Source organism: Mycolicibacter icosiumassiliensis (assembly GCF_900078685.2).
Lineage (GTDB): Bacteria > Actinomycetota > Actinomycetes > Mycobacteriales > Mycobacteriaceae > Mycobacterium > Mycobacterium icosiumassiliensis.
This window is the reverse complement of the sequence record NZ_LT546170.1, coordinates 767706-825376: the sequence shown is the minus strand read 5'-3', so window position 1 is coordinate 825376 and position 57671 is coordinate 767706. Positions and strand designations below refer to the sequence as shown.

The window sequence follows — 57671 nt, the reverse complement described above, 5'->3', positions numbered from 1 at the left end:
CGCACTCGGTTCTCCGCGCACGTCAAGGATGCGCCGTTGACCGTGGACAAGGAAGACGTCGCCGAACTGGCGGTGGCCGCAGCCGCCAGGGGCAAGGAGATCGTCTGGGCGCCGGGGGCGTTCCGCTACGTCATGATGGTGCTTCGGCACGTTCCGCGGGCGATCTTCCGCCGGTTGCCGATCTAACCCGATGAGCCGCGCCGGTCTCGTGCGTCACACACGTCACGCGGCGGAAGGCCGCGGTGAGTTGCCCGTCTTTGAGCGACAACCGTTGTCGCTCAAAGACGGGCAATCGACATATACCTCTTTTCGTGGTGACAGTTGGGGCTGGTGGTGGCCGTGCGTAATGCGCTGAACACGGTGGCCCAGATGATCCTGGCCGGCGTCATCGCCGTCGTCGTCGCGGTGGTCGCGCTGATGGCGATCGCCCGGGTGCAGTGGCCCGCGTATCCCTCGTCGAACCAACTGCACGCACTGACCACCGTCGGGCAAGTCGGCTGCCTGGCCGGGTTGGCCGCGGCTGCATGGTTCTGGCGCCGGGGGCGCCGTGCCCTGGGCTGGCTCGCAGCGGTGGTGTTCACCAGCGCGTTCTCGGTCGTGACGCTGGCGATGCCGCTGGGGGCCACCAAGCTCTACCTATTCGGGATCTCGGTGGACCAGCAGTTCCGCACCGAATACCTGACCCGGCTGACCGACAGTCCCGCCTTGGCCGACATGACCTACCTCGGGCTGCCGCCGTTCTACCCGCCGGGCTGGTTCTGGCTCGGCGGGCGGGCCGCGGCCTGGACCGGGCTGCCGGCCTGGGAGATGTACAAGCCGTGGGCCATCACCTCGATCGCCGTGGCGGTTGCGGTCGCGCTGGTGCTGTGGAACAAGCTGATCCGCTTCGAGTACGCGGTGCTGGTGACCCTCGCCGGGGCGGCGGTGACGCTGGCCTACAGCTCCCCGGAGCCCTACGCGGCGATGATCACGGTGCTGCTGCCCCCGGTGCTGATCCTGACCTGGTCGGGCCTGCGCGCCGGCTACCGTTCTCCCGCCGACGCCCCCGCCGAGTGGGAATCTGACGACCGACACGCCGGCGAGCGCGACGTGAGATTCCCTCTCGCGGGGGCTCGCACGGCGGCACGACGCGGCGGGGGCGCAGTCGTCGGGGCCGGCGTCTTCCTGGGCTTTGCCGCCACCTTCTACACCCTGCTGGTGGCCTACACCGCGTTCACGGTGACGCTGATGGCGGTGCTGCTGGCGGCGTCGCGGGCGGTCAAACGCGCCGGCGTCAAATCCGCGCTGAACCCGCTGGCGCGGCTGGCGGTGATCGGGGTGATCGCCGCGGCCATCGCGTCGATCACCTGGACGCCCTACCTGCGGCAGGCGCTGTATCACCCGGCCGGCGAGTCCCGCAGCGCCTTCCACTATCTGCCCGGTGACGGCGCCGAGCTGAGCTTCCCGATGCTGCAGTTCACGCTGCTCGGAGCGCTGTGCCTGCTGGGGACGCTGTGGCTGGTGGTGCGGGCCACCAAGTCGACCCGGGCAGGGGCGCTGGCGATCGGCGTCGTCGCCGTCTACGCCTGGTCGATCCTGTCTATGTTGTCGACGCTGGCCCTCACCACACTGCTGAGCTTCCGGCTCCAGCCGACGCTGACGGTGCTGCTGGCCACCGCCGGAGTATTCGGCTTCATCGAGGGCGCCCAGGCGCTCGGCCGGGCCGCGCAGGGCTGGCACACCATCGTCTATCCCGTCGCGGCCGCGGTCGGACTGGCCGGGGCGGTCGCGTTCAGCCAGGACATTCCCGAGGTGCTGCGGCCCGACATCACCGTCGCCTACACCGACACCGACGGCCACGGCGACCGCGGCGACCGGCGCGCACCGGGCGCCGCCAAGTACTACGAAGCCGTCGACGCCGCGATCACCCAGGCCACCGGCAAGCCGCGCGACCAGACCGTGGTGCTCACCGCCGACTACAGCTTCCTGTCCTACTACCCCTATTGGGGTTTCCAAGGGCTGACGCCGCACTACGCCAACCCGCTGGCGCAGTTCTCCGCGCGCGCCGCCGCGATCGAGGCCTGGTCCAAGCTCGAGACCTCCGAGCAGTTCACCCACGCGCTCGACGACCTGGCGTGGCCGGCGCCGACGGTCTTTCTGATGCGGCCCGGCGCCGGTGACACCTACACACTGCGGCTGGCCAAGGACGTCTACCCCAACCATCCCAACGTGCGGCGCTACACCGTGGAGCTCGATGCGGCCCTGTTCGCCGGGCCGCAGTTCCACGTGCAGAAGATCGGCCCGTTCGTGCTTGCCATCCGCACCTGACGGACGCCGTCGAGGACACCGATACCATCTGGTCCGTGACCGATACGCGCGCCGACTACCGGATCGCTCGGGCCGTCGCCGTCGTCGCCGGCATCCTGGGCACCCTCCTGGCGATCCTCACCCCGTTGTTGCCGGTCAAGCAGACCACCGCCGAACTCAACTGGCCGCAGAACGGTGCCCTGGCCAGTGTGCAGGCACCGCTGATCGGCTATGTCGCTACCGACCTCGACATCAGCGTGCCGTGCCAGGCCGCAGCGGGCCTCACCCCGGCCAAGTCGGTGCTGCTGTCCACGGTGCCCAAACAGGCCCCCAAGGCCGTCGACCGAGGACTGCTCATCGAACTCGTCAACGACGACCTGGTTCTGGTCGTCCGGAACGTGCCGGTGGTGGTGGCGCCGCTGTCTCAGGTGCTCGGCCCGAACTGTCAGAAGCTGACCTTCACCGCGCACGCCGACCGGGTCACCGCCGAGTTCGTCGGCCTCAAGTACGGACCCAACGCCGAAAAGCCCGGCTCACCGCTGACCGGGACCCGCAGCGGCTATGACTTCCGCCCGCAGATCGTCGGCGTCTACACCGACCTGTCCGGCCCGGCACCCGACGGACTGAACTTCACCGCCACCGTCGACACCCGCTTCTCCAGCGCACCCACTGCGCTCAAGCTGGCCGCGATGATCCTCGGGGTGGCGCTGACGATCGTGGCGCTGATCGCCCTGCACGTCCTGGACACCGCCTCGGAAAACGGGGCCACCCGGCACCGTCGTTTCCTGCGCTTCCTGCCGGCCCGGTGGTGGTCGGCCTCACCGCTGGACGCCCTGGTCACCCTGGTGCTGGTGTGGTGGCACTTCGTCGGTGCCAACACCAGCGACGACGGCTACATCCTGACCATGGCGCGGATCTCCGAGCATGCCGGCTACATGGCCAACTTCTACCGCTGGTTCGGCACCCCGGAGGCGCCGTTCGGCTGGTACTACGACCTGCTGGCGGTGTGGTCGCAGGTGTCCACCACCAGCATCTGGATGCGACTGCCCACCCTGGCCATGGCGCTGGCCTGCTGGTGGCTGATCAGCCGCGAGGTGATCCCTCGCCTGGGCCACGCCGTCAAACACAGCCGGGCGGCGGCCTGGACCGCGGCCGGCATGTTCCTGGCGTTCTGGCTGCCGCTGAACAACGGCCTGCGCCCCGAGCCGATCATCGCGCTGGGCATCCTGGCGACCTGGTGCTCGGTGGAGCGGGCGGTGGCCACCAGCCGGCTGCTGCCGCTGGCGATCGCCTGCATCATCGGCGCGATGACGTTGTTCTCCGGGCCGACCGGCATCGCGTCGATCGGTGCGCTGCTAGTGGCGATCGGGCCGCTGCGCACCATTTTGCACCGGCGCTCCACGCAGTTCGGCCTGGCGCCGCTGCTGGCGCCCATTGCCGCGGCGGTCAGCATCACCGCGATCGTGATCTTCCGCGACCAGACCTTGGCCGGCGAGATCGAGGCCAGCACGCTGAAGTCCGCGGTCGGGCCCAGCCTGGCCTGGTTCGAGGAGCACGTCCGCTACGAACGGCTTTTCCTGGCCACCCCCGACGGCTCGGTGGCTCGCCGGTTCCCGGTGCTGGCATTGGGCGTCGCGCTGGCGGTGTCGGTGGCGATGGCGTTGCGCAAGGGCCGGATTCCCGGCACCGCTGCCGGACCGAGCCGGCGCATCATCGGGATCACCATCATCTCGTTCATCGCGATGATGTTCACGCCCACCAAATGGACTCACCACTTCGGGGTGTTCGCCGGGCTCGCCGGGTCCCTGGGTGCGCTGGCCGCCGTCGCGGTGAGCGCCGCGGCCATGCACTCGAGGCGCAACCGGACGCTGTTCACCGCGGTGGTGCTGTTCATCACCGCACTGTCGTTCGCCAGCGTCAACGGCTGGTGGTATGTCTCCAACTTCGGGGTGCCGTGGTCGAACGCCTTCCCCAAGTGGCATCTGGCGTTCGCCACCATGGGCGTGGGGCTGACGGTGTTAGCGGCACTGGTGGCGGCCTGGTTCCACTTCACCAATGGCGCCGGGCGGCGACCGCGCTGGGCGGCGCTGTCGGGCTACCCCCTCGCCATCGCCTCCTGGGTGCTGATCGCCTTCGAGGTGGTGTCGCTGACCGCGGCGATGCTCGGCCAGTACCCGGCCTGGACGGTCGGCCGCTCCAACCTGGACGCCCTGACCGGCAAGACGTGCGGGCTGGCCGACGACGTGCTGGTCGAACCGGACCCCAACGCCGGGATGCTCGTGCCGATCGACGCCCCGGCCGCCGACGCCCTCGGCGCGACGTTCTCGGTCGCCGACGTCACCGCCGACCAGATGATCGGCCCGCCCGGGCTGGGCCGGCTGGCCGACGACGACGCCCAAGTCTCCGGCGGCGAGGCCGGCACCGAGGGCGGCATCACCTCCGGCGAGGGGATCAACGGTTCGCGAGCCCGACTGCCCTACAAGCTGGACCCGGCCCGGGTGCCGGTGCTGGGCAGCTGGCGCGCTGGCATTCAGGTGCCCGCACTGCTGCGCTCGGCCTGGTACCGGTTGCCCGCCGATCGGGCCAACGCCGGACCGCTGCTGGTGGTGGCGGCCGCGGGCCGCTTCGACCGCGGCGAGGTCACCGCGCAGTGGGCCACCGACGCCGGGGCCGAGGCCGACAAGCCCGGCGGTTCAGCGAGCCTCGACGAAGGAGAGGCGAAGCTGGGACCGTCGCATAAATCCAGCGGGACGGTCGACTTCGGTGACATCGGCGCGGTCCCGGCGTGGCGCAACCTGCGTGCGCCGATGTCGGCGATCCCGGCCGAAGCCACCCGCATCCGGTTGGTGGTCCGCGACGACGACCTGGCCCCGCAGCATTGGATCGCGGTGACACCGCCGCGCGTCCCGCAACTGCGAACCCTGCAGGAAGTGGTGGGCTCGCAGGACCCGGTACTGCTGGATTGGCTGGTCGGCCTGGCGTTCCCCTGCCAGCGGCCGTTCGGCCACCAGAACGGCGTCACCGAGGTGCCCAAGTGGCGGATCCTGCCGGACCGGTTCGGCGCCGAGGCGAACTCCCCGGTGATGGACAACAACGGCGGCGGCCCCTTGGGCATCACCGAGCTGCTAGTGCGCGCGACGACGGTGCCCAGTTACCTGAACCACGACTGGTTCCGCGACTGGGGTGCCCTGCAACAGTTGACGCCGTACTACCCCGCGGCCACCCCGGCACATCTGGATCTAGGCACCGCCGTGCGCTCCGGGCTGTGGAGCCCGGCGCCGCTGCGGCACTGATCACGCCTGCCCCACCCGTCACTAGACCCGGGGCATGTGGCAGTTGCCCGCTCTGAGCGACAACTGCCCGCCGTGTCGGACCCCGGTGTCAGGGTTCGCCACATGACGAACCGGAGACCATTGCGCGGGATCGAACTGCGCTACGTACTGACCCACTACCTGCAGCATCACGGGACGTGCAGCATCGGCGAACTGGCCGCGGAGCTGGACTCCCGGGGCTTCGGTGTCCGGGGCCGGCCCTCGAAGGCGATCTCGGATGCCCTGCGCTGGGAACGTGAACGCGGCCGGGTGTTCCGGCGCGGCCGGGGCCGCTACGGGCCGGCGCACCTGCTGCCGCGCAGCACCGAGCACCGAATTCACCAACGAGTGATGGCACTGCGAGCCGAGGCCCCGGCCGCGGGACGGGCGGGACGGGGTCCGCCGCGGCGTCCGCTCCGTCGCATAACATCAGGGCTCGTGTCCTCCACCTACGACCAGCCCAAGCAGCGCTATCGGATCGCCCGGCTGATCGCGGTGGTGGCCGGCCTCACCGGTGTGCTGCTGTGCGGCATCACCCCGGTGCTCCCGGTCAAACAGACCACCGCCACCATCGCCTGGCCGCAGGGCCTGGACGCCGACGGCCACGTCAGCGACGTCACCGCCCCACTGGTGTCCGGAGCGCCCCGCAGCCTGGACATCACCATCCCCTGCTCGGCGATGGCAACCCTGGGCGAAAAGGGCGGCCTGGTGCTGTCGACAGTGCCGGCCGGCGGCGTGGACGCCACCGCGCACGGCCTGTTCGTGCGGGCCAACAAGACCACCGTGTTCGCTGCTTATCGTGACCACGTGGCCGCGGCCGCACCGCGCAGCAAGCTCTCCGACTGCACCGAACTGCACCTGTGGGCCGACGCCGGCGTCGTCGGCGCGGACTTCGTCGGCATCCCCGGTGCGGCCGGCACGCTGCCGCCGGAGAACAAACCGCAGATCGGCGGCGTCTTCACCGAACTTGAGATCGGCCCGCAGCCGGGCCTGAACGCGCGCATCGACATCGACACCCGATTCATCACCAATCCCACCACCCTCAAGGCCGCCGTGATGGCGCTGGGAGTGCTGGCGGTGCTGGCGTCGATCATCGCGCTGGCCATCCTGGATCGCCGCCAATGCCACCGCACCCCGCGCAGCTGGCGACACGGGTTCACGGCCAACCCGATCACTTGGCTGGCCGACATCGGTGTGCTGGGCACCCTGGCGTTGTGGCACGTCATCGGTGCCATCTCCAGCGACGACGGCTACAACCTGACGATGGCGCGCAACGTCGCGCACGCCGGCTACGTGGCCAACTACTACCGGTTCTTCGGCGCTACCGAGGCCCCGTTCGACTGGTACCCGGCACTACTGGGCCAGTTGAGCACGATCAGCACCGCCGGGGTGTGGATGCGACTGCCCGCAACGCTGGCCGGCATGGCCTGCTGGCTGATCATCAGCCGCCGCATCCTGCCCCGGCTGGGCCGGCTCTCCGGCAACCGGGTGGCGGTGTTCACCGCCGCGGCCATGTTCGCGGCGGCCTGGCTGCCGTTCAACAACGGCCTGCGCCCCGAGCCGCTGATCGCGCTGGGAACCCTGGGAGTCTGGGTGCTGGTGGAACGCACGATCGCCACCCGCCGGCTGGCCCCCACCGCGCTGGCAGTCCTGGTAGCGGTCTTCACCGTCACGCTGGCTCCGCACGGATTGATCGCGCTGGCTCCGCTGCTGACCGGCTCCCGCGCCATCGAAGGGGTGATCCGCAAGCGCCGGGTCACCGACGGGCTGGTCGCGCCGCTGGCAGTGCTGGCCGCGGCCGCCTCGGTGATCGCCGTAGTGGTCTGCCGGTCTCAGACCCTGGCCGCGGTCGCCGAATCGGCCCGGATCAAGTACGTGGTCGGCCCGACCATCGCCTGGTACCAGGAGTTCCTGCGGTACTACTTCCTGACCGTCGAAGAGAACGTCGACGCCTCGCTGACCCGCCGGTTCGCCGTGCTGGTGCTGCTGTTCTGCATGTTCGCCATGCTGGTGGTGCTGCTGCGGCGCGGCCGGATCAACGGGGTGGCCAGCGGCCCGGCCTGGCGGCTGATCGGATCCACCGCGGTGGGCCTGCTGCTGCTGACGTTCACCCCGACCAAGTGGGCGGTGCAGTTCGGCGGGTTCGCCGGGCTGGCCGGGGCGCTGGCGGCGCTCACCGCGTTCACCTTCGCCCGGGTCGGGCTGCACAGCCGACGCAACATGACCCTGTACGTGACCGCGCTGCTGTTCCTGATGGCCTGGGCGACCTCGGGAGTCAACGGCTGGTTCTACGTCGGCGGCTACGGGGTTCCGTGGTTCGACATCCCGCCGGTGATCGCCAGCAAGCCGGTGACGTCGATGTTCCTGGCGGCGTCGATCGCCACCGGCCTGCTGGCCGGCTGGCAGCACTTCCGGCTGGACTACACCGGACACACCGAGGTGACGCCCAACCGGCGCAACCGGATCCTGGCTTCCACCCCGCTGCTGATCGTCGCCAGCCTGATGGTGCTGCTGATGGTCGGCTCGATGGCCAAGGCCGCCGCGGGACGCTACCCGGCCTACACCACCGCCCGAGCCAACATCGACGCTGTGCTTTCCGAAGTTCGCGGCTCTCCCAGCTGCGCCATGGCCGACGACGTGCTGGCCGAGCCAAACACCAATGTCGGTCTGCTGCAACCGGTTCCGGGCCAGAGCTACGGGGAGCTGGGTCCGCTCGGCGGCGCCGACCCCTACGGCTTCACCCCCAATGCCGTCGATGAGGACCTGACCTCGCTGGCCGTGATCGCCAAGCCCGGCGTACCCAACGCCGACGCCTCCCCCAACAAGCCCAGCGCCAATCAGAGCGACGCGGCGGGCACCGCCGGCGGCAAGATCCCCGACGACGCCCCCGACGGAGTCAACGGCTCCCGGGTGGCGCTGCCGTTCGGGCTGGACCCGGCCGTCACCCCGGTGCTGGGCTCCTACAAGGAGCAGGTGGCCGCGCACGCCACCTCGGTCTGGTACCGGCTGCCGGAACCGTCGAAGGACCGGGCTCCCATTGTCGTGGTCACCGCGGCCGGGGCCATCTGGTCGCACGGCGAGGACGGCAAGCTCGACTACGGCCAACCGCTGAACCTGGAGTGGGGCACCAGCAATCCCGACGGGACGTTCAAGGCTCTCGGGCAGACCGAGCCGATCGACATCGGGCCGCAGAACTCCTGGCGCAACCTGCGTTTCCCGCTGGCCTGGGCCCCGCCGGGCACCGACGTGGTGCGCATCGTCGCCAACGACCCGAACCTGTCCACCGAGCAGTGGATCGCGTTCACCCCGCCGCGGGTGCCGGTGGTCAAGACCATCAGTGAGTTGATGGGATCGCAGACCCCGGTGCTGATGGACATCGCCGTCGCGGCGAACTTCCCCTGCCAGCGGCCGTTCACCGAGCACCTGGGCATCGCCGAGCTGCCGGAGTACCGGATCATGCCGGATCACAAGCAGACCGCGGCATCGTCGAACCTGTGGCAGTCGGCCGAGGACGGCGGGCCGTTCATGATCACCCAAGCCATGCTGTGGACCACCACCGTCCCGACCTACCTGCGCAATGACTGGTATCGCGACTGGGGTGCGGTAGAGGCCTATCACCGACTGATCCCCGCAAAGGACGCACCCGATGCCGTCATCGAGCAGGGCACCGTCACTGTTACCGGCTGGAGCCGGCCCGGACCGATTCGAGCACTGCCATGAACGAGCGTGACGTGAAATTGACCCGCTGGGTGGCCGTCGTCGCCGGCCTGGTGGGCTTCCTGCTGTCGGTGGCCACCCCGCTGCTGCCGGTGGTGCAGACCACCGCCACGCTGAACTGGCCGCAGCACGGCGAGCTGAGCAGTGTGACGGCACCGCTGATCTCGCAGACCCCGATCGCCATGTCGGTGAAGGCGCCGTGCGCGTTGGTGCGCGCACTGCCCGCCGAGGGCGGCACGCTGCTGGCGACCGCACCGGCCAAGGGCAAGGACGCCGCGCTCAACGGGCTGTTCATCACCGTCACCGAGAAGCGGGTGGACGTCACCGACCGCAACGTGGTGCTGGCCACCGCGCCACGGGCCAAGGTGGAAGGCCCCGGCTGTACCGACATCGAGGTCACGTCGTCGCACGCCGGAACCTTCGCCACCATCGGCGGGATCACGCAGCGCTACGGCTGGCCCGACCCGAACCTGCGCCCGCAGATCGTCGGGGTGTTCACCGACCTGGCCGGTCCCGCACCGGCCGGCCTGTCGCTGACCGCCGACATCGACACCCGGTTCTCCACCAAGCCAACCGCCCTCAAGCGGGCCGCGATCTACGTGGCCATCCTGGCGACCGTGATCGCCGTCCTGGCGTTGTGGCGTCTGGACCGGCTCGACGGCCACCGGATGCACCGGCTGATCCCGAGCCGTTGGCGATTCTTCTCGCTGGCCGACGTCGCGGTGGTGTTCGGCTTCCTGCTCTGGTACGTGATCGGTGCGAACTCCTCCGACGACGGCTACATCCTGGGGATGGCCCGAGTAGCCGACCACGCCGGCTACATGAGCAACTACTTCCGCTGGTTCGGCAGCCCGGAAGACCCGTTCGGCTGGTACTACAACCTGCTGGCGCTGATGACGCACGTCTCCGACGCCAGCATCTGGATCCGGCTGCCGGATCTGGTTGCGGGACTGGTGTGCTGGCTGCTGCTGAGCCGCGAAGTACTGCCCCGGTTCGGCCCGGCGGTGGCGGCCAGCAAGCCCGCACTGTGGGCGGCCGGGATGGTGCTGCTGGCGGCGTGGATGCCGTTCAACAACGGTCTGCGGCCCGAGGGGATCATCGCGGTCGGGGCGCTGATCACCTACGTGCTGGTGGAGCGGGCGATCATCTCCAGCCGGCTGACCCCGGCGGCGCTGGCGATCATCTGCGCGGCCTTCACCCTCGGCATCCAGCCGACCGGCCTGATCGCGGTGGCCGCACTGCTGGCCGGTGGCCGGCCGCTGCTGCGGATCCTGGTGCGTCGCCACCGCATTCACGGCACCTGGCCGTTGGTGGCGCCGCTGCTGGCCGCCGGCGCCGTGATCCTCACCGTGGTTTTCGCCGACCAGACCATCCGCACCGTGCTGGAAGCCACCCGGGTTCGCACCGCGATCGGCCCCAGCCAGGCTTGGTACACCGAGAACCTGCGCTACTACTACCTGATCCTGCCCACTGTCGACGGCTCGCTGTCGCGGCGATTCGGGTTCCTGATCTGTGCACTGTGCCTGTTCACCGCGATGTTCATCATGTTGCGGCGCAAGCGGATCGCCGGTGTCGCCAGCGGCCCGGTGTGGCGGCTGATGGGCGTGATCCTGGCGACCATGTTCTCGTTGATGTTCGCGCCCACCAAGTGGGTGCACCACTTCGGACTGTTCGCCGCGGTGGCCGGAGCGATGGCCGCACTCACCACGGTGTTGGTCTCGCGACAAGTGGTGCGCTGGTCCAGAAACCGAATGGCGTTCGCGGCTGCGGTGCTGTTCATCCTCGCTTTGTGTTTCGCCACCACCAACGGCTGGTGGTACGTCTCCAGCTACGGGGTGCCGTTCAACGCCGACATGCCACGCATCGGCGGGATCACCGTCAGCACAATCCTGTTCGCCATGTTCGCCGTGGCGGCCGGATGGGCGGTCTGGCTGCACTTCGCGCCGCGTGACCGCGGCGAGGGCCGGCTGGCCCGGGCGCTGACCGCCGCGCCGATTCCGGTGGCTGCCGGCTTCATGGTGTGCGTGTTCGTGGCCTCGATGGTGGCTGGGATCATCCGCGAGTACCCGACCTACTCCAACGGCTTGGCCAACGTGCGCGCGTTCGTGGGCGGCTGCGGGCTAGCCGACGACGTGCTGGTCGAGCCGGACCCCAACGACGGCGCACTGACGCCGCTGCCCGGCGAGTACGGAGACCTCGGACCGCTGGGCGGTGTGGACCCGGTCGGCTTCACCGCCAGCGGGGTGCCGGAGAAGGTGGTCGCCGAGGCGTTGCGGATGCCGATCACCCAGCCCGGCACCGACTACGACTGGGATGCCCCGAAGAAGCTGAAGACGGCGGGGATCAATGGCTCGACCGTCCCACTGCCCTACGGGCTCGACCCGGCCCGGATTCCGTTGGCCGGCAGCTACAGCACCGACGGCCAGCAGGAGTCCAGGCTGACGTCGGCCTGGTACACCCTGCCGGCTGCCGACGCCGCCCACCCACTGGTGGCGGTGACCGCCGCGGGCACCATCGCCGGCAACAGCGTGCTCAAGGGCTACACCACCGGCCAGGACGTGCAGCTGGAGTACGGGGTGCCCGGTCCCGACGGCGCGCCGGTGGCCGCCGGACGGCTGGTTCCCTACGACCTGTTCGGTGAGTGGCCGCGGATGTGGCGCAACCTGCGCTACCCGCGGGCCCAGATTCCCGCCCAGGCCGTGGCGGTACGCATTGTGGCCGTGGACAAGTCGCTGAACCCGCGGGACTGGATCGCATTCACCCCGCCGCGGCTGCCCGAGGTGAAGACCATCCAGGAGTACATCGGCTCCGACAAGCCGGTGCTGCTGGACTGGGCGGTGGGCCTGGCCTTCCCGTGCCAGCACCCGATGCTGCACGCCAACGGCGTCACCGAGGTGCCGCAGTACCGGATCACCCCGGACTACAACGCCAAGAAGCAGGACACCGACACCTGGCAGGACGGAGTGAACGGCGGTCTGTTGGGCATCTCCGACATGCTGCTGCGCGCGCACGTGATGGCCACGTACCTGAACTACGACTGGGGCCGGGACTGGGGCTCACTGCGTCAGTTCGACGTGATCACGCCGGCCACGCCCGCGGAGTTGGACCTGGGCAGCGCCACCCGCAGCGGCTGGTGGTCACCGGGCCAGATCCGGATCAAGGCCTAAGGTCCCTTTGCCGCGGGAGTATGTGTTTGCACGCCGACACGCCATCTCAGGCGTCATGCTGTGCACGCTCACGGAGCCCGTCGGCTTGCTCGGCGATCACGGCCGCCAGCTCACGCTCGAGTTCACCCTGCACTCCGGGGATGCCGGTCCCGCGCAGTGAGCAACCGAGGGTCTCCGGCAGGAATCGCAGGGCCACCAACCCGAGCACTGCGGCGGCCACCAGATAGGCCGCCGGAAAGAGCTGCCATCCGGTGTGCTCGATGACCGAGTCGGCCAGCACCGGCGCCGTGCCGCCGAAGACCGCGACCGCCGCGTTGTCAGCAATCGCGAATCCCGCGTAGCGCACTTGGGTGGGGAACATCGCCGGGAACGTCGCCGCCACGGTGGCCAGCGGCGCAGCGAACAGCACACTGAGCACCGTGAATCCCACCAGCGCAAGGGCGAATCCCTGGCCCATCAGCCAGTACATCGGCAGTGCCAACACGATGAACCCGATCAGCGACCCGCGCCACAGCGGCTTTCGGCCGATCCGGTCCGACCAGGCACCCGCGAAGGGAATACAAGCCATCATGGCCAACTCCCCGACGAGGACCACTGCCGTCCTGCTGCGTTCGTCAAGGCCAGCGGAGGTGTGCAGGTAGGTCGGTTGGTAGGTCACCAGGGTGTAGTCGATGATGTTTAGCGCCACCAGCAGCGCAAAGGTGACCAAGATCGGTCGGGTGTAGTTGGTCAGCAGGTCGACCAGTCGGTCCCACGCCGATCCCTTGATCTCGTCGCAGGCGACGCACTCGGCGAACACCGGCGTCTCGGGCATCCGAGAGCGCAGTACCAGCCCCAGCACCCCCAACGGTAGGGCCAGCAGGAACGGAACGCGCCAACCCCAGGCCGCCATCTGCTCGTGGCTGAGCATGGCCTCCAGCGCCAACACGACAGCACTGCCGAGGACGAAGCCGCCGACGGCGCCGAACTCCAGGAAGCTGCCATAGGTCCCGCGTTTGTCATCGGGCGCGCTCTCGGCCATAAATGTGGCGGCGCCACCGTATTCGCCGCCGGTCGAGAAGCCCTGCACCACCCGCAGGGCGATCAACAGCCCGGGCGCCCACCACCCCACGGTGGCGTAGGTGGGCAATACGCCGATCAACGTCGTCGCCACCGCGATCAGCAGAATTGTCGCGACCAGGACCGACTTGCGCCCGAACCGGTCTCCGATGGGGCCCCAGATCATGCCGCCCAGCGGCCGGAGCACGAACGAGACCGCAAAGCCGAACATGGTGCCCAGATTGCCCAGCGATTCCGGAAAAAACGCCTCGGTCAGATAGGTCGCCACGACGGCATAGACACCGTAGTCATACCATTCGGTCGCGTTACCGATAGCTGATGCTGCAATCGCTTTGCGCAGCAGTCGTTTCTGCTCATCTGCAGCACTACGCGGTTTCCGCGCTACCGGAGCCGACGGCCGCGCCGGCAGCAGTAGACTCATCGCGCCTCGCCGCTACGACACTCGCTGCCAGTACACACACGTCGCCCCCGTCGTCAGGCCTCCGACGATTCGCACGGCGATCCGGGCAGCCGGAATCACGTTCCGGCCCCGCATAATTGGAACCTCGGCGGCCAGCCCATCATGGGATCGCCTGGGGTAAACGATAATTGGTTTGCGACAGAAGTGACTGGTGTTGCTGAAGCGTTACGCAACACTTACCCGTCCGAGACTAGGACACGGCTTCCTTGCAAGCAGGATTCAGGTATTGACCAGATTTCCTCGCCAGATTCTCAAGGCCGCCACATCGGTAGGTCGCCGTTGAACCCGACGAACATAGGCCACCTTGTACCCGCATCCTGAGTCAGGACTCAGCGGCGAAGCGGTAGAGCCGGCTAGATCGGCAGCAGGCCGTGCTTGCGCTGCACCTTGGGGAAGTTCTGCTTGTCCCGCAGCAGACGCAGCGACTTACGCAGCAACAACCGGGTCTCGTGCGGCTGGATCACGGCGTCGATGTAGCCGCGCTCGGCGGCAGTCCACGGGATCGCCATGTTCTCGTTGTAGCCGGCGATGAAGTCGGCCTTGATCTTCTGCACCTCGGGGGCGGTCGGATCCGGGAAGCGCTTCACCAGCAGCTGGGCCGCCCCGTCGGCGCCGATCACCGCGATCCGGGCCGTCGGCCAGGCAAAGTTCAGATCCGCGGACAACTGCTTGGAGCCCATCACCGCGTAGCCACCGCCGTAGGCCTTGCGAATGATCACCGTCACCTTCGGCACGTCGGCCTCGACGATGGCGTTGAAGAACCTGCCGCCGCGCTTGATGATCCCGTTCTTCTCTTCCGATACCCCGGGCATGGCGCCAGGGGTATCGACCACGAAAACCAGTGGCAGGTTGTAGGAGTCGCAGAATCGGATGAAGCTGGCCGCCTTGTCGGAGGCCTCGGTGTCCACCGCCCCGGACATGAACATCGGCTGGTTGGCGATCACCCCGACCGGATGCCCGTCGACCCGGGCGAAGGCGGTGATCATCGCCTGCCCGCGCTGTTCAGCGATCTCGAAGACGTCACCGTCGTCGAAGATCCGCAGCAGGATCTCGTGCATGTCGTAGGCAACGTTGTCGGCGTCCGGAACGATCGAGTCCAGCTCCAGGTCGTGCGGGGTGATCTCCGGCTCGAGACCTGGGTTGACGATCGGCGCGTCGTCGAAGTGGTTGGACGGCAAGAACGACAGGTAGTCGCGCACATACTGGAACGCCGCCGCCTCGTCGTCGACCACCTTGTGGATGTTGCCGCGCTGAGCCTGCACATCGGCGCCGCCGAGTTCGTCGAAGCTCACATCCTCGCCGGTGACGTCCTTGATCACGTCGGGTCCGGTGATGAACATGTAGCCCTGATCACGAACCGCCACCAACAGGTCGGTCTGGATCGGCGAATACACCGCTCCCCCAGCACATTTACCCAAAATGATCGAGATCTCCGGCACCAGGCCGCGCAGCATCTCGTGGCGCCGGCCCAGCTCGGCGTACCACGCCAGCGACGTCACGGCGTCCTGGATCCGCGCGCCGGCGGAGTCGTTGATGCCGATGATCGGGCAGCCGACCATGGCCACCCACTCCATGAGCTTGGCCACCTTGCGGCCGAACATCTCCCCGACCGAGCCCTGGAACACGGTTTGGTCGTGGCTGAACACCCCGACGGGCCGGCCGTTGATCCGGCCGTGGCCGGTGACCACGCCGTCGCCGTACAGCGCGTTCGGATCACCGGGGGTCTTGCACAGCGCACCGATCTCCAGAAAGCTGCCCGGGTCCAGCAGTGCATAAATGCGGTCGCGGGCACTGGGAATGCCCTTCTTCGCGCGTTTGGCGACGGCCGCCTCACCGCCGGGTTCGGATGCCAACTCCAGCTTTTCGCGGAGCTCGGCCAACAGTTCAGCGGTGGTCTTGTTACTCACTGCTCTCCCTGGATCCGGTTGATGGCCTCACTCATGTGGGCGCCCACCTTGGCAATGTACGGCTCGTCGATCACCTGAACGTGCTCGCCCCCGATCGGCACGATCTCCAAATCGGAGATGTATTCGCCCCAGCCGCCGTCGGGCTTGCGGGTCGCGTAGGCGGGCTCGAACACGATGGCGTCATCGTGGTAGCGGTCGGCCATGTACAGCGTGACGTGCCCGTCGTAGGGCTGGATCTCGATGGTGTCCAAGGCCCGGTTGTCCAGGTACGACGTGCGCTGATGCTCGATGATGCCGCCGGGGATCTGCACCCCGCTCTGGGCGACCACGTCGAGCACGAAACGAACCTGGCCCTCGTCGTCGAGCTTCTCCAGCTCCTCGTAGGGAATCTCGGGAACCTCCACGTTGAAGGTGCGCTCGGCAAACCGTGCATAGCGGTCCCAGCGGGCCCGCATGCCTTCCTTGCTCTGGTCGATCGGCTCACCGGGCAGCACCAGGTCGAGCAGCCCGACGTAACGCACATCGGCGCCCGCTTGCTTCAGCCCGATCGCACATGCGTAAGCCAGCGCCCCGCCCAGCGACCACCCGGCAAGCAGGAACGGCCCGTCGTGCAGCTCCAGCAGCTTGGGCACGTACTCGGCGGCGCGCTCCTCGATGGACCCCTCTACCCGCTCGATCCCATACACCGGGAGGTCAGCGGGCAACCGCTTCATCAGCGGCTCGTAGACCACGGTCGAACCACCGGCGGGGTGAAACACGAACAGCGGAGCCTTGTTCGAGCCTTCGGGCTTGGCGCGCAGGGTGCGGACGAAACCGTCCACCACGCCGTCCTCCAGCTGGTCGCGGACGATGGTCGCCAGGGCTTCGATGGTGGTCGCCGACTTCACGTCGTCGCCCGAGATGATGCCCTCGGCACGCTCGGACAACCGCTCGGCCATCTTGGCCACCGTGTCGTCATCGAGGGCCGGCAGTTCGTTAAAGATGCCACCCGGCGATTTCCCGGTGACGATCGCCCAGGTGGCGAAGGTGACCCGCTCGGCGGCGTCACGCGGTGGTACGTCGGCGCCCAGCGCCTCGGTCACCGCCTCCTGGGTAAGCACCTTGGCGGCCGCCGCGGTCTTGGTGCTGACCCCGCTCGCATTGGCGCCCGGACCGGAAGGATCGGTGGGGGGCGGCGGAACCCCGGGCCCGGCCGGGATGGTCGGCGGGGGCGGGAATTCCGCCGCCTTGGCCGCGGCCAGGATAGCGGCCTGCTCGGCGGCGATCTCCTCAGCCGTCTGGGTCTGCTGATGGGAGTGCAGCGCCTCGACCTCGTCGCGGTGCTCGACCGCGTAGCGGATCATCTCCTCGACGTTGTACAGGTTTGCGTCGCGGACCGCGGTCAGCTGGATCGGCGGCAGGTCGAAGTCGTATTCGACCCGGTTCTTGATCCGTACGGCCATCAGCGAATCCAGGCCCAGCTCGATCAGCGGCACCTCCCACGGCAGGTCCTCGGGCTCGTAGCCCATCGCACCGCCGACGATCGCGCCCAACCGATCCGAAATGGTCTCGCCGGATTCCGGTGACCACTTGGCGAAACCGGCGGCCAGGCCGGCTCCTGCGGTGAGGTTGTCGTGCAGGATCGCTGCGTCGTCCGTCGGCTCCCCCGATGACTCGACCGCCGCAACGGAAGCCGTGGCGGACTCGGTCACTGCGGTGCCCGCGCCGACGGCGACCGGCAACACCCCGGTTGCGCCGCCACGCGACACCAACGCGTCGTAGACCAGCGTGAACGACTCGCCGATCCGCGAGTGCACCTGCACGGCCGCGCCGCCGGGGTGCCGGGTCAGCGTGGTCACCAGCCGAGCACCCTCACCCGGCACCGCCCGCTGTTCGGAGGCCACCAGGGTCGAATCCGGAATCACAGTTGCGGCAGCGGCTTTCACCAGGGCCGCCAAGTCCGTCTCGCCGCGACCGGCGTACTCGAAGACGTGCCGGCCGTCCGGGGTCGCGACGTGCGAGCCAGGCATGACACCGGTGGCGTCGCCGGAGAACCGGGCGTCGAGCCAGTGCGGCTTGCGCTTGAAGCGCGTCGGCGGGATGTTGGCGAACTCCGCCGGGCTGACCGGTCCTTCGACGTCACGCGGGAACAGCGTGCGGAAGTCGAGGTCGTGGCCGTAGACGTAGAGCTGGGCCATCGCCATGGTCAAGGCGTCGACGTCGTCGGTCTTGCGGGCCAACGTTGCGATCAATTGGGCATCGTGCAGCCCAGCGCTGGCCGTCGTCAATCCCACCTGCATGAGCGCTACCGGGTTGGGTGCCAGCTCCAAGAAAGTGGTGTAGCCGTTGTCGACGGCGTTGCGGACACCGTGGGTGAAGTAGACGCTGTGCCGCATCCCCTTCTTCCAGTAGTCCACGTCGTGGATCGGCTCGCCGCCGGGTTTGACGTAGCTGCCCTCATGCACGGTCGAGAAGATGCCGATGTTCGGGGTGTGCGGCTCGATGCCCTGCAGCTCCGCGGAGAACTCGCCGAGCAGCGGGTCCATCTGCGAGGTGTGGCCGGCGCCCTTGGTCTGCAGCTTGCGGGCGAAGCGGCCCTCGGATTCGGCGCGGGCGACGATCGCGTCGATCTGCTCGGGGGGCCCGCCGATCACGGTCTGGCTGGGCGCGGCGTAGACGCACACCTCCAGGCCCGGGAAGTCGGCGAAGACGGTCTTGAGTTCCTCGGCGGAGTACTCCACCAGCGCCATGAACCGGATGTACTCGCCGAACAGCATCGCTTCGCCCTCGCCCATCAGGTGTGCGCGCGAGGCGATCACCCGGGCGGCGTCGGCCAGTGACAGTCCGCCGGAGAAGTAGGCCGACGCCGGCTCGCCCAGCGACTGGCCGATGACGGCGGTGGGCCGCGCCCCGTGATGCTTGAGCACCTCACCCAGCGCGATCTGGATGGCGAAGATGACGACGTTAGAGGTCTCGATCCCGTAGTCCTGCGAGTCGTCGAGGATCAGCTCCAGCACCGAGTAGCCGCGCTCGTCCTGAATCAGGGCGTCGACGCGTTCGATCCATTCGGCGAAGATCGGGTCGCGCAGGTAGAGGCTCTTGCCCATCTTGCGGTGCTGGGCACCGAAGCCGGCCATCACCCAGACCGGGCCGTTGGTGACCGGGCCGTCGACGGAGTAGACGTTCGGCTTCTGTTTGCCCTCGGCGACGGCGCGCAGGCCGGCGATCGCCTCGTCGTGGTCGTGGGCCAGCACCACGGCGCGCGAGCGGCCGTGGTTGCGCCGCGACAGCGCCCGGCCGATGGAGGTCAGCGGGGTGGCTCGGCCTTCTTCGCTGTCGATCCAGTCGGCCAGCTCGGCCGCGGCGGCCTTCTTCCGGGAGGTCAGAAATGCCGAGATCGCCAGGGGGATCAGCGGTTGCACGGGTTCTTGCGCCGCCAGCTCGGCCAGCGCCTCGTCCCGCAACCGCAATGCCTCATCGGTCAGGCCGGGAAGTTCATACTCGGGCTCGGAGGCGGAGCCCGCGGGCGCGATGAACTCGCCGTACTCGTCGAAGCGCGGTGCCTCGTAGTCGATGATCTCGGGCTCGGAGGTTTCGGCAAGCGGGGCAGCCTCTTCGGTCTCCGGCTCCTTGGAGATCACATCGCGCGGCAGCACCTCGCGCACCACCAGGTGCGCGTTCGCGCCGCCGAATCCGAAACCGGACACCCCGGCCACCGCGTAGCCGCCGTAGCGCGGCCAGTCGGTGGCGGTGTCGGCAACCTTCAAGTGGGTGCCGGCAAAGTCGATGTAGGGGTTGGGGCCGGCGTAGTTGATCGACGGCGGGATCTTGTCGTGCTGCATGGCGAGCACGATCTTGGCCAGGCTCGCCGCACCGGCGGCCGACTCCAGGTGTCCGACATTGGATTTCACCGCGCCCAGCAGCGCGGGTTTGTCCGCGGCGCGGCCCCGGCCGACCACCCGGCCCAGCGCCTCGGCCTCGATCGGGTCACCCAGGATGGTGCCGGTGCCGTGCGCCTCGATGTAGTCGACGGTGCGCGGGTCGATACCGGCGTTCTTGTAGGCCTTGCGCAGCACCGCGGCCTGGGCGTCCGGGTTGGGCGCGAGCAGGCCGCGGTGCTGCGCAAGGCCTACAAGAACGCAGCACCAGCACGCCGCCGCCCTCGGCACGGGAGAAGCCGTCGGCGTCGGACGAGAACGACTTGATCCGGCCATCGGGTGAGAGCACCCCGCCGACCTCGTCGAAACCGACCGTCACCAGCGGGGTGACCAATGCGTTGACGCCGCCGACCACTGCCACGTCGGCCTCGCCGTTGCGCAGCGCCTGCACACCGGCGTGCGCGGCGACCAGTGACGACGAGCAGGCGGTGTCGACGGTGACCGACGGACCGCGGAAGTCGTAGAAGTAGCTCACCCGGTTGGCGATGATCGAGCTGGAGTTGCCGGTGATGGCATACGGGTGAGTGATGCTCGGGTCGGACAGTGCCAGGTTCTGATAGTCACCGTTCGTCGAGCCCATGTAGACCGCGACCGCTTCGCCGCGCAGGCTCGAGGCCGGGATCCGGGCGTGCTCCAGTGCCTCCCAGGTCAGCTCGAGCGCCATCCGCTGCTGCGGGTCGACGTTGTCGGCTTCCATCTTCGACAGCGCGAAGAATTCCGCGTCGAAGCCCTTGATGTCGGACAGGTAGCCACCGCGGGTGCGGGCCTTTTTGACCCGCTCGGCCACCCGAGGCTCCTCCATAAATTCCGACCAGCGGCCCTCGGGCAGGTCGGTGATCGCGTCGAACCCCGCGAGCAGCTTCTCCCAGGTCTCCCCGGGGGTGTTCATGTCGCCCGGGAAGCGGGTGGCCAGGCCGACCACCGCGATGTCGGCCACATCGGCGTCGCGCGACCAGTCCTCGCTGTCGGAATCGTCTTCCAGCACCGGCTCGCCCTCGACGATCACCGTGGCCAGCGCCTCGATTGTGGGGTGCCGGAAGGCCACCGTCGCCGACAGCGTCACCCCGGTGAAGTCTTCGATGTCCGACGCCATCGCCACCGCGTCCCGCGACGACAGGCCCAGTTCGATCAGCGGAGCGGTCTCGTTGATCTTCTCCGGCGACTGGGAGGTGGCATTGGCCACCCAGTTGCGCAGCCAGGCCCGCATGTCGGCGACGGTCAGGTCGGTGCGGCTGGTGCCGCGCAGGGTTGCGTCGTCGCCGTCGCCGGTCATCTGCGGAGCCTCGCTCATCTGGGGTTAGACCTCGTCGGGGTAGGCGTTCGGGCCGGTGGTGCCGCCGCGCAGGCTGCCGTCCAGGTAGGCGGACCGGCAGGCGCGGCGACCGATCTTGCCGCTGGACGTCCGCGGGACGGTGCCCGCCGACACCAGCAGCACGTCACGCACGGTCACGCCGTGGCGCACCGCGATCGCCGCCCGGATGTCGTCGGCGATCGGCTGGTATTCCAGCTTGTGGGCGCCCGGGGCGCGCTCGGCGACGATCACCAGCTGCTCGGATGAGTCCTCCGGGTCGTACTTCAGCCCGGAGTGCGGGTTGTCGAAGGCCGACTGGGGCAGCTGGTTGGCCGGCACCGAGAACGCCGCCACGTAGCCGGCACGCAGCGCCCGGCTGGCCTCCTGCGCCGAGTACTCCAGGTCCTGCGGGTAGTGGTTGCGGCCGTCCACGATCACCAGATCCTTGACGCGGCCGGTGATGTAGAGGTCGTCGTTGTAGTAGGCGCCGTAGTCGCCGGTGCGCACCCAGAAGCCGTTCTCGTCGGCGCCCTCGGCACGCGAGGGGGTGGCACGCGACTTGAGCACGTTCTGGAACGTGTCGGCGGTCTCCTTCTCCCGGTTCCAGTAGCCGACGCCCATGTTGTTGCCCTGCAGCCAGATCTCACCGATCTGGCCGTCGGGCAGCTCGGCGCCGGTCTCGTAGTCGACGATCACCGCCCACTGGTCCACGGCCACCCGGCCGGCGGAGGCCTGACTGACCGCGTTGGGCGCATCCGGCGCCACCTCGATGAACCGGCCGCCGTTGTTGAGCTCCTCGCGGTCGACGTAGACCACCCGCGGCCCCTCGTCGGGCGGGGTGGTCGACACGAACAAGGTGGCTTCGGCCAGCCCGTAGGACGGCTTGATGGCCTCCTCGCGGAATCCGTACGGGCCAAACGCCTCGTTGAACTTGCGCACTGACGCCGCCGACACCGGCTCGCTGCCGTTGAGGATCGCCCGGACGTTGCTCAGGTCCAGCGGCGGGTCACCTTCCTTGGGCAGGCCGCGGGCCGCAGCGTGCTCGAAGGCGAAGTTCGGGGCCACCGAGAAGCACTCCCCGGTCTCGCCCTCCTTGCGGGACATCTCTTTGATCCACCGGTAGGGCCGGCGGACGAACGCCGCGGGGGTCATGAAGGTGAACTGCTGGCCCATCACGCACGACAGCAGAATGGTGACCAGACCCATGTCGTGGAAGAACGGCAGCCAGGTGACACCGCGGTCGCCCTCACGGCCCTTCAATGCGTCCAGCAGCTGCACGACGTTGGTGGGCAGGTTCAGGTGGGTGATCTTCACACCGGTCGGGGTGCGGGTGGAGCCGGAGGTGTATTGCAGGTAGGCGACCGCGTTGCGGTCGGCTTCGGGCATCACCCAGGTCGATCCGACCTCGGCGGGCACCGCGTCGACCGCGATGACCCGCGGGCGGGCGTTGGCCGGGCGGCTGCGGAAGAACTTCCGGACACCCTCGGCCGAGTCGGTGGTGGTCAGCACCGCCGACGGGGTGCAGTCGTCGAGCACCGCGTGCAGCCGGCCCACGTGGCCCGGCTCGCCCGGGTCGAACAGCGGCACCGCGATGCGGCCGGAGTACATGATCCCGAAGAACGACACCAGGTAGTCCAGGTTCTGCGGGCACAGGATCGCGACCCGGTCGCCGGGCTCGGTGACCTGTTGCAGCCGGGCGCCGACGGCGCGGTTGCGGGCACCGAAGTCCGCCCAGGAGATGTCGCGGGCCAGACCGTCACGCTCGGTGGAGTAATCCAGGAACCGGTACGCCAACTTTTCGCCACGCAGCGCAGCCCAGCGCTCGACGGTCTTCACCAGGTTGGCGTTGTCCGGGAACCGGATCTTGCCGTCCTTGATGAAGGGGTTGTGGTACGCGGCCTGTGTTGCCGGGGCCATGCAAATCTCCTGTCGCGAACATCTTCATCAGCTGCCGGGCGCGTCTGGTCACGCTGGTGCGTTACATCACGCGGGCGCGGGACCTCACAGATGGTAATGGGTTTCCGCCACCCGGCGACGCACTGCTGCCCTGCGGCCACGAGCCGCCGTTCTTAAATTGCTCTTAATGTTAGAGGCCGGTGCGTTCCATGCCAAATCAAACGGTACCGCGTGTGACGCCCGCCTCCGGATCACGAGACGGTCCCAGTTTCAGCGGTGCGGCGGACGGGGCGCGTTGTCGACGAGGTCACGTGCCCAGTTCAACGTCCACTGGGTGGCGGACAGCCCGTTCTGGTCCCAGACCTCGGTGGTGCCGTACAGCGCGTGCACCGGCTGGGCCGCGCCACCGGCCAGCGTCTCCAGGGTGGCGGGCAGTCTCCCGATGCTGAATGCCTCTCGCGGGGCGGCGCAGATGAGGTCCCCGCGCGCGCAGATCTCATTGGTGCGCTTGTCCAGGTCGCCGAAGCCACCCTCGCGAGCGCCGGTCATGGTCAGCCCCATCCCGGACAGAATCGGCAGCTCATGCAAGGTCACTTCGGCACCCTGGCCCGGCGGGCTGGGCGGCACATCTATACCAACCCCGTCCTGGCGGCGGCCGTCGGCGATCAGCGTCACGCCCAGCACCAGGTCCTCATCGACCGGGCCGCGGCCATTGCCGATGTCGCTGGCCACGTCACCGGCGATCACCGCGCCCTGGGAGAAGCCGATCAACACATAGCTGGTCAGCGGGCACCGCTCGTTCATCTCGGTCATCGCCTTGACGGTGGCGCGCTTGCCCTCGGCGCGGCTGTCGTCGTAGCTCATCTGCTTGTCGGCCGAAAGCGGATTGTGGAACTGCGCGGTGTAGGCGACCGTGTACGTCTGCACCCGAGCCGCGTCGAACTGTTCGGCGATCGGGCGGGTGACCGTGAGCAGCAGCGCGATCGGGAACTGGGTGGGGTTGAGCGGATCGTCGGTCGGCGACGTCTCCCAGGTGCCCGGCACCGACACCAGCTGGACGTCTGGGCAGCTGGCGTCCTGATAGGCCGGGCGGGGCTTCTTGGTCCGCGTCGGCACCGAGCTAGTCGACGGGACGCCCGCTCCCGGCTGCTCCGCGATCGGCGGTGAGGCCGGGCGCCGAATCCAGATCACCACCGCGACGATCACCAGCGCCACCACCAAGGCCATTGAGCCGGCAGCGACCCAGGCCAGGACGCGTCGGCGGTTGGCGGGCGACTTGCGCGGAGATTTCGCGGATTTCCGCGGGGTTCTCGATGTCTTCTTCTTGGCCATATCGCCTTTCACGGTACAGATCCGCGGCTATGACCACCGAACGCCATTGACTCTGCGTCCAGGGCGGCACCTACTTTTCCGCCGTGGACGCAGAGTCAACGCAAAAAAACTAGCGGATCGCTCGGCCTAAGCGCGATCCCGCTTCGCCCGGCTGACGCCGCGCTAGGACTCTGCTGAATTAGTGGCCTGAGGGGCGAGGTGCCTCGTGGCGCTGATTTGAAGTCAGGCCCTGGGGCCGACGGGCGAGGTCATTCCGGCGTGGTGATCGTGACACTGGGCGGGGTTGAGGGCAACAGCCTTGCGCCGCTGGATCAGGCCAGCGTCCAGGCGGTGCCGGTATGGGTCAGGCCCATGGTGATCAGTCGGCGCAGGTTCAGCCCTGCGACGCGGTGATGCAGCCAAGCGTCGTTCTTGGCGATTCCGCGGTAGGGCACTCGCCGGTTCCCGCGGGTGAGCCAGGCGATGGTGCGTTCGACCATCGGCCTATGCCGGCGATAGGTGGCCTGAAAGTCACTATCGGCGGCGCGTTTACGGTGTTCACGCTGGAGCAGATCGTGCTTGTGCAGCTCGATGGTGCGGCCCTTCTTGGCGGTGGTGCATCGCGCCCGCAGCGGGCATTGCGCACATGCGATCCCGAAAACGGCCTTGCGGCTCTTGGTGATTCGCTTGGCTACCCCTGCCGGGCAGGTCAACGTCCCGGCAACTGGATCGTGGGTGAAGTCGTCGATGGTGAAACCGCCCTCGACTGCGGGCTTGACCGGCCAGGGTTTGACCAGCGGCGTCCACTGCTTGTGATCCAGCGTGTGCAGCATGTCACCGGTGGCGTAGGCGGAATCACCCAGTACCTCGACGTCTTGACCCGTGGCGATGGTCGGGTCAGCGGTCACCAACTGCGCGCCCACGTTCGCATCGGAGTTATCCGGACCGTTCGTTTTCGTCAACCGCACGGTCGTGGTCAGACCGGTGTCGGGCTCGACCACGACATGGGCCTTGAACCCCTCCTGGCGGCGGTGCTGAGTCTTGTGCGCATGGCGGGTATCGGGGTCGACGGTCGAGATCATCCGATCCGGCGCGGTGCGCCGCGCGATCCGCCACCGCCCGTCGGTCCCGTCAGAACCCTCGGCGGGCTCAACGTCCTGGCCTGCGACCAAGGCAAGCAACGCGACCGCTTCGGCGGGCTTACCGCCCTGCTCCGCGATCGTCTCGACATCGAGGGCCCCCAACAGCGCCAAAGCGTCGTTGACCAGTGCGGTGACCAATTCCTCCCGCGCGGCGTGGTCATCCCAGGCGATCCGCGGCTTGCCCGTCGCGGTGTAGTCCTGCCCGGTCAACGCCGCAAGCCGTGTGCACTGCGCGGTAACCACCGCGTTGCCACCGGGCACGTCGCGGCCGACCCGACGGATCACCGCGATCAACTGAGTCACGGTGTCCTGGCGGGCGACCGCGTCATCGAGGATCGTCGAATCCAGTGCCCTCCGCGCCCGGCCAGCCAACACCCCGGTCTGGGTGATGACCTCACGAACCGCATCGAAAATCCGTTGCGGCCTATCGCTGGCCGCCAGCCGGCGCCGCCAATAGGTCAGCGTCGTCGGGTGAAACCCAGCAGCGTCGATCGCGAACCCACACGCCGCCTTCCACCGCAGGTCGAACATCACCGCCTCGGCAGCCTCACGATCCGAGAGCCCATGCAAGGTCTGCAACACGATCACCGAGGCGACCACCTCAGGCGGGACGGACGGCCGTCCACGACCCGACGGGAACAGATCAGAGAACATCTCCGCCGGGAACAACCGGGTCCGATGTTCGGCCAAGAACGCAAACACCGTCCCAGCCGGGAGCAGATGCCCCACTACCGATTCCACATCCAACAGATCTCGCTGACGATCAGCCTCACCCTGCACCCACCAAGAATCCCAGGCACCACCAACCACACCACGAAGCCACGCGGGATTATTCAGCAGAGTCCTAGCGGATCGCGCCGACGATATCGCCGGCCATGGCGCCCAGCTGCGACGACCACGATCCCCAGCCATTGTCACCGGCGGAGAAGTCGAAGTGCCCGTTCTTGCCGCGCACCTGGCGGTACTGCTGGTTGAAGTACCGACCGCTGCCGGCCGCCTGCGACGGGTCGCCGATCATCGCGGCCGGGTTGGAGGCGCCGCCCAGCGGGGCGTAGACCCAGACCCGGGTGTTGTTCTGCGCGAGCAGGGTCGCGTGCACCGTGGGGTCGTGCCACTTCCACCGGCCGAGCTGGGGCGCACCCCACATGCCGTAGGGGTCCACCCCGCCGAAGTTCTGCAGCCCCGCGGCGATGACGCCGCCCTCGGTGGTGTTGGCCGGCCCTAAGAAGCCCGACATCGAGCCGGCGAAGCCGAACCGGTCAGGGTGGAAGGTGGCCAGCGCCAATGCGCCGTAGCCGCCCTGGGACGCGCCGACCACGGCGTGACCGCCCGGCGCCAGGCCCCGGTTGGCCGCCAGCCAGTCCGGCAGCTCACTGGACAGGAAAGTGTCCCACTGCTTGCTGCCGTCCTGCTCCCAGTTGGTGTACATGCTGTAGGCACCGCCGGCCGGGGCGACGACCGAGACACCCTTACCGGCCAGGGTGTTCATCGCGTTGCCCGCGGTCACCCAGTTGCTCACCTCGGGGTGGGCGTCGAACGCGTCGAGCAGGTACACCGCGTGCGGTCCCTGGTTGAGGAACGCCACCGGGATGTCGCGGCCCATCGACGGCGACGGGACCATCAGGTTCTCGAACTGTGCGGCGTGCGCGGTGGAGCCGACGATCGTGCCCCCACCCCACAATCCCAGCATCAGCACGGCCACGCATAGCGCCCGCAGCAACTTCGACAGTCCGCTCATATCCACCTCGCTCGTCGGCACAGATTCTCAGATGGTTCCACCCGCTGGTCGCGCGCCCTGACCCCGGGAGGTAGTCAATCACACGGCACTTGCGGGCAGGGCAGGAAACGGCCGACGGCGACGACCCCTTCAGGTCGCCGCCGTCGGCGGTACATCTTTAGCGCTGCGGACTACTCGCCCGAGCTGCTGCTGCTCGCGCCGCCGCCCGGCGTAGCGCCCAGGTGGCTCTGCAGGTCCGGCTTCATGGCCTGCAGCTGCTGGCCCCAGTACTCCCAGCTGTGGGTGCCGTAGTCCGGGAAGTTGAAGATCGCGTTGTTGCCGCCGGCCGCGGTGTAGAGCTCCTGGAACTTCTTGTTCGCACCGATCATGAAGTTCTGCTCCAGGAAGACGGCCGGGATGTTGTCGCCGCCCAGCTGGTTGGCGTGGCCGTTGCCGCAGAAGACCCACAGGCGGGTGTTGTTGGCCACCAGCTTGTCGACGTTGACCGTCGGGTCGTTGCGCAGCCATGCCGGGTCGTTGTCGTCGCCCCACATGTCGTTCTTCTTGTAGCCGCCGGCGTCACCCATCGACAGGCCGATCCAGCCCTTACCGGTGGACGGGTTCAGGTAACCCGACAGCGAGCCGGCGTAGCTGAACTGGTTGGGGTGGTAGATCGCCAGCGTCATGGCCGACGAACCGGCCATCGACAGGCCGACCGCCGCGTTGCGGCTCTGGCTCACGCCGTACTCCGAGGCCAGGTAGGCCGGCAGCTCGCTGGTGAGGAAGGTCTCCCACTTGTAGGTCTGGCAGCCGACCTTGCCGCAAGCCGGCTTGTACCAGTCGCTGTAGAAGCTGGACTGGCCGCCGACCGGCATGATCACCGAGATGCCCGAGTTCAGGTACCACTCGAACGCCGGGGTGTTGATGTCCCAGCCGTTGAAGTCGTCCTGGGCCCGCATACCGTCGAGCAGGTACAGGCCCGGGGAGTCCGAACCACCGCTCTGGAACTGGACCTTGATGTCACGGCCCATACCCGCCGAGGGCACCTGCAGGTACTCGACCGGCAGACCGGGCCGGGAGAACGCGCTCGCCTCCGGGGTACCGCCGACGACACCGACCAGTCCCGCCAGCAGGGCCGCGCCTCCGGCGACGACCATCAACCTGTCAAGCAGCTTCATCCTTGGCATCCTCATTCATTCGTTGCCGTACTTTGCTCATAGCGTGGTCCGACTCGGACCCGATCTGTGCGTACCAACGCAACAGTGCCGGTGTAGTCAACCACAAAATGCCCGCCATCGACCGCCCCGGGCTCCATCCAAGGGCCCGCCACCCGACCGGGGACCGAATTTTGTGACAGTAGGCGTGCTGCGCTCACGTGGGCATTCCAGCCGGTGAGACCCGACAAGGCGGGTAGCTGCCAGATCCGGGGAATGACGTCCGTCACAATTTTTGAGTCAGCCCGGCACCAGACGGTCAGGGGAGCTCCGGCGGCATGCCGGTGTAGGTCGGTCGGGTCGGTTCGGGCACCGCCAGTCCGCAGCGGATCAATTCGTCGCGCGGGACCCGCTCGATGCGGTAGCGGGTGAAACCCGGCGAGTGCAGCACGTTGGACAGGAACCGGCGCGGGCCCATCGGCGCACGCACCGAGCCCAGCACCGCCGCGGTGTCGGGGCAGCGCAGGGCCGCCTCTGCCTGAGCGATCCAGTCCTGGTCCAGGTAGCCCGGGATCAACGGGTACCACTTGACCCACGGGCCGTCAGCCACGATCCAATCCCGGAACAGGTCCTTGTCGTGACCGATCCGGCCGTGCTCCAGCCTTCCGGTGTGCGCCGCGATCGGATTGATCAGCCCGATCTGGTCCAGCACCCGAACGTCCAGACCGGTGTTCATGCCCAACATCCCCATGTTGGTGAAGAAGACGGTGTGGGGACCGCTCCCGCCCGGGTCGGGATCGGTCGGAACACCGATCCCCGGGGGCACCGGCAGGATGACGGGCACCACGTCCCACTGGTCATAGTTCCCCGACGGCAGCAGCAACGCCCCGTCGGGGGTGGCGGCGATCGTGGTCAACACCGCGCGCATCCGCGGATAGCCGAGGTAGTCCGCGGCGGTCAGCGGATGGGCGTTGCCGGTCGCCTGGGAGTAGAACCGGCGCTCGTCGACGATCCCGGAGTAGGTGACGCGGGTGCCGTCATCGCCCATTCCCGGCGAGTTGGCCGCCCACAGCGCCCAACCGGCGACCGCCAGCCACAGCAGGCCGACGGCACCGCTGAGCGGGTAGCCGGCTTCCCGGCGGTAGCGCGCGCCGTCGGGCAGCAACACCGGAATGACCGCCACCGGGGCCAGCATGCAGAACAGCGGCGCCAGCAGCACCCGCCCGTGCATGAAGTCGCCGCCCTGACGCACCCAGTAGACCGCCTGCAGCAGTCCGCTGAACACGAAGAACCAGACCACCGCACCCGGGCTCTGCACCAGTCGGGCCCACGGGCCGACGCCGGGTGGCACCGGACGGCGGGGCCGGTAGCGGACGGCGGCGCCCACCCACAGTGCGGCGCCGAGCGCCACCAGCAGTACCGCGGGCACCCATAGCGCGTAGGGGGCGTTGAAGTTGGCCAGGTAAATCATGCCCTGCGACCACTTGTCGCCGGCCGCGTCTTTGGCCAGCGCGGTCCCCGGAACCAGTAGGGCGTAGTAGCCCATCCGGAAGATCTGATACGCCACCGGCAGGGCGCCGCCGGCGATCAGGATCAGCGCGCGGGGCCGCCACTCCCGTGCCGTGATCAACAGCATGATCAGCGCGCCACCGCCGATCAGCGCCAACTCGGGGCGGACCAGCACACTGCAGCCGGCCACGAAAGCCAGGCTTGCGGTGAAAAGGGCTCCGCGAGCACGGGATCGGGGCATCCGCAGCGCCTGTGACCAGCAGACCAGCATCCACCACAACAGACCCAGGTAGGCCAGCACCAAGCCGGCCTCCAGACCGGAGGTGGCGAAGTCTCGCGCCGGCGGCAGTGCGACGTAGACCAGTGCCCCGGCCGGCAACAGCAGCGCGCGGCGACCCTGCAGGCTCGGCGCGTAGAGCCGGGCGGCGCCCAGCATCAGCATCGCCACCCCGGCCAGGCTCAGCACCAGCGCGAAGACCAGCGCCACGTATTCGATGCGCACCGGCCCACCGAGCCAGCTGCCGAGATACATCAGGTACGTCCAGGCCGTGGAGGTATTGGCCTCCACGCGCTCCCCGACGTTGAACACCGGGCCGTTGCCGGCCAGCAGGTTGCGCACGGTGCGCAGCACGATCAGGCCGTCGTCGGAGATCCAGCGCCGCCGCCAGGCCCCGATGCCGAACATCAGCAGCACCACCGCCACCCCGGCCCACGAGCTCAGCCGCACCGTGGGGCTGTAGGAGACCGCGGGCCAGCCCAGCGGCCGGACCCGGGGGTCCGGCGCCCGTCCGCCCGCGGCCCCCCGGGCCGAGCTAGCCGAAGGCGACGGCAGCACCGATGGTTCCGATCCAGGCCAGCGCCATCAGCTGCAGTACTCGGTCGCGCCGCAAGATGTCCTCGGGTTCGCCGGCCATCCCGCCGTCGACGTCGACCGCGTAGCGCAGGATCCCGACGACGATCGGGATGATCGACACCGCGTACCAGGACCCCGAGCCGCTGTCGCGCTCGAAGGCGTACAGGCTGTAGCAGACCAGCATCGCGGTGGCCGACGCCGTCCATACGAAACGCAGATAGGTGCCGGTGTAGCTCTCCAGCGATTTACGGATCTTGGCGCCGGTCTGCTCGGCGAGCTGCAGTTCGGCGTAGCGCTTGCCGGCCACCATGAACAGCGACCCGAACGCCATCACCAGTAGGAACCATTGCGACAGATAGATACCCGTGGCTGCACCGCCTGCGATGGCGCGCAGCAGGTACTGCGCGGCCACGATGCAGATATCGACCACCGGTTGGTGCTTGAGGCCGAAGCAGTAGGCCATCTGGATCGCCAAGTAGATGGCCATCACCAGGGCCAGGTTGGGTGTGAGCCACCAAGCGATGCCCAGCGACGCCGCCGCCAGCACCGCCGCCAGCACGTAGGCAAACCTCGCCGGCACCACCCCCGCAGCGATCGGCCGGAACCGTTTGGTCGGGTGAGCCCGGTCGGCTTCGACGTCCTGGGCGTCGTTGACCAGGTAGCCCGCCGAGGCTGCCAACGAGAACACCACGAAGGCGATCAGCGCCTTACGGCCGACATCGGCGTAGTCGAAGTGCACGTCGCCGCCGAGCGCGGCCAGCGGCGCGGCCAGCACCAGCACCTGCTTCACCCACTGGCGGGGCCGCATCGCCTTGATCACCCCGGAGAACAGGTTCGACGGCGGGCCGATCTCCGGCACTCGATCTTCAGTTTCTGCGCTCATCCCGAGTCTCCAGAGTTGTCCAGGCGGATCGCGGTTGCGGCGACCGCGGCTCCAATCAGCGCGCCGGCGGCAACATCACTGGGATAGTGCACCCCGAGCACCAGGCGAGACAGCGCCATCGGCGGTACCAGCGCCGCGGGCAGGGCTCCACACCGCAGCCCGGCCGCACGACCCAGCAGGATGGCCGCCGCCGCGGTCGAGGTGGCGTGCGCCGAGGGGAAGCTCAAAGCACTCGGCGTGCCGACGTTGACCGCGATCGCCGGGTGGTCCGGGCGTTTGCGGCGCACGATGCGCTTGATGACGACCGCGGCGGCGTGCGCGGCCAGTGTTCCGGCGCCGGCCAGCAGCCAGCTGCGGCGCCGCTGCGGCTGGAGCAGCGCGCCGAGCGCCGACACCGCCAGCCAGCCCAGGCTGTGTTCACCGAAGTGCGACATCGCTCGGGCCACCGGCAGCACTCCGGGCCGGCCCGCCAGGGCCGACTGCACGGCGACGAGCACGGCGTCCTCGCCGTGCGGAGGTACCGCGTCGGGGTCCCGGGCGAGTTGGGTCATGACGACGTGGCACCGTCGGGAAGCAGCACCGTCTCCCACTGCTGCTTGCTCGCCAGCGTGGGCAACGCCCGGCGGTAGGTCCGGCGCAGAGCGTCGAACCGGCGCGCCAGCTGGTACTGGCGGCGCAGTGATTCGCGCAGCAGCGAAAGCATCTTTTCTCGGTCACGTTGGCGGTAGACCACACCGCGCCCGTCGGCGGTGGTGACGGTGACACCGTCCTGGGTGCACAGCAGGAACCAGCGGGCGTCCTGGGTGGGCACGTTGAGCTGCGGGCGCCGATGGTGCTCCGACTCGGTGGCCTTGAGGTTGTGCAGGATGCCGCGAGCCAGCCGATAGCCGATGGACAGCGGCTGCACCGGGGGCCGCATCGGCTTGCGACGCTGCGAGGGGGCGGGCAGCTCACTGGCCGCCGGTAGCACCACCGCATCGGGATAGGTCTTGCGCAGCGCGTGGATGTCCGGCAGGGCCGACTCCAGGATCGAGAAGATGTGCTCGGGGCCGGCCATGAAGTCGTCCAGCGCCTTGTTCTGCACGGCGACCGTCGAGTACTCCAGGCAGGCAAGGTGTTTCAGGGTGGCCTTGAGGTGGCTGCGGATCAGCCCGGAGATGTTGCCGTCCCAGTGCAGGGCCGCCACCATCAACCGGTTGCGCAGGTGGAAATAGGCCTGCCAGTCGATCGCGTCATCCTTGTCGCTCCAGGCCATGTGCCAGATCGCCGCCCCGGGCAGGGTGACGGTCGGATAGCCGTGCTCGCCGGCGCGGATCCCATACTCGGCGTCGTCCCACTTGATGAACGACGGGATGGGCTGGCCGATCTCCTCGGCCACGGCGCGCGGGATCATGCACATCCACCAGCCGTTGAAGTCAACGTCGATACGCCGGTGCAGGTCCGGGGACTCGGCCAGCGAGTCGGTGGCGAAGTTGTGGTCGTACTCGGTGTGCGGGGCGTTGGTCCACATGAAGACGCCCGCGTCGACGACCTCACCCATGATGTGCAGGTGCGAGGGCTCCTGCAGGTTGAGCATGTGCCCCCCGATCAGGGTGGGCGTCTTGGCGAACCGGTTCAGGGCCAGCGCCCGCAGAACCGAGTCCGGCTCGATGCGGATGTCGTCGTCCATGAACAGGATCTGTTCGCAGCCGGTGTTCTTCAGCGCTTCGTACATGACCCGGCTGTAGCCACCGGACCCGCCGAGGTTGGGCTGGTCGTGCATCGAGAGCCGGTCTCCCAGCGCGGCGGCGGCCGCGGCGAAGCCGGGATGGTCGCGAACCTTGCGGGTGCCCTGGTCGGGCACGATGACCGCACTGATCACCTCGTCGACGTCCGGGTCGGAGGTCAGCGCGAGCAGCGCGTTGACGCAGTCGTCGGGCCGATTGAAGGTCGGGATGCCGACGGCGATGTCGGCCCGGCTGGGGGCCTCGATCGGGGCGTACCAGCCGCCGCGGTCCAGCGTGACCGCGGTGTCGGTGGTGATGTCGAACCAGATCCAGCCACCGTCCTCGAACGGCTGCAGGCCAACCTCGAATTCCACCACCGTCGGGGTGTCACTGTTTTCGACAGACCCGAAAGGCTTGCCGTCCACCGCGATACGCGCACCGGTCGCCTTGGAGCGATAGACGTCAACTCGCCCCGCCCCGGTCAGCTCCAGCTGCAACACCACCGATTCGACGATCGACCAGCGCCGCCAGTAGGACGCCGGGAAGGCGTTGAAGTACGTGGCGAATGAGACTTCGGACTCCTCGCCGATCTCCAGGCTGGTGCGGGTGAGCGGGTGCGCCCGTCGACTGTTGGTCTCGGATTCCTCGATGTAGAGCTTGCGCACATCCAGCGGCTCGCCTTGGCGAGGCAGGATGATCCGCGAAAGCCGGCTCACCGCGCGCGAACTGTCGGTCATGCCTTACTGCTCTCCCCCAGCGGCACCCCGTCGGACAGGTGCGGCGCCAGGATGTTGTCGTACATGTTCAAGGCACTGGCGATCGCCATGTGCATGTCCAGGTATTGGTAGGTGCCCAGCCGCCCGCCGAAGAGCACCTTGGCCGAGTCCATCTCGGCCTTGGCGCGCGCCCGGTAGGACGTCAGCACCGCCCGGTCCGCCTCGGTGTTGATCGGGTAGTAGGGCTCGTCGGCGTCGTCGGCGAAACGCGAATACTCCCGCATGATCACCGTCTTGTCGGCCGGGTAGTCCCGTTCCGGGTGGAAGTGCCGGAACTCGTGGATGCGGGTGAACGGCACGTCGCCGTCGTTGTAGTTCATTACCGGCGTGCCCTGGAAATCTCCGGTGTTCAGCACTTCGAGCTCGAAGTCCAGGGTGCGCCAGCCGAGCTTGCCTTCGGCGTAGTCGAAGTAGCGGTCCAGCGGTCCGGTATAGATCACCGGCGCGTCGGGGCTGGCCGCCCGGAGTTCCTCGCGCACGTCGAACCAGTCGGTGTCGAGCCGGACCTCGATGCGCTCGTCGGCCGCCATGTTCTCCAGCCACGCGGTGTAGCCGTCGACCGGCAGGCCCTCGTAGGTGTCGTTGAAGTAGCGGTTGTCGAAGGTGTAGCGCACCGGCAGCCGGGTGATGTTGGCCGCCGGGAGTTCCTTGGGGTCGGTCTGCCACTGCTTGGCGGTGTAGTCCTTGACAAACGCCTCGTACAGCGGGCGGCCGATCAGGCTGATCGCCTTCTCTTCGAGGTTCTGCGCGTCGGCGGTATCAATCTCGGCGGCCTGCTCGGCGATCAGCGCCCGGGCTTCGTCGGGGGTGAAATAGCGGCCGAAGAACTGCGACACCAGGCCCAGGCCCATCGGGAACTGGTAGGCCTGACCGTCGTGCATGGCGAACACCCGGTGCTGGTACCCGGTGAAGTCGGTGAACTGACGCACGTAGTCCCAGACCCTCTTATTAGAGGTATGGAACAGGTGCGCACCATATTTGTGGACCTCGATGCCGGTCCGCGGCTCCGCTTCGGAGTAGGCGTTGCCGCCGATGTGCGGGCGCTTCTCGACGACGAGAACGCGCTTGCCGAGCTGCGTAGCTACGCGCTCGGCGATGGTCAGGCCGAAGAATCCGGAACCCACGACAAAGAGGTCAAAACGAGCGGTCATCGGCGCCAAGGGTAGCCGACCAGCGCCCGCCTGCATCGTCGGCGCCCCGCCGCTCCCGCTTGCACCTTGACTATCACCCGCCGATTCGCAGCAGCTCGGCCATCTGGGCGCGTCGAGGCCGCCGCCGGACGCCGGAGAAGGGTTGATCGCAGTTCCCTCACGATTCGATCTCGTCACTCCTTTCACACAAGTCACACGCGTACCGTCGGTCACGTAGGACAGATGTAAGTGCAGTAAGCGCCACGACGGCTCCGAAAAAGTGCGGGGCCCTACGGCAAAACATATTGAGGAGACTTCCGTGCCGAACCGACGTCGACGCAGGCTCTCGACAACCATGAGCGCAGTCGCCGCCCTGGCGGTCGCGAGTCCGTTCGCAGTTGTCGCAGTATCCGAGCTGACCGCCCACAACAGCGCCCCTCAGCACCACGACTTCGTCGCGGCGTCGTCCGTGGCCGACCTGCCCAGTGAGCTGATCACCGCCCTGACCCAGGGCTTGTCCCAGTTCGGGGTGAACCTCCCGCCGGTGCCGGGCTTCGGCGGCGGAGGCGCCTCGACCGGGATGCTCCCGGGGGCTTCGACCGGGATGTACCCCGGCCTGACCTCGCCGGGCCTGGGCACACCGGGCCTCACCGACCCGTCCCTGGGGACCACGCCGGGCCTCACCTCGCCCGGACTGGGCACACCGGGGCTCACCGACCCGTCCCTGGGGACCACGCCGTCGCTGTCGACGCCGCCGCTGGGCACGCCCGGAGTGTCCACCACATCCGGCCTGACCACGCCCGGCCTGACGACACCCGGCCTGACCACGCCGCCGCTGACCGATTCCTCGCTGACCAGCCCGGGATTGACCAGCCCGCTGACCAGCCCCGGCTTGACCAGCCCGGGTTTGACCAGCCCCGGCTTGACCAGCCCGGACACCGGCCTGCTCGGGTCCGACGGTCTGCCGCTCACCTCACCGGTGGGCCTGGACCCCGGCCTGGACGGCACCTACCCGATCCTCGGCGACCCGTCCCTGGGCATGCCGGAGGAGAAGGGCGGTCTGGTCAGCGACCTGATGAGCGCGGCCAACCAGCTGGGCGCCGGACAGGCCATCGACCTGCTCAAGGGTGTGGTGATCCCGTCCATCGCACAGGCTGCGCAGGGCGCCGGACCGGCGGTTGCCGCCCCGGCCCCGGCACTGCCGTAGCAAGACACAACAGCGGAGCTGTTCCGCCCAACGGCACCGCAGAGTCGGCCCGCACCGGCGGGCACCGGAAGACTCTGCGGTGCCGTTAACAATGCCCGGAAACCCGTCGGCCCCCGCGGACGCGTGTCGCATCAACAACAACACATGACACATACGTAACATCAGCACGTGCCAACCCGTCGTCGTCCCCCGCCGACGATCAAGCTGACCGCGTCTTTCGCGACCGTGCTGATCCTGCCGTGGGCGTTGAACTCCGGGTCGGGCTTCACGTCGGTGGATGCCTCGGCGACACCCCCCAGCGCTGCCGCCACCAAGCTGAACCAGCAGCCACTGCCAAATCTGGAGCCGGGCGTCACCGTCCGCGAGATCACCCAGGCCGAACCGTTCACCATGGTCGCGCTCACCGGCGCCGACCTGACCGGCACGTCGGCACGGATCCGCGCCAAACGCGCCGACGGATCCTGGGGACCCTGGTATGCGACCGCGCACGAAACCAAGCAGGAGACGCCGGGTCCCCGGCCCGCCGATGCGCCGGCTCCCGGCCCGGACGGGACCGAGCCGGTGTTCGTCGGCCGGACCACGGCGGTACAGATCGCGGTGACCCGGACTGCTCCGAGCGCTCAGGCCAAACCCAAGGCCAAGGGGCAGGCCACTGCGAAGGGCCCCGCCACGGCGGAGCCGGCCCCCCAGCGGCCCGTGCTGGGGCCCGAGCTCGGTTACGTGCCGGCCACCGCCGCGCAACCCTTTGCCCAGAATGTCTCCGCGGTGCTGATCACGCCGCCGAAGGCCCCGGTCGACGCGCAGTGGCAACCGCCGCGGGCGGTGCTGGGTCCGGGCCAGCCCCCCAACATCATCCCGCGCAGCCACTGGGGCGCCGGCGCCTACGGCCGGTGCGGCAAACCCGTGGAGAGCGGCCCGGTCCACGCGGCCGTGGTGCACCACACCGCCGGCTCCAACGACTACGCCCCCGAAGACTCCGCGGAGATCATCCGGGCGATTTACGCCTATCACACCCGCACCCTGGGCTGGTGCGACATCGGCTACAACGCGCTGGTAGACAAGTACGGCCAGGTGTTCGAGGGCCGGGCCGGCGGTCTGACCCGGGGCATCATTGGCAGCCACGCGGGCGGCTTCAACCGCAACACCTGGGGGGTGTCGATGATCGGCACCTTCGACGACGCGCCTCCCCCGCCGATTCAACTCGAGACAGTCGGCCGGTTGTTGGGCTGGCGGCTGGGTCTGGACCGCACCGATCCGCGCGGGATCGCGCAGCTGACCTCCGCCGGCGGCGCGTTCACGCACTTTCCGCGCGGTGCGTCGCTGACGCTGCCCTCGATCATCGGCCACCGCGACCTCGACGCGACCGAGTGCCCTGGCGAGCAGGGCTACATCGCACTCAACGAGATTCGGGAGATCGCCGCCCGCTTCGACGAACCGCCCGGGCCGGAAGACCTCGCCCGGGTGATGGAGGGCGGCGCCATCCACACCCGCTGGCTGGAACTGGGCGGTACGGAGGGCATGCTCGGCGCCCCCACGTCGCCGGAGGCGATCGGCGAGGGTTCCACCAAGTACGCCACCTTCGAGCACGGCGCGGTGTACTGGTCACCGGAGACCGGCGCACAGCCGATCACCGGAGCCATCTATGACGCCTGGGCATCGCTGGGCTACGAGCGTGGCGTGCTCGGGCTGCCGACCAGCGCCGAGCTCGCCGAACCCGAATGGGTGGGCCAGAACTTCCAGCACGGCACCCTGAACTACAACCGGGCCAGCGCGACGGTCATCCGGGTCGTCGACGGCAATGCCGAAGTGCTGCCCCCGCCACCGCCGGAAGGCCCGCCGGTGCAGCTCGAGCGCTTCTCGCGGGTGATCGACCCGTTCGCCGTCGGTTAGCTCCGTTGAGTCTGCGTGTACCAGGCAGAAGTTCGAGGTCCCTGGCGGACGCAGAATCATCAACGCAGGAAAATCCGCTCCAGCACCCGGGCCAGGCCGTCGTCGGTGTTGGGTGTGGTGATCTCGGCGGCCGCCGCGAGCACGTCGGGGTGCGCGTTGCCCATCGCCACGCCGTGGCCCGCACGCACCAGCATCGGTAGGTCGTTGGGCATGTCCCCGAACGCCACCACCTGCTCGACACCGATCCCCAGCGGCGCGATCAACTCCTCAATGCCGCTGGCCTTGGTGATGCCCGCCGGCACCACCTCGATCAGTCCGTTGTTGGTGGAGTAGGTCAGCTCGGCGGCCGTTCCGATGTGGGCCTGCAGCTGCGTCGCCATGTCGGCGCTGGACATCCCCGCCTTGCGGATCAGCAGTTTGATCGCCGGCTGGGACAGCAGGTCCTGCAAAGACACCTCGGTGTTGTCGGGGTTGAGCCAGGCGTGTTCGTAGCCCGGTGAACTGACGAACTGCGGGGTGGCCGCGTCGTGCGCGCTTTCGCCGATCCGCTCCACGGCCAGGCCAACCCCTGGGATAGCGCGGCTGGCGACCTCGGCCAGCTTGACCAGACTGTCGGCCGAGAGCGTGCGTGCCGACACCACCCGATCGGTGGCGGGGTCGTAGATCACCGCCCCGTTGGCGCACACCGCCATCGGGGCGAATCCGAGCGCGTCGACCACCGGCGCGATCCACCGCGGTGGGCGTCCGGTCGCCAGCACGAAGCGGGCGCCGGATTCCACGGCGGCGTGCACCGCGGCGCGGGTCCGCGCGGTGATGTTCTCGGTGTCGTCGAGCAGGGTGCCGTCGACGTCGCTGGCGATCAGCGCGGGAGGTCCGCCGCGGGGCTGCATCAGTGCGAACTCCGTCCGGCCGGTGTCCGCCGCAGCCGTCCGCCGTGGCCCTGCTCGCGACGTTTGCGATCACGCTCGGCCAGCTCGGCTGCGCGCATCTCCAAGGCTTCGGCCATGGTGGGCGCGCTGCCGCCCAGCCGGCGCGGCACCCAGTGTGCCCCCACTGGATGCGGGTACTCCAGTTGCACCTCGTCGAGCATCGCCGCCATCGTGGTTCTCAACTCCGCGGTGGTAGCCGCTGCATCAGCGGAGGCAGTCATCGGGCGACCGATCTTCGCCAACACCGGAATATGGTTGCGCCACAAATGCTTCGGATGGTCCTTGGTCCAGACGCGGTGGATGCCCCAGACGATGACCGGGATGAGCGGAACGCCCGCGGCGTGGGCCATCCGGGCAGCCCCTGTTTTGAACTCCCGCAGCTCGAAGCTGCGGCTGATGGTGGCCTCTGGATTCAGACCGACCAGCTCGCCTTGCCGCAACCGCCGCACTGCCTCGTCGTAGGCGCCGGCCCCGGCGGAACGGTCGACCGGAATCAACTTGATGTGCTTGATCACGTAGTTGACCACCGGGACCTCGGTCATCTCGACTTTGATCATGAACCGCAGCCGACGGTGCCGCCGCAAGGCCGCGAGCGAGGCCGGATACCAGTCCAGATAGCTGGTGTGGTTGAGGGCAAGCACCGCCCCACCGTGCTCGGGAATGTTTTCCAGGCCGTCGATGGTCACGTGCGGCCCGTTGGCGTTGACCAGCCGCGGGAGCACGATCTCCAGTGCTCGGAAGAAGGGTTCGGCCATGCTCTAGTGCTCCGTGCGCTCCGTGTTCGCTGGGCCGGCCCGGCGGTCGCCCGCACGCTTGCGCATCCGTTCCGCCAGCTCCTGCTCTTCGACAACCCTAGCCTCGTCGGGCGTGGGGGCGCCGCCGCCGAGTCGTCGGGGCACCCAGAATTGGCCGGCGGGGTGCGGGTAGTCCTGCTGCACCTGAGCCAGCATCGGCGCCATTGCCTCGCGTAATCGGGCGATGAGCGCCGCGGCGTCACCGGATGGGGCAAGCGGTTCCCCCGCCAGGATGGTGATCGGAATCTTGCTGCGAATCAACCGCGCCCTCGGGTGATCCTTGGTCCACAGCCGGTGGGCGCCCCAGACGATCAGCGGGACGATCGGCACCTGCGCCTCCAGCGCCATTCGGGCCGCCCCGGATTTGAATTCCTTGAGCTCGAAGCTGCGGCTGATGGTGGCCTCGGGGTAGACGCCCACCACCTCGCCGGAGCGCAATGCGGTCACCGCGTGCTGGTAGGCGTCGGCTCCGGCACCGCGGTCCACCGGGATGGTGCCGGTGTGGTGGATCAGATAATTCACCACCCGCACCTGCTGCATTTCGGCCTTGATCATGAACCGCATCCGGCGTCCGCGGTGATACGCCGCCAGCCCGGCCGGCAGGAAATCCACGTAACCGGTGTGGTTGATCGCGATCACCGCACCGCCGTCAGCGGGGATGTGTTCCAGCCCCAGGTAGTCGATCGCTGCGCCGGCGATCTTCACCGCGCCCAGCGCCGTGAGCTCCAAGGCCCGAAAGACCGGCTGCATGCCAGCTCTACTCCGCAGCGCCCGTCGGGCTCGGCGGCTGCTGCTGGCCGGCGGCCCGCTGCTCGGCTTTGCGCGCGGCTTCGGCGGCATCGAGCTCGAGCGCCTCGGCGGGGGTGGGAGCACTACCGCCCAGGCGTCGCGGCACCCAGAAGGCACCGGCGGGATGGTCGTCGGGATAGCAGTCCTGCGCCTGTTCGAGCAGGTGCTGCATCCGGGTCTGCAGCAGGGCACGCAATTCCTCGACCGGGAGCGTGGGCGGTATCGGCTCGCCGATCGTCACCGTGACCGGCACCTTGGTACAGCCCAGTTGCTTTGGGTGGTCTTTGGTCCAGAGCCGCTGGGCGCCCCACACGATGTGCGGGATGATCGGCACCTGCGCTTCGATCGCCATCCGCGCGGCCCCGCTCTTGAATTCCTTGAGCTCGAAGCTGCGGCTGATGGTCGCCTCCGGGTAGACCCCGACCAGCTCGCCGGCCTTGAGGTAGGAGACGGCGGCGGCATAGGACTGCGCGCCCTGGCTGCGATCCACCGCGATGTGCTTGCAGCCGCGCATGATCGGTCCGGTGAACCTGTTGTCGAACGTCTCTTTCTTGGCCATGAATCGCACCCAGCGACGTGGTTTCGCGTCGTAGGAGGCGACTCCGGCGAACAGGAAGTCGAAGTAGCCGGTGTGGTTGATCGCGACCACCGCGCCGCCGGCGGCGGGCAGGTGCTCCCGGCCGGTGACGGTGATCTTCAAACCCTCATAGCGCCACAGCGTTCGCGCAGCGGCGGCGACACCGCCGTACCAAGCCTCCACAGCACTCAAGCCTAGGCGATAGGGCCGGCTCGGCCGCCGGTAAGCTCGGAAGCGATCTCTATCAGCGTCGGGAGAAGGTACACGTGCAGGTCACCAGCGTCGGGCACGCCGGCTTCCGGATCGAGACCGCCGCGGGCAGCATCCTCTGCGACCCGTGGGTGAATCCGGCCTACTTCGGGTCGTGGTTCCCGTTCCCGGACAACTCGTCGCTGGACTGGGACGCCCTCGGCGACTGCGACTACCTCTACATCTCGCACCTGCACCACGATCACTTCGATCCGCGACACCTGGCGGCGCACGTCAACAAGGACGCGGTGGTGCTGCTGCCGGACTATCCGGTGCCCGACCTGCGCCGCGAGCTGGAGGAGCTGGGCTTTCACCGGTTCTTCGAGACCGCCGATTCGCAACGGCACACCGTGTCCGGCCCCAAGGGCGACCTGGACGTGATGATCATCGCGCTGCGCGCCCCGGCCGACGGCCCGATCGGCGACTCCGGGCTGGTGGTCTCCGACGGCGTGACCACCGTGTTCAACATGAACGACTCCCGCCCGATCGACCTGGACGTGCTGGCGGCCTTCGACACGATCGACGTGCACCTGGTGCAGTACTCCGGGGCGATCTGGTACCCGATGGTCTACGACATGCCGGCCCGGGCCAAGGAGGCGTTCGGCACCCAGAAGCGCCAGCGGCAGATGGACCGCGCCCGCCAGTACATCGCCCACGTCGGAGCAACCTGGGTGGTGCCGTCCGCGGGTCCGCCGTGTTTCCTGGATCCCGAGCTGCGCTACCTCAACGACGATCACGGCGATCCGGCCAACATCTTCCCCGACGAGATGGTGTTCTTGGATCAGCTGCGCCGCAACGGCCACGACGGCGGCCTGCTGATGATTCCCGGGAGCACCGCAATTTTTACTGGGGCGCAACTGGATTCGCTGACACATCCGCTGGACGACGCCGACGTCGAGGCCATCTTCACCACCGGCAAGGCGGACTACATCGCCGCCTACGCCGATCGGATGGCGCCGGTGCTGGCCGCCGAGAAGGCCTCCTGGGCGCCGGCGGCGGGCCCGGCGATGCTGGAGCCGCTGCGGGCATTGTTCGAGCCGATCATGGCCCGCAGCAACGAGATCTGCGATGGCATCGGTTATCCGGTCGAGCTGGTGTTGGATGGGCAGGGCCACACCGAGACGGTAGTGCTGGACTTCCCCAAACGCATAGTGCGCGAGCCTATTCCCGGCGAGAAGTTCCGTTACGGCTTCGGCATTCCGCCCGAGCTGGTGCGGACCGTGCTGCGCGACGGCGAACCGGACTGGGTCAACACCATCTTCTTGTCCACCCGGTTTCGGGCCTGGCGGGTCGGCGGTTACAACGAGTACCTGTACACCTTCTTCAAGTGCCTCACCGAGGACCGGATCGTCTACGCCGAAGGCTGGTTCGGCGAGAGCCACGACGACTCAGCGACCATCATCGTGGGCGACTGGCAGATTCAGCGTCGCTGCCCGCACATGAAGGCTGACCTGTCGAAGTTCGGGGTGGTCGACGGCGACACCCTGACCTGTAATCAGCACGGCTGGGAATGGGATCTCAAGTCCGGTCGCTGCCTGACCGCCAAGGGCCACGAATTGCGCTGCGAGAAGCTGTGAGCGGCGACTCCTACGACGACGGAATGGTCGTCCTGGATCACCGAGCGATTACGTTGCGCCGCTATCACTTCCCCTCCGGCACCGCGAAGGTGATCCCGCTTTCGGCGATTCGCGGCTACCGCGCTGAACCGCTGGGGATGCTGACCCACCGATTCCGGATCTGGGGCAGCTCGGATCTGCGGCGCTGGCTTCCGCTGGACATCAAGCGGCCGATGCGGTCCACGCTGATCACCCTGGATCTGCACGGCGACCCGTGGCCGCACCCGGCATTCACCCCCGCGGACCCGGATTCGTTCCGCGCACTGCTCGACGAGCTGCTGGCGGGCTAATCCCGTCCGGACCAGAAGGGATACCAGGCGGACCCATAACGATAGTTGCCCACCTTTGAGCGACTAAACGTCGTGGACGCGTCCATGCACCCGTCGGTGTCGCGCAAAGACGGGCAACTCTCCTGTTCACCTAAGCCCGATCTAAGCCTCGATCCAGACCTGGGCCAAAACGGGCTAACTCGCCCAACGTGCGCTCAGCGCGAATTTCGAGTGGGATTTTTCGCGCTGGTTACACGCTCGGCGTCCGTCAGCGGTCGGCCAACACCTGTTGCGCAGCGTTGTAGCCGGGGATGAATGTGATGCCGGGCCCGCCGTGACAACCCGCGCTCCCCAGATATAGCCCTGCCACCGGTAACGGCTGGCCGAGAAAGCCCCGCGGCCCGGGCCGGTTGGGGCCGATCTGATCCGGGTTGAGCAAGCCGTGACAGTAGTCTCCGCCGGGCGCCCCGAACATGGTGCCCATATGACGGGGGGTGAAGGTGGTGTGCCGGGTGATGCTGCTCTCGAAATTCGGTGCCAGCCTGGTGATCTTGTCGATCACCCGCTGCCCCATCTCGACCTTCATCTCGCCGTAGTTGCCGTCTCCCTCGATGGGGAACCACAGCGCGAACGCCGATCCGGCATGCTTGCCGGGCGGGGCCAGCTCGGGGTCGTGCAGCGACGGGATCTGTAGCACCACGGTCGGATCGGCCGGGACGATGCCACGGCGCGCATCCTCCCACTGCTGCTGCACCTCCTCAGGCGTGCAGAAGATACCCACGGACGCCTGCATGGCCGGCTGATTGAGCGCCTCGTACGGGGCGGCGAACACCGGCGCCTCCTCCAGCGCGAAATGCATCTGCAGATAGCTGCCCCGGTGGTCGGTGCGGGCGTAGCGGGCGCGGATGTCTTCAGGGATTGACGCCGCGTCGAGCAGTCCGGTGACGGTGACATCGGGGGCGATCGCCGACACCACCACCGGTGCACTCACGGTGTCGCCGGATTCGGTGTGCACTCCGGCAACCCGCCCGTCGGCGACCAGGATCTCCGAGACCGCGGTGCGCAGTCGCAGCTGCCCGCCCAAACCGGTGAACGTGTCGCGCAGATGCCCGGTGAGCGCGCCAATCCCGCCGCGCAGCTTCTTCATCAGCACGGTGTTCTCGTCGGGCACGCCCAGGCCGTAGGCTAGTGCCGCGGCACTGCCGGGGGTGGCGGGTCCACGGTAGAGGGTGTTGACGGCCAGCACGGTGAAGGAGCCGCGCAGCGCCGCATGCTTCTCCCGGTCGGGCAGGTAACGATCCAGCACGTCGGTGACCGAACCGAACAACATGTCGTCGATGGCTGATCGTTCGAATTCATTTGTGGCGCAGGCATACATCTCGTCGATCGTCTTCGGCGACCGGCCCGCCTCGAAGCGGCCCAACGCCCGGGTCGGCGCCTGGCTCCAGGCCAGCAGCCCGGCCATGCCGTTGACCGCCTCGGCGCCGTGCACCTCACTGAGGTGGGCGAACAGCTTCATCGGGTCGGTGTACTGGATCAGCGGGTCATCGCCGACGCCACGCATCGCCACCGACATGACCTCAAGGTCGATACTCTCCAGGCCGTCGAGGCCCAGCTCCGCGCTGACCGCGGCCGACGTCGGGAACTGCACCGAGCCGGCGATCTCAAACCGATAGCCGTCGAACAGCTCCACCGTGGAGGCCATCCCGCCGGCGTAGCGCCCGGCTTCCAGGCACAACGTGCGCAGTCCGGCGCGCTGCAGGATCAGCGCCGCGGCCAGGCCGTTGTGTCCGGCGCCTATGACGATCGCGTCGTAATCGGTCATCCATCCGCCCCTTCCCGCTTTCGGAGGAACGCTGGCACGACTGAATAGTTTTGTCAATATTGACGTAACTAAAGATTGCCCAGCGAGTCCAGCGCGGCACGGCACATCCGAGCCAGCTCCGCCAGCGAGCGGTCGGCACCCAGCATCCAGACCTCCATCGCGGCGAACACGGCGGCCGCGATGCAGCGGGCCGTCACGGCGACCCGCAGCGGGTCAGCAGGTTCGGTCGACGCCGTGGCCCGCAACCGCTCGGCCACCGCGTCGGCGAAATCGGTCTCCACCTGCCGGATATGGCGCACGATTCGCTCCGGATCGAGCTCCTCGGCACGCAGCGCGGCGATACGGGTCACCGCCTCGACGTCGTAGGGGAACGCGAATATCGCCGCCTGAACTGCCTCGATCATCGGCTCGGCCGGCGGACGGGCGGCCAGGGCGCTGCGGAACCACTGCAGTCCGGCGTCGTAGTCAGCGAACAACAGATCGTGCTTGGAAGTGAAGTGCCGATAGAACGTCCGCAGTGACACACCGGCGTCGGCGGCGATCTGCTCGGCGGAGGTGTCCTCCACACCCTGCGCCAGGAAGCGGACCAGTGCAGCCTGGCGCAACGCTTCGCGGGTGCGTTCGCTGCGGGCGGTCTGGGGCACTCTGGGCATGCCGGTAAACGTACCTCAGCGCCTGCGCGCCCATAATGTCATTATTGACAAAACTTACCGCACGCGATGAGACTGGCCGCATGATCTCGCTCATCGTGCATGCAGTGCTGGGCCTGGCAACTATCTGGTGGATCGTGACATCCAACCGCACGATCTTCGCGAAACCCTCTGGGGGCAGCGCCTTCTCACCCCTGGAGATCGTGTACTACGTGATCGGTATCGCCTCGATCGTGCTGGGCTGGTACTTCAACATCCGCTTCGTTCAGGAATACGCGCACGGCCCCAACCACAATCCGATCTGGGGGCCGGGCAGCTGGACGCAATACATCCAGCTGATGTTCACCAACCCCGCTGCCGGTTCCGCCAGCCAGGACTACACGATCATCAATGTCATTCTGCTGCCCCTGTTCACCATCGTCGACGGCTACCGCCGTGGGCTGCGGCGCCCGTGGCTCTACTTCGTGTCGAGTCTGTTCACCAGCTGCGCGTTCGCCTACGCCTTCTACTTCGCCACCATGGAACGCCAGCAGCGGCTCGCCAGAGCCGCGGCGTAGCAACCGGCGACCCCGACCTCGCGCGATAGGCTGGCCGCGTCGACGAGGAGGGATGTCGTGGCCAAGCCAGTGGCACCGCGCGGATCCGCGCGCGAGCGCGTGCTGCAGGCGGCGTTGGCCCTGTTCGTGGAGCACAGCGTGGGCGGTACGTCCATGCAGATGATCGCCGATCGGCTGGGCGTGAGTAAGCCGGCCGTCTACTACCAATTCCGGTCCCGGGACGACATCGTCATCGCGCTGGTGGAGCCGATGTTCGACGACATCGTGCGAGTCATCAAGATTGCCCAGGCCATGCCCACCCAGCAGGGAAAGCGGGACGTAATGGTCAGCGGCGTCGTCGAGCTCGCCGTCCGATACCGCCGACTCACGTTCCTGTTCTATGACCGGGCCGTGGAGCACGCCGTGCGATCCCGCGAAGACTTCATGGCCGTCGGCGACGACGCGGCGGCGATCCTGCACGGCCCCGAGCCGGATGCGACGGCCCGTGTGATCACCACCGCATTGATGGCCGGAACCTTCACTGCGGCAACCGATCCGGAGCTCGAAGACATCGCCGACGAGGAACTGCATGAGATCCTGCTGGCCATCGCAAGGCGGGTGATGGAGCCGCTGACCTAACGGGTCAGGTCCAGCTCCACACCCCCGTGTCGGCAGCGGGGTACTGCTCGCACACATCGGTGGTCCGGGCAGCGACCCCGTGGTTGTTGAAAAACAGCTTGGACCAGTTCGGCCACGCGAAGGCGAGCTTGTCGTAGTAGATGTCGGTGGCCAGGTTCTCGGAGTAGGCGCGCCGGCCCGGGTAATCCATCGCGTAGAACCAATGGATCCGGTCCTGCACCGCCTGATGCAGCTGCGGGGATTTGTTGTTGTAGTCGATCATGTAGCGCTCGTAGTAGACCGGCGCGACATCGCGGGCGGCCGCCATGATCTGTTCGGCGGTGCAACTGGTGTGCAGCATCCGGTTGGGAATCGGGAAGTTCTCCGTCGCATCCGCCGATGCCTTCCCCGCCGCGGCCGTACCGGCCAGCACGGCGAAAAGAACTGCCGCCGATACCCCTGACAGCACACGCAGCGCTGCGGCCGACATCACCAGCCTCCCCGATGCGCTCCACCGCCGGACTCCACGAGCTGCTCGCGCGGGTCGCGTTGCAGCGGCGCCGGCCAGGGTGCGGGCTTGGGCCGCAAGCGCGGCACCTGCGGCCACCAGAACCACTTGCCGAGCAGCGTCGCGATCGACGGCGTCATGAACGAGCGGATGATCAGGGTGTCGAGCAGCAGACCCATGCCGATCGTGGTGCCCACCTGACCGATCACGCGCAGTTCACTGATTGCCATCGTCATCATCGTGAAGGCGAACACCAGTCCCGCTGCGGTGACGACCGACCCGCTGCCGCCCATCGCCCGGATCATGCCGGTGTGCAGGCCGGCGTGGATCTCCTCTCTCAGACGAGAAACCAACAACAGGTTGTAGTCGGCACCCACCGCCAACAGGATGATCACCGCCATCGCCATCACCATCCAGTGCACCTGCAGACCGATGATGTGCTGCCAGAGCAACACCGACAGCCCGAAGGCGCTGCCGAGCGATACCACCACGGTGCCCACGATCACCAGCGCGGCCACCACGGCACGGGTGATCACCAGCATGATGATGAAGATCAGGCACAGCGCCGCGACGCCGGCGATGATCAGGTCGTAGTTAGAGCCCTCCTGCATGTCTTTGAACATCGCGGCGGTACCACCGACATAGATCTTCGAGCCCTCCCAGGGGGTGGTTTTCATGGCTTCCTTGGCGGCCAGCTTGATCGCATCGATGTGCTTAATGCCCTCTGCACTCAGTGGATCGCCCTCGTGGTTGACGATGAACCGCACGGCATGCCCGTCCGGCGACACGAAACTCTTCATGCCACGCTGGAACTCGGCGTTGTCGAAGATCTCCGGCGGCAGATAGAACGAGTCGTCGTTGCGGGCCTTGTCGAAGGCCTCCCCCATCGCAGCCGGATCTCCCTGAGCTTCCTGCGCCTGCTTGGCCAGTCCGCTCTGGGTGGCGTAGGTGGCCTGCATCATGGCCTTGGCGTTCGTCATCATCTGGATCATCGGCGGCATCAGCGCGAGCATCTGCGGCAGTTGCGCGGCCATCGCGTCCATGTCCGGAACGATCTGCTTGAAGCTGTCGGTCATGGTGTCGACACCATCCATGGCATCGAAGACAGACCGCAGTGAGTGACAGACCGGAATGTCGAAACAGTGTGGCTCCCAATAGAAGTAGCTCCGCATCGGCCGGAAGAAGTCGTCGAAATTGGCGATCTTGTCGCGGAGTTCCTCGATGTCGCCGACCATCAGGTGCATCTTGCCCACCATGCGACCCATGGTGGCGTTCATGTCCTGCATCAGCTCGATCATCTTCGTCATCGTGTCGATGTTGACCTGCATATCCTCGGCCTGGGCCAGCATGTCCGCCGTGCGGTCATCGTTGAACTTGCGGGTCATGTCTTGGCTGACGGCCTGCATGCCGAGCATGTAACCGAAGGTGGAGTGCTCCATCGGAACGCCCTGCGGCCGAGTGATGGACATGACCCGGGAGACTCCCTCCACCCCGGTGACCCGTTTGGCGATTCGCTCGATCACCAGAAAGTCCGCGGAGTTTCGGATGTCGTGGTCGGTTTCGATCATGAGCATCTCGGGGTTCATCCGCGCCGAGGGAAAGTGCCGGTCCGAGGCCAGGAACCCCTGGTTGGCGGGTAGATCCGCGGGCATGTAAGCGCGGTCGTTGTAGCCGGGCTTGTATCCGGGTAGGGCGAGGATGCCGACCAGGGCTACTGCGGTGGCGGCGATCAGAATCGGTCCCGGCCAACGGCTTACGGCCGCGCCGATCTTGCGCCAGCCGCGTCCCCGGTTGGCTCGCTTGGGTTCCAACAGGGTGCCGAACCGGCCGGCCACCGCGATGACCGCGGACCCCATCGTCAGCGAGGTGATGACGACGATGGTCATGCCGATCCCCAGCGGGATCCCCAATGACTGGAAGTAGGGCAACCGGGTGAAGTGCAGGCACAGCGTGGCCCCCGCGATGGTCATGCCCGAGCCGAGCACCACATGCGCGGTGCTACGAAACATGGTGTAGTACGCCTGTTCCCGGTCCTCGCCGGCGCTGCGCGCCTCCTGATATCGGCCGATCAGGAAGATCGCGTAGTCGGTGGCTGCCGCGATGGCCAGTGTCACCAACAGGCTGGTGGCGAAGGGCGAGAGACCGATCAGCCCGTGATAGCCCAGGAATGCCACGATGCCGCGGGCCGACGCCAGCCCGGTCACCACCATCGCCAGCGCCAGCGCAACGGTGGTAATGGAGCGGTAGACCGTCAGCATCATGGTGATGATGACGACGAATGTCAGGCCCTCGATCATGTGCATGCTGCGGGTGCCGGCCTTGTCCTGATCGGCTGCCAGCGCCGCACCGCCGGTCACATACGCCTTCACACCCGGTGGCGCGGTGACACTGTCGACTGCTTGGTTGACCGCTTTCACCGATTCGTTGGCCAGCGCCTCGCCCTGGTTGCCCGCGGTATAGATCTGCACGTATGCGCTTTTGCCGTCCGGGCTCTGGGCTCCCGCGGCGGTCAGGCGGTCACCCCAGAAATCCTGAATGTGTTCGACGTGGGTGGTGTCGGCCTTCAGTTTGTCGATGATCTGGTCGTAGTAGTGGTGCGCATCAGCCCCCAGCGGCTCGTCGCCCTCGAGGACAAGCATGACCGAGCTGTTCGAGGTGAACTCCTTGAACACCTCGCCCTGGCGTTTGACCGCGATCATCGAGGGCGCGTCGTCCGGGGTCATCTGGACCGCGGCCGTCTCGGCGACCTTCTCCAGCTGGGGGACGGTCACGTTCGCCAGCACGATGATCCCGATCCAACCCAGGATGATCGGAATAGCCAGGCGCCGAATCCATTTGGCGATCCAGCCGGGCTTGGGCGTGTCAGCGGCCACCGTGCGGATGACCTCGGTCGGCGCGCCGGGAGGGAAGTTGTCCGTGGAAGTGCTCATGCAGATTTCACCAAGCAGAAGGTCAGGGCGCTGGCGCCGGTGGCGGTTCTCTCGTCTTTGAGCTCGTGGTCGATGCTGATGCGGCAGCCCAGGGTGGAGCCTTTGCCCTGCGCGTAGAGGTTCGGCGATACCGCGGACAACGTGGTGCTCAGCGTCACCGACCAGGGCAGCGTTGCGGCGTCGACGCGCTGCGGCCTGCTGTCGAGGTCGAGGTAGCTGATGTCGGCAGTCGCGCCGGGTTCACCGAATACCTCATAGGTGACGACCTTCGGGTTGTACGGCTTGGTGTCGTCAACTTTGGTGCTGATCAGGTTGGAACTCTCCCCGCCGAAGTAGGTGCGCACCCGCAGGACGGTCAGCGTCCCGAGCACCACCACCACCACGATGAGCAGCGGCATCCATGCCCGCTTCAAGGCCTTCATCGATCGGTTCCCGCCTGGCAGCTGGCCTTGCTGGCCACCACCAGGACGTCGGCGTCGGCCGCGAACTGATTCGCCGTCGCGGCCGGCTCAGGCCGGGAAAGCCTGTGCACCTGTGGGTTCAGCATCAGCGACGCCCCTTTCTGCCCGGATCTGCGGTTAAGCGTGACGGAAGGTTAAGTTATACGATCAGTAAAGTAGAATCAAGCGATCGGTCAGTAGAACTGTGCGGCGTGGCTCACGTCTGTGAGCGGTCGACCGGAGCAGGGAGGCAAGGGAGTGGCGAAGACGGTGGCACCGCGAGGTTTCGCGCGGGAGCGAGTGTTAGAGGCCGCGCAGGGCCTGTTCGCCGAGCACGGGGTGAGCGGTACGTCGCTGCAGATGATCGCCGACCGATTGGGCGTCAATAAGTCGGCGGTGTACTACCAATTCCATTGCAAGGACGACATCGTTGTCGCGGTGTTTCGCCCGGTGTTCGACGACATCGCCCGGGTGGTCGCCATCGCCGAGGCCATCGGCTCCCGCGAGATTCAGCGCGAGGCCACCATCAGCGGCATCATCGAGCTCGCTGTCCGGCACCGGCGCACCACGGCCCTGGTCCACACCGATCCCGCCGTCGTGGGGGTCGTCGAGGCCATCGGCGACTTCCGGGATGCCTCTCGGCGCCTGCAGACGATCCTGGCGGGACCCCAACCCGATCCGGCCACCCTCATCGCGACCGCGGTTCTGGTGCCCGGAATTCTCGGCGCGGCAGCAGATCCCGCGGTTTCGGACATTCCCAATGAAGCACTGCACCGGATGCTGTTGGACTGCTCGCGCCGGCTCTTTGCCGCCTGATGCGACAGCACAAAACTTACTGATCTCTCAATGCCAAGAGCCGGAATGACCCCAAATTTCTGTCGGTGGGTCGCACTAGTGTTCGATACATGGTTAGGGATGCGCTCGCCGATCGGGAGACCGTCCAGGCGTGCCTTGCCGCGATCGAGGCCGCCTGCGACCAGTTGGAGCAGTGCTCGTTTGACGCGTTGACCACCCAAGAATTGGTGGCGGTGCTCACCCGCCGAGAGGCATTGGCGTGGCGGGCGCCGATCGTCGACCACCAGATCCTGGCCCGGCTGGCCGCCGACGGTGATCTGGGGGCGTTAGGGGCCGCGTCGCTGGTGCGGGCGTTGACCGAGCACTTGCGGATCAGCAGCGCCGCCGCCCGGCGCCGGGTGGCCGAGGCCGCCGAACTGGGCCCGCGCACCGCGATGAGCGGGGAACCGTTGGCACCACTGTTACCGGCGCTGGCCGCCGCTCAGGCTGCCGGTCAGGTCGGCCCGGAGCACGTAGCGATCGCGCGCAAAGCCATGGCGAAGATCCCGGCCGCCGTCACCGCCGCCGACCGCGAACGGGCCGAAGCAGACCTGGCAACCTTGGCGCAAGAATTCGGGCCCGAAACATTCCAACGACTGGCCGACCACGTGCTCGCCGTGCTGAACCCGGACGGGGATTTCCGCGACCGGGAACGCCTCACCCAGCGGGGACTGCGCCTAGGCCGCCAAGACCCCGACGGAATGAGCAGCCTGACCGGCAAGATCACCCCGGAACTGCGGGCCACCCTGGAACCGATCCTGGCCAAACTCGCCGCACCCGGAATGTGCAACGCCGACGATGAGCACCCCTGCGTCAGTGGCACCCCGACCCAGGAACAGATCACCGCTGACCATCGCCGGCCCGACCAACGCCACCACGACGCGCTACTGGCACTCAGTCGTGCCGCGATCGCCGCGGGGAACCTCGGCCAACTCAACGGCCTGCCGGTCGCCGTCATCGTCTCCACCACCCTGGCTGAACTGCACGCCGCCGCCGGGCACACGCCACTGACCGAAACCCGTCTCACCGGCAAAGCCCACACCGCCGGCGGATCACTACTACCGATGACCGACCTGCTGCGCATGGCCGAACACGCCTATCACTACCTGAGCGTCTTCGACGGTGACGGCCGCGCGCTGTGGCTGGGCCGGGCCAAACGCATCGCTTCGGCCGACCAACGCATCGTGCTGCACGCGCGCGATCGCGGGTGTACGCGTCCCGGCTGCACAGTCTCGGGGTATCTGTCCCAGGCCCATCACACCGAAGACGACTGGGCCCGAGGCGGACAAACCAATGTGGACGCGCTGGCCCTAGCCTGCGCCCCAGACAACCGGATGGCCACCGAACAAGGCTGGCGCACCCGCCTCGGCGACACCGGCCGGGTCGAATGGATACCCCCACCCAAACTCGATCGCGGCCAACCCCGCACCAATCCCTTCCACTTCATCGAAGCCGTCATCGACCACCACCGACCAGATCCAGACCCAGATTGGCCCGAACATTGGCCCGACCCCGACTGGCCCGGCCTCGATGACCCACTACCCGGCGACTTCGACTACGACAGCGCCCTCGAAGACCTCCAACGCAGCTACACCGACCACTGGGCCGAAGCCCCGTGACGTCGCGCTAGGGCTCCAACACGTCCACCCCGACGTAGGGCACCAGCGCCTGCGGCACCCGCACACTGCCGTCGGGCTGCTGGTGGTTCTCCAGGATTGCGACCAGCCACCGAGTGGTGGCCAGGGTGCCGTTGAGGGTGGCCGCGGTCTGCGGCTTGCCGTTCTCATCGCGGTAACGGGTCGCCAGCCTGCGGGCCTGGAAGGTGGTGCAGTTCGACGTCGACGTCAGCTCCCGGTACGTGCCCTGGGACGGCACCCACGCCTCACAGTCGAATTTGCGGGCGGCCGAGGACCCGAGATCGCCTGCCGCGACGTCGATCACCCGGTAAGGCACCTCGATGCGGGCCAGCATCTCGCGCTGCCAGCCGAGCAGCCGCTCGTGTTCGGCTTCGGCGTCCTCGGGCCGGCAATAGACGAACCCCTCGACCTTGTCGAACTGGTGCACCCGAATGATGCCGCGGGTGTCCTTGCCGTAGCTGCCGGCCTCCCGGCGGAAACACGACGACCACCCGGCGTAGCGCAGTGGTCCGTCCGACAGGTCGAGGATCTCATCGGAGTGGTAGCCCGCCAGCGGCACCTCGGAGGTGCCCACCAGGTACAGGTCGTCGGCTTCGAGCCGGTACACCTCGTCGGCGTGCGCACCCAGAAATCCGGTGCCGGACATAACTTCTGGACGGACCAGCGACGGGGTGATCATCGGAATGAACCCGTTCTCCACTGCCAGTCGCACGGCCAGCTGCAACAGCCCCAGCTGCAGCAGCGCGCCGCGGCCGGTCAGGAAGTAGAACCGCGAACCGGAGACCTTGGCCCCGCGCCCCATGTCGATCAGACCCAACGCCTCGCCGAGCTCGAGATGGTCCCGCGGGTTCTCGATAGCCGGTGGCTCACCGATCACGTCCAGCACCGCAAAGTCGTCCTCACCGCCGGCGGGCACTCCGTCGATCACGACGTTGGCGATCGCCATATGCGCAGCCGTGAACGCCGTCTCGGCCTCACCTTGGGCGGCCTCGGCGGCCTTGACCTGCTCGGCCAACTCCTTGGCCCGCGCCAGCAGAGCGGGGCGCTCCTCGGGCGATGACGCCCCGACCGACCGGCTGGCCGTCTTCTGGTCGGCACGCAACGAGTCAGCGGCCGCGATGGCGGCACGGCGTGCGGTGTCGGCGGCCAGCAAGGCGTCCACCAACGCCGGGTCCTCGCCGCGACCCACCTGGGAGCGGCGAACACGGTCGGGATCTTCACGCAGCAGCTTCAGGTCGATCACGGCAAAACCCTACAACCTGGCCGGCTGCATCACTTTCGCATCATTTGTCACGCGGCTGAAGCTGCCTGTCAGAATGGACCCGATGTCAGAGCCAGCCGACCAGCAGAATCCACCCGCCAAGCGGGTGTCTTGGCGGCGCACGCTCCAAGCCGCCCCGACGCGCCGCACCCTATTGCTGACCGCGCTGGGCGGGCTGCTGATCGCCGGTCTGATCACCGTTGGTCCGATCCTGGGCGATGGCCCCGGCGGGCTGCTGGGCCATCTGAACGCCGAGCCGGCGCCGGTCGCGGGCGGCAAAGGCGCCGGACCGGGGCTAGGGCTGGGCACGGTCAAGGGCAACGAGGCGATCGACCACGCGGTTGCGGGCGACTGCCTGAACTGGCCCGAGAACGACCTGGACGCGGCCACCATCGTCAGCTGCGCCGACGAGCACAAGTTCGAAGTGGCCGGCCCGGTAGACATGAAGATGTTCCCAGGCGCCGAATACGGTCCCGACGCCCCGCCCCCGTCGATGGCCCGCATCGAGCAGATCACCCAGGAACAATGCGAGTCGTCGGTGCGCCGCTACCTCGGCGCCAAGTTCGACCCGCACAGCAAGTTCGTGGCCAGCATGCTGTGGGCCGGTGAACGCGCCTGGCGCCAGCACGGTGAGCGCCGGATGTTGTGCGGCCTGCAATTGCCGGGCGTGGGCGGCCGGCAGACCGCGTTCGTCGGCAAGGTCGCCGACATCGACCAGTCCAAGGTCTGGCCGCCGGGCACCTGCCTGGGCATCGATCCGGCCACCAACCAGCCCAACGACGTTCCCGTCGACTGCGCCGCACCCCACACCAAGGAGGTCACCGGCACGGTCAATCTGGCCGAACGGTTCCCCGACGCGCTACCGCCCGAGGCTGAGCAAGATGCGTTCATCAAGGAGTCCTGCACCCGGCTCACCGACGCCTATCTGGACCCGGTGCAGCTGCGCGACACGACGCTGACGTTGACCTACGCCACCGTCTCCCTGCCCAGCTGGTCGGCCGGCAGCCGTGAGGTGGCCTGCAGCCTCGGCGCCACCCTGGGCAACGGCGGCTGGGCGGCGCTGATCAACAGTGCCCGCGACTCGCTGCTGATCAACGGTCAGCCCCCGATCCCGCCGCCGTCGATTCCCGCGGAGCGGCTGAACCAACTGCCCGCCGGTAGCCAGCCGCGGTGAGTGTCCAGATGGACCCGCGCCGGTTCGACGATCTCGTCTCCGACGCGCTGGACCTGATTCCGTCCAAGCTGGCCGCCGCCTTCGACAACGTCGTGATCCTGGTCCAGGACCGCAACGCCGAAGAACCCGATCTGCTGGGGCTCTATGAAGGGGTGGCGCTGACCGAGCGTGATTCGAGCTATGCCGGGTCGCTGCCCGACACCATCACCATCTACCGCGATGCGCTGCTGGAGATGTGCGAGTCCGACGATGAGGTCGTCGACGAGGTCCGGATCACGGTGATCCACGAGATCGCCCATCACTTCGGTATCGACGACGACCGGCTGCACGAACTGGGCTGGGGCTGAGCCGGCGGTCACCTTGGGCCCCACTGTCGAGCCGTATTGATGGATTAGACTCCATATTCGTCGACGATGCCCCGTGTTCTGTGGTCGCATCGGGTGGGGCAGCTTCGAAAGGACGTCGCATCGTGGTGCTCGTGGTAAAGCGCTGGGGAACGGCTGGCCTGGCAACGGCCCTGGTCGGTTCCGGGGTGGTCGTCCCCGCCCTGGCGACTGACTTCTCGGCGTTCTCGGCGCACACTCAACCAGCCCCGATCGCACTGGATGTGGCGTTGACGGCTGCCGACGACTGGCTGACCGACTTATTCGACCTGCGCAGCCCGAACAACCCGCTTAATCTGTTGATTTACAACATGTGGTCACATGACGGGCTGTTTTGGGGTGGGCTCGTCGATCCGTTCATCTCATCGGGCACCTTGGGCGGTGAGGTGCTCTGGGCGCTGCAAGGCGACACTGAAGCGTTGGACAATCTGTTGGCCGGCGACTTCATCATCCGGGGGCCCAGCATGTGGATTCCGGTGCCTGGCGACAGCACCGTGGTGGACCCATTGGGGTGGCTGGTCCAGATCATGAGCGCCATCGGGTTGGGTCCGCTGTTCGGTGTGAATGTGGTCGATGACGACGGTCACGGCGGCGATGTTGTGATCGGCGGCGCTGCCGCCATGCTCAGCGGCATCGATCAACTGCTGGACGGCGTCGGCTGGGGTGCGCTCGGTGATCAGATCCCCGTCCTCGACGATCTGGCCGCTTCCTTTGAGCCGGGTCAGTTCATCGATCTCGGCTGAGCGGAGTGAGCGATAGGCCGTAGCGGGCGGTCCTTGGCGCCGCTGCGGGCGCCCACCCGGCCATCGCGCTCCTGTTCTTGGTCTTAGAAGCCCAGCGACGACGGCAGCGAGTGCCGTTGCGGCAGTGGCTGCTGCCGACGGCGGCGAGGCTGATTCTCCGACTACACCGGCACCCGGTATGGCACGGCGGCCGACACGGCAGAAACGACTAACGCACACAGCTCCGGAAGCCGCCGGCCGGCCATGGAAACGGGAAAGCCCCGCACGCCCGAAGGCGTGCGGGGCTTTCGCCGTCAGTGTTGGGACTAGCCCGCCACGGGCGGGGTGGCCGGGGCACCGTTGCCCCCGGCACCACCGGCGCCACCGGTCTCGCCGTCGGGCAGGCTGCCCGCCGTGCCTGCGCCACCGGCGTTACCGGCCGACTCGCCGCCGGCACCACCGGTACCGCCGCTGCCGCCGACCGTGGCCCCTTCGCCACCGGCACCACCGGCCGCGCCGTTACCACCGGCACCGGCACCATTGGTGCCGTTGGCACCACCGTCGCCGCCGGCACCACCGGTACCGCCGTTGCCGCCGGTGCCGAGCGCGATGCCTTCCTGGTTGCTGCCGCCGTCGCCGCC

Annotated in this window: 39 protein-coding genes and 2 pseudogenes (1 of these 41 only partly in view); 16 read left to right on the top strand and 25 right to left on the bottom strand. The window is 67.9% G+C overall.

Annotated elements, in window-relative coordinates:
• The 5 genes from BN4346_RS46445 to BN4346_RS46425 all read left to right on the top strand — a co-directional run.
• Nucleotides 1-186 carry the 3' portion of a decaprenylphospho-beta-D-erythro-pentofuranosid-2-ulose 2-reductase gene (locus BN4346_RS46445; RefSeq protein WP_067977025.1) on the top strand. It extends 579 nt beyond the left edge of the window, so only the last 186 of its 765 coding nucleotides appear in the window; its start codon lies beyond the left edge, outside the window; it ends in the stop codon at nucleotides 184-186.
• 183 nt (nucleotides 187-369) lie between these two features.
• On the top strand, nucleotides 370-2307 hold the full coding sequence (locus BN4346_RS46440; protein ID WP_167666282.1) for a galactan 5-O-arabinofuranosyltransferase: 1938 nt from the start codon (nucleotides 370-372) through the stop codon (nucleotides 2305-2307).
• A complete protein-coding gene (locus BN4346_RS46435; protein ID WP_096867754.1) occupies nucleotides 2304-5579 on the top strand; it encodes an arabinosyltransferase domain-containing protein in 3276 nt (1091 codons plus the stop codon). Before BN4346_RS46440 ends, BN4346_RS46435 begins: the two co-directional genes overlap by 4 nt.
• A 102-nt stretch (nucleotides 5580-5681) precedes the next feature.
• Nucleotides 5682-9317 (top strand): arabinosyltransferase domain-containing protein, encoded by a 3636-nt coding sequence (locus tag BN4346_RS46430; protein WP_235653808.1) that lies wholly within the window; start codon nucleotides 5682-5684, stop codon nucleotides 9315-9317.
• Nucleotides 9314-12481, top strand: a complete 3168-nt coding sequence (locus tag BN4346_RS46425) for an arabinosyltransferase domain-containing protein (RefSeq protein ID WP_067977023.1) — start codon at nucleotides 9314-9316, stop codon at nucleotides 12479-12481. The genes BN4346_RS46430 and BN4346_RS46425 overlap by 4 nt, the downstream gene beginning before the upstream one ends.
• Before the next feature lie 46 nt (nucleotides 12482-12527).
• Here the strand turns inward: BN4346_RS46425 and BN4346_RS46420 are convergent, their stop codons facing one another.
• The 13 genes and pseudogenes from BN4346_RS46420 to glf form a co-directional block, all read right to left on the bottom strand.
• Nucleotides 12528-13961: an MFS transporter gene (locus BN4346_RS46420; protein ID WP_067977022.1), complete on the bottom strand. Its 1434-nt coding sequence runs from the start codon at nucleotides 13959-13961 to the stop codon at nucleotides 12528-12530.
• A gap of 392 nt (nucleotides 13962-14353) precedes the next feature.
• A complete protein-coding gene (locus BN4346_RS46415; protein ID WP_067977021.1) occupies nucleotides 14354-15907 on the bottom strand; it encodes an acyl-CoA carboxylase subunit beta in 1554 nt (517 codons plus the stop codon).
• Nucleotides 15904-21115 (bottom strand): annotated as a pseudogene (gene pks13 / locus BN4346_RS46410) (polyketide synthase Pks13). Before pks13 ends, BN4346_RS46415 begins: the two are co-directional and overlap by 4 nt.
• Before the next feature lie 6 nt (nucleotides 21116-21121).
• Nucleotides 21122-23032 (bottom strand): long-chain-fatty-acid--AMP ligase FadD32, encoded by a 1911-nt coding sequence (fadD32, locus tag BN4346_RS46405; RefSeq protein ID WP_067977020.1) that lies wholly within the window; start codon nucleotides 23030-23032, stop codon nucleotides 21122-21124.
• A gap of 249 nt (nucleotides 23033-23281) precedes the next feature.
• Entirely contained in the window at nucleotides 23282-24343 is a 1062-nt protein-coding gene (gene culp6 / locus BN4346_RS46400; RefSeq protein WP_067977043.1) for a carboxylesterase Culp6, read from the bottom strand.
• A 311-nt stretch (nucleotides 24344-24654) separates the two neighbouring features.
• Nucleotides 24655-26244, bottom strand: a complete 1590-nt coding sequence (locus BN4346_RS46395) for an IS1182 family transposase (RefSeq protein ID WP_067977019.1) — start codon at nucleotides 26242-26244, stop codon at nucleotides 24655-24657.
• Between the two features lie 64 nt (nucleotides 26245-26308).
• On the bottom strand, nucleotides 26309-27202 hold the full coding sequence (locus tag BN4346_RS46390) for an alpha/beta hydrolase-fold protein (RefSeq protein ID WP_078058887.1): 894 nt from the start codon (nucleotides 27200-27202) through the stop codon (nucleotides 26309-26311).
• A gap of 170 nt (nucleotides 27203-27372) precedes the next feature.
• Nucleotides 27373-28368 carry an esterase family protein gene (locus BN4346_RS46385; protein ID WP_067977017.1) on the bottom strand — a complete coding sequence of 332 codons (996 nt, stop codon included), beginning with the start codon at nucleotides 28366-28368 and terminating at the stop codon, nucleotides 27373-27375.
• A gap of 286 nt (nucleotides 28369-28654) precedes the next feature.
• Entirely contained in the window at nucleotides 28655-30679 is a 2025-nt protein-coding gene (zomB, locus tag BN4346_RS46380) for a flagellar motor control protein ZomB (RefSeq protein WP_067977016.1), read from the bottom strand.
• Nucleotides 30657-31580, bottom strand: a complete 924-nt coding sequence (locus tag BN4346_RS46375) for a decaprenyl-phosphate phosphoribosyltransferase (RefSeq protein WP_067977015.1) — start codon at nucleotides 31578-31580, stop codon at nucleotides 30657-30659. Before BN4346_RS46375 ends, zomB begins: the two co-directional genes overlap by 23 nt.
• Nucleotides 31577-32131, bottom strand: a complete 555-nt coding sequence (locus tag BN4346_RS46370; protein WP_067977014.1) for a phosphatase PAP2 family protein — start codon at nucleotides 32129-32131, stop codon at nucleotides 31577-31579. The genes BN4346_RS46375 and BN4346_RS46370 overlap by 4 nt, the downstream gene beginning before the upstream one ends.
• The gene (locus BN4346_RS46365) at nucleotides 32128-34023 is read right to left on the bottom strand and encodes a glycosyltransferase (protein WP_067977013.1); all 1896 of its coding nucleotides are present in this window, start codon (nucleotides 34021-34023) and stop codon (nucleotides 32128-32130) included. Before BN4346_RS46365 ends, BN4346_RS46370 begins: the two co-directional genes overlap by 4 nt.
• Nucleotides 34020-35222, bottom strand: coding sequence for a UDP-galactopyranose mutase (gene glf, locus BN4346_RS46360; RefSeq protein WP_208863325.1), 1203 nt, complete (start codon nucleotides 35220-35222; stop codon nucleotides 34020-34022). Before glf ends, BN4346_RS46365 begins: the two co-directional genes overlap by 4 nt.
• 289 nt (nucleotides 35223-35511) lie before the next feature.
• Between glf and BN4346_RS46355 the strand changes: the two genes are divergently transcribed.
• Together BN4346_RS46355 and BN4346_RS46350 are read left to right on the top strand one after the other, a co-directional pair.
• Nucleotides 35512-36399 carry a hypothetical protein gene (locus BN4346_RS46355; protein WP_067977011.1) on the top strand — a complete coding sequence of 296 codons (888 nt, stop codon included), beginning with the start codon at nucleotides 35512-35514 and terminating at the stop codon, nucleotides 36397-36399.
• Between the two features lie 168 nt (nucleotides 36400-36567).
• A complete protein-coding gene (locus tag BN4346_RS46350) occupies nucleotides 36568-38289 on the top strand; it encodes an N-acetylmuramoyl-L-alanine amidase (RefSeq protein ID WP_067977010.1) in 1722 nt (573 codons plus the stop codon).
• A gap of 59 nt (nucleotides 38290-38348) precedes the next feature.
• On the opposite strand, the gene BN4346_RS46345 is transcribed toward BN4346_RS46350, so the two are convergent.
• The 4 genes from BN4346_RS46345 to BN4346_RS46330 are packed head-to-tail and all read right to left on the bottom strand — an operon-like array spanning nucleotide 38349 to nucleotide 41561.
• Nucleotides 38349-39179: a Cof-type HAD-IIB family hydrolase gene (locus BN4346_RS46345; RefSeq protein ID WP_067977009.1), complete on the bottom strand. Its 831-nt coding sequence runs from the start codon at nucleotides 39177-39179 to the stop codon at nucleotides 38349-38351.
• On the bottom strand, nucleotides 39179-39973 hold the full coding sequence (locus tag BN4346_RS46340) for a lysophospholipid acyltransferase family protein (RefSeq protein WP_067977008.1): 795 nt from the start codon (nucleotides 39971-39973) through the stop codon (nucleotides 39179-39181). Before BN4346_RS46340 ends, BN4346_RS46345 begins: the two co-directional genes overlap by 1 nt.
• A 3-nt stretch (nucleotides 39974-39976) precedes the next feature.
• Complete coding sequence (locus tag BN4346_RS46335; RefSeq protein WP_067977007.1) at nucleotides 39977-40762, bottom strand: lysophospholipid acyltransferase family protein; 786 nt, start codon at nucleotides 40760-40762, stop codon at nucleotides 39977-39979.
• 7 nt (nucleotides 40763-40769) lie between these two features.
• A complete protein-coding gene (locus BN4346_RS46330) occupies nucleotides 40770-41561 on the bottom strand; it encodes a lysophospholipid acyltransferase family protein (protein WP_067977006.1) in 792 nt (263 codons plus the stop codon).
• Between the two features lie 83 nt (nucleotides 41562-41644).
• Between BN4346_RS46330 and BN4346_RS46325 the strand changes: the two genes are divergently transcribed.
• Both BN4346_RS46325 and BN4346_RS46320 read left to right on the top strand, forming a co-directional pair.
• Nucleotides 41645-43204, top strand: coding sequence for an MBL fold metallo-hydrolase (locus BN4346_RS46325; protein ID WP_067977005.1), 1560 nt, complete (start codon nucleotides 41645-41647; stop codon nucleotides 43202-43204).
• 23 nt (nucleotides 43205-43227) lie between these two features.
• The gene (locus BN4346_RS46320; RefSeq protein ID WP_067977042.1) at nucleotides 43228-43533 is read left to right on the top strand and encodes a hypothetical protein; all 306 of its coding nucleotides are present in this window, start codon (nucleotides 43228-43230) and stop codon (nucleotides 43531-43533) included.
• A gap of 247 nt (nucleotides 43534-43780) precedes the next feature.
• Here BN4346_RS46320 and BN4346_RS46315 read toward each other — a convergent pair whose 3' ends face one another.
• Both BN4346_RS46315 and BN4346_RS46310 read right to left on the bottom strand, forming a co-directional pair.
• Nucleotides 43781-45337 (bottom strand): phytoene desaturase family protein, encoded by a 1557-nt coding sequence (locus BN4346_RS46315; protein ID WP_067977004.1) that lies wholly within the window; start codon nucleotides 45335-45337, stop codon nucleotides 43781-43783.
• A gap of 68 nt (nucleotides 45338-45405) precedes the next feature.
• The gene (locus tag BN4346_RS46310; protein ID WP_067977003.1) at nucleotides 45406-45990 is read right to left on the bottom strand and encodes a TetR/AcrR family transcriptional regulator; all 585 of its coding nucleotides are present in this window, start codon (nucleotides 45988-45990) and stop codon (nucleotides 45406-45408) included.
• A gap of 80 nt (nucleotides 45991-46070) precedes the next feature.
• On the opposite strand from BN4346_RS46310, the gene BN4346_RS46305 reads away from it, so the two are divergent.
• On the top strand, nucleotides 46071-46544 hold the full coding sequence (locus tag BN4346_RS46305) for a DUF2834 domain-containing protein (RefSeq protein ID WP_067977002.1): 474 nt from the start codon (nucleotides 46071-46073) through the stop codon (nucleotides 46542-46544).
• Between the two features lie 57 nt (nucleotides 46545-46601).
• On the top strand, nucleotides 46602-47162 hold the full coding sequence (locus BN4346_RS46300) for a TetR/AcrR family transcriptional regulator (protein WP_067977001.1): 561 nt from the start codon (nucleotides 46602-46604) through the stop codon (nucleotides 47160-47162).
• Between the two features lie 4 nt (nucleotides 47163-47166).
• Here the strand turns inward: BN4346_RS46300 and BN4346_RS46295 are convergent, their stop codons facing one another.
• From BN4346_RS46295 to BN4346_RS49595, 4 genes are read right to left on the bottom strand one after another with little or no spacing between them, the layout of a single operon-like run.
• Entirely contained in the window at nucleotides 47167-47631 is a 465-nt protein-coding gene (locus tag BN4346_RS46295; protein WP_067977000.1) for a DUF5078 domain-containing protein, read from the bottom strand.
• A complete protein-coding gene (locus BN4346_RS46290; RefSeq protein WP_067976999.1) occupies nucleotides 47631-50579 on the bottom strand; it encodes an MMPL/RND family transporter in 2949 nt (982 codons plus the stop codon). Before BN4346_RS46290 ends, BN4346_RS46295 begins: the two co-directional genes overlap by 1 nt.
• Nucleotides 50576-51001, bottom strand: coding sequence for an MmpS family transport accessory protein (locus tag BN4346_RS46285; protein WP_067976998.1), 426 nt, complete (start codon nucleotides 50999-51001; stop codon nucleotides 50576-50578). Before BN4346_RS46285 ends, BN4346_RS46290 begins: the two co-directional genes overlap by 4 nt.
• Entirely contained in the window at nucleotides 50998-51126 is a 129-nt protein-coding gene (locus BN4346_RS49595; protein ID WP_268811503.1) for a hypothetical protein, read from the bottom strand. The genes BN4346_RS46285 and BN4346_RS49595 overlap by 4 nt, the downstream gene beginning before the upstream one ends.
• Nucleotides 51127-51277: 151 nt before the next feature.
• On the opposite strand from BN4346_RS49595, the gene BN4346_RS46280 reads away from it, so the two are divergent.
• On the top strand, nucleotides 51278-51835 hold the full coding sequence (locus tag BN4346_RS46280) for a TetR/AcrR family transcriptional regulator (protein WP_067976997.1): 558 nt from the start codon (nucleotides 51278-51280) through the stop codon (nucleotides 51833-51835).
• A gap of 89 nt (nucleotides 51836-51924) precedes the next feature.
• Nucleotides 51925-53472 carry an HNH endonuclease signature motif containing protein gene (locus BN4346_RS46275; protein WP_067976996.1) on the top strand — a complete coding sequence of 516 codons (1548 nt, stop codon included), beginning with the start codon at nucleotides 51925-51927 and terminating at the stop codon, nucleotides 53470-53472.
• Nucleotides 53473-53479: 7 nt separating this feature from the next.
• Here the strand turns inward: BN4346_RS46275 and serS are convergent, their stop codons facing one another.
• On the bottom strand, nucleotides 53480-54733 hold the full coding sequence (gene serS, locus BN4346_RS46270) for a serine--tRNA ligase (protein ID WP_067976995.1): 1254 nt from the start codon (nucleotides 54731-54733) through the stop codon (nucleotides 53480-53482).
• 82 nt (nucleotides 54734-54815) lie between these two features.
• Here serS and BN4346_RS46265 point away from each other — a divergent pair, with 82 nt between their 5' ends.
• The 3 genes from BN4346_RS46265 to BN4346_RS46255 all read left to right on the top strand — a co-directional run bounded on the left by BN4346_RS46265 (nucleotide 54816) and on the right by BN4346_RS46255 (nucleotide 57051).
• Complete coding sequence (locus BN4346_RS46265; protein WP_235653807.1) at nucleotides 54816-55925, top strand: septum formation family protein; 1110 nt, start codon at nucleotides 54816-54818, stop codon at nucleotides 55923-55925.
• On the top strand, nucleotides 55922-56272 hold the full coding sequence (locus tag BN4346_RS46260; RefSeq protein WP_067976993.1) for a metallopeptidase family protein: 351 nt from the start codon (nucleotides 55922-55924) through the stop codon (nucleotides 56270-56272). Before BN4346_RS46265 ends, BN4346_RS46260 begins: the two co-directional genes overlap by 4 nt.
• A 122-nt stretch (nucleotides 56273-56394) precedes the next feature.
• On the top strand, nucleotides 56395-57051 hold the full coding sequence (locus BN4346_RS46255; RefSeq protein ID WP_067976992.1) for a hypothetical protein: 657 nt from the start codon (nucleotides 56395-56397) through the stop codon (nucleotides 57049-57051).
• 305 nt (nucleotides 57052-57356) lie between these two features.
• Here BN4346_RS46255 and BN4346_RS48340 read toward each other — a convergent pair.
• Nucleotides 57357-57671 (bottom strand): annotated as a pseudogene (locus BN4346_RS48340) (hypothetical protein); the annotation flags it as partial.

Excerpts from the sequence above, each read along its gene's own strand:
- BN4346_RS46440 (WP_167666282.1), top strand. The coding sequence starts at position 370 with ATGATCCTGGCCGGCGTCATCGCCGTCGTCGTCGCGGTGGTCGCGCTG.
- BN4346_RS46430 (WP_235653808.1), top strand. The coding sequence starts at position 5,682 with ATGACGAACCGGAGACCATTGCGCGGGATCGAACTGCGCTACGTACTG.
- BN4346_RS46425 (WP_067977023.1), top strand. The coding sequence starts at position 9,314 with ATGAACGAGCGTGACGTGAAATTGACCCGCTGGGTGGCCGTCGTCGCC.
- BN4346_RS46420 (WP_067977022.1), bottom strand. The coding sequence starts at position 13,961 with ATGAGTCTACTGCTGCCGGCGCGGCCGTCGGCTCCGGTAGCGCGGAAA.
- fadD32 (WP_067977020.1), bottom strand. The coding sequence starts at position 23,032 with ATGGCCCCGGCAACACAGGCCGCGTACCACAACCCCTTCATCAAGGAC.
- culp6 (WP_067977043.1), bottom strand. The coding sequence starts at position 24,343 with ATGGCCAAGAAGAAGACATCGAGAACCCCGCGGAAATCCGCGAAATCT.
- BN4346_RS46390 (WP_078058887.1), bottom strand. The coding sequence starts at position 27,202 with ATGAGCGGACTGTCGAAGTTGCTGCGGGCGCTATGCGTGGCCGTGCTG.
- BN4346_RS46385 (WP_067977017.1), bottom strand. The coding sequence starts at position 28,368 with ATGCCAAGGATGAAGCTGCTTGACAGGTTGATGGTCGTCGCCGGAGGC.
- BN4346_RS46375 (WP_067977015.1), bottom strand. The coding sequence starts at position 31,580 with ATGAGCGCAGAAACTGAAGATCGAGTGCCGGAGATCGGCCCGCCGTCG.
- BN4346_RS46370 (WP_067977014.1), bottom strand. The coding sequence starts at position 32,131 with ATGACCCAACTCGCCCGGGACCCCGACGCGGTACCTCCGCACGGCGAG.
- BN4346_RS46365 (WP_067977013.1), bottom strand. The coding sequence starts at position 34,023 with ATGACCGACAGTTCGCGCGCGGTGAGCCGGCTTTCGCGGATCATCCTG.
- BN4346_RS46345 (WP_067977009.1), bottom strand. The coding sequence starts at position 39,179 with ATGCAGCCCCGCGGCGGACCTCCCGCGCTGATCGCCAGCGACGTCGAC.
- BN4346_RS46340 (WP_067977008.1), bottom strand. The coding sequence starts at position 39,973 with ATGGCCGAACCCTTCTTCCGAGCACTGGAGATCGTGCTCCCGCGGCTG.
- BN4346_RS46335 (WP_067977007.1), bottom strand. The coding sequence starts at position 40,762 with ATGCAGCCGGTCTTTCGGGCCTTGGAGCTCACGGCGCTGGGCGCGGTG.
- BN4346_RS46320 (WP_067977042.1), top strand. The coding sequence starts at position 43,228 with ATGGTCGTCCTGGATCACCGAGCGATTACGTTGCGCCGCTATCACTTC.
- BN4346_RS46315 (WP_067977004.1), bottom strand. The coding sequence starts at position 45,337 with ATGACCGATTACGACGCGATCGTCATAGGCGCCGGACACAACGGCCTG.
- BN4346_RS46310 (WP_067977003.1), bottom strand. The coding sequence starts at position 45,990 with ATGCCCAGAGTGCCCCAGACCGCCCGCAGCGAACGCACCCGCGAAGCG.
- BN4346_RS46305 (WP_067977002.1), top strand. The coding sequence starts at position 46,071 with ATGATCTCGCTCATCGTGCATGCAGTGCTGGGCCTGGCAACTATCTGG.
- BN4346_RS46295 (WP_067977000.1), bottom strand. The coding sequence starts at position 47,631 with ATGTCGGCCGCAGCGCTGCGTGTGCTGTCAGGGGTATCGGCGGCAGTT.
- BN4346_RS46290 (WP_067976999.1), bottom strand. The coding sequence starts at position 50,579 with ATGAGCACTTCCACGGACAACTTCCCTCCCGGCGCGCCGACCGAGGTC.
- BN4346_RS46285 (WP_067976998.1), bottom strand. The coding sequence starts at position 51,001 with ATGAAGGCCTTGAAGCGGGCATGGATGCCGCTGCTCATCGTGGTGGTG.
- BN4346_RS49595 (WP_268811503.1), bottom strand. The coding sequence starts at position 51,126 with ATGCTGAACCCACAGGTGCACAGGCTTTCCCGGCCTGAGCCGGCCGCG.
- BN4346_RS46275 (WP_067976996.1), top strand. The coding sequence starts at position 51,925 with ATGGTTAGGGATGCGCTCGCCGATCGGGAGACCGTCCAGGCGTGCCTT.
- BN4346_RS46265 (WP_235653807.1), top strand. The coding sequence starts at position 54,816 with ATGTCAGAGCCAGCCGACCAGCAGAATCCACCCGCCAAGCGGGTGTCT.